The 57,125-nt window shown below is 55.9% G+C and carries 49 protein-coding genes, 5 tRNA genes and 1 riboswitch (1 of these 55 running past the window's edge); of the genes, 34 read left to right on the top strand and 20 right to left on the bottom strand.

The annotated features are described in order from the left end of the window. The 5 genes from ACMWKK_RS07895 to ACMWKK_RS07875 all read right to left on the bottom strand — a co-directional run. Window positions 1-1,221, bottom strand: the 5' portion of a protein-coding gene (locus tag ACMWKK_RS07895; RefSeq protein WP_112780087.1) for an MFS transporter. Its footprint begins 60 nt before the window's first position; 1,221 of the gene's 1,281 nt are visible here — the first part of the coding sequence; the start codon lies at window positions 1,219-1,221; its stop codon lies beyond the left edge, outside the window. 170 nt (window positions 1,222-1,391) lie between these two features. Continuing rightward, window positions 1,392-2,330, bottom strand: coding sequence for a sugar kinase (locus ACMWKK_RS07890; RefSeq protein WP_112780088.1), 939 nt, complete (start codon window positions 2,328-2,330; stop codon window positions 1,392-1,394). A 3-nt stretch (window positions 2,331-2,333) separates the two neighbouring features. Continuing rightward, window positions 2,334-3,083, bottom strand: coding sequence for a sugar phosphate isomerase/epimerase family protein (locus tag ACMWKK_RS07885; protein ID WP_112780089.1), 750 nt, complete (start codon window positions 3,081-3,083; stop codon window positions 2,334-2,336). Window positions 3,084-3,186: 103 nt separating this feature from the next. Then, on the bottom strand, window positions 3,187-4,203 hold the full coding sequence (locus ACMWKK_RS07880; RefSeq protein ID WP_112780090.1) for a LacI family DNA-binding transcriptional regulator: 1,017 nt from the start codon (window positions 4,201-4,203) through the stop codon (window positions 3,187-3,189). 135 nt (window positions 4,204-4,338) lie between these two features. After that, entirely contained in the window at window positions 4,339-5,001 is a 663-nt protein-coding gene (locus ACMWKK_RS07875; protein ID WP_045328483.1) for an OmpA family lipoprotein, read from the bottom strand. Window positions 5,002-5,213: 212 nt separating this feature from the next. Between ACMWKK_RS07875 and ACMWKK_RS07870 the strand changes: the two genes are divergently transcribed. Then, window positions 5,214-7,493 (top strand): molybdopterin guanine dinucleotide-containing S/N-oxide reductase, encoded by a 2,280-nt coding sequence (locus ACMWKK_RS07870; protein ID WP_236653124.1) that lies wholly within the window; start codon window positions 5,214-5,216, stop codon window positions 7,491-7,493. Here the strand turns inward: ACMWKK_RS07870 and ACMWKK_RS07865 are convergent. Next, the gene (locus ACMWKK_RS07865; protein ID WP_406542770.1) at window positions 7,456-7,902 is read right to left on the bottom strand and encodes an N-acetyltransferase; all 447 of its coding nucleotides are present in this window, start codon (window positions 7,900-7,902) and stop codon (window positions 7,456-7,458) included. The two genes, ACMWKK_RS07870 and ACMWKK_RS07865, sit on opposite strands and share 38 nt — an antisense overlap. After that, window positions 7,880-8,461, bottom strand: a complete 582-nt coding sequence (gene tag, locus ACMWKK_RS07860; protein ID WP_112780093.1) for a DNA-3-methyladenine glycosylase I — start codon at window positions 8,459-8,461, stop codon at window positions 7,880-7,882. Before tag ends, ACMWKK_RS07865 begins: the two co-directional genes overlap by 23 nt. Before the next feature lie 162 nt (window positions 8,462-8,623). Here tag and ACMWKK_RS07855 point away from each other — a divergent pair, with 162 nt between their 5' ends. The 14 genes from ACMWKK_RS07855 to dppF all read left to right on the top strand — a co-directional run bounded on the left by ACMWKK_RS07855 (window position 8,624) and on the right by dppF (window position 25,041). Further along, window positions 8,624-9,322: an autotransporter domain-containing protein gene (locus ACMWKK_RS07855; RefSeq protein ID WP_112780094.1), complete on the top strand. Its 699-nt coding sequence runs from the start codon at window positions 8,624-8,626 to the stop codon at window positions 9,320-9,322. A 238-nt stretch (window positions 9,323-9,560) separates the two neighbouring features. Then, complete coding sequence (locus ACMWKK_RS07850) at window positions 9,561-10,763, top strand: MFS transporter (protein ID WP_112780095.1); 1,203 nt, start codon at window positions 9,561-9,563, stop codon at window positions 10,761-10,763. A 356-nt stretch (window positions 10,764-11,119) separates the two neighbouring features. Beyond that, on the top strand, window positions 11,120-11,644 hold the full coding sequence (gene lpfA, locus ACMWKK_RS07845; protein ID WP_201746638.1) for a long polar fimbrial major subunit LpfA: 525 nt from the start codon (window positions 11,120-11,122) through the stop codon (window positions 11,642-11,644). 85 nt (window positions 11,645-11,729) lie between these two features. Beyond that, window positions 11,730-12,428, top strand: a complete 699-nt coding sequence (gene lpfB, locus ACMWKK_RS07840) for a long polar fimbrial biogenesis chaperone LpfB (protein WP_112780097.1) — start codon at window positions 11,730-11,732, stop codon at window positions 12,426-12,428. Window positions 12,429-12,450: 22 nt separating this feature from the next. After that, a complete protein-coding gene (lpfC, locus tag ACMWKK_RS07835) occupies window positions 12,451-14,979 on the top strand; it encodes an outer membrane usher protein LpfC (RefSeq protein WP_112780098.1) in 2,529 nt (842 codons plus the stop codon). A 17-nt stretch (window positions 14,980-14,996) separates the two neighbouring features. Next, window positions 14,997-16,073, top strand: a complete 1,077-nt coding sequence (gene lpfD, locus ACMWKK_RS07830) for a long polar fimbrial protein LpfD (RefSeq protein WP_112780099.1) — start codon at window positions 14,997-14,999, stop codon at window positions 16,071-16,073. Window positions 16,074-16,078: 5 nt separating this feature from the next. Then, the gene (gene lpfE, locus ACMWKK_RS07825; RefSeq protein WP_112780100.1) at window positions 16,079-16,609 is read left to right on the top strand and encodes a long polar fimbrial protein LpfE; all 531 of its coding nucleotides are present in this window, start codon (window positions 16,079-16,081) and stop codon (window positions 16,607-16,609) included. 228 nt (window positions 16,610-16,837) lie between these two features. Continuing rightward, complete coding sequence (eptB, locus tag ACMWKK_RS07820; RefSeq protein ID WP_112780101.1) at window positions 16,838-18,532, top strand: kdo(2)-lipid A phosphoethanolamine 7''-transferase; 1,695 nt, start codon at window positions 16,838-16,840, stop codon at window positions 18,530-18,532. A gap of 91 nt (window positions 18,533-18,623) precedes the next feature. Beyond that, a tRNA-Pro gene (locus tag ACMWKK_RS07815) sits at window positions 18,624-18,700 on the top strand. A 620-nt stretch (window positions 18,701-19,320) separates the two neighbouring features. Further along, window positions 19,321-20,928 (top strand): dipeptide ABC transporter periplasmic-binding protein DppA, encoded by a 1,608-nt coding sequence (gene dppA / locus ACMWKK_RS07810; RefSeq protein ID WP_045331928.1) that lies wholly within the window; start codon window positions 19,321-19,323, stop codon window positions 20,926-20,928. A 177-nt stretch (window positions 20,929-21,105) separates the two neighbouring features. Beyond that, entirely contained in the window at window positions 21,106-22,125 is a 1,020-nt protein-coding gene (gene dppB, locus ACMWKK_RS07805) for a dipeptide ABC transporter permease DppB (protein ID WP_014882057.1), read from the top strand. A gap of 9 nt (window positions 22,126-22,134) precedes the next feature. Then, on the top strand, window positions 22,135-23,037 hold the full coding sequence (dppC, locus tag ACMWKK_RS07800; RefSeq protein WP_045331926.1) for a dipeptide ABC transporter permease DppC: 903 nt from the start codon (window positions 22,135-22,137) through the stop codon (window positions 23,035-23,037). A 10-nt stretch (window positions 23,038-23,047) separates the two neighbouring features. Next, window positions 23,048-24,031, top strand: coding sequence for a dipeptide ABC transporter ATP-binding protein (gene dppD / locus ACMWKK_RS07795; protein ID WP_045331924.1), 984 nt, complete (start codon window positions 23,048-23,050; stop codon window positions 24,029-24,031). After that, a complete protein-coding gene (gene dppF, locus ACMWKK_RS07790; RefSeq protein ID WP_032644494.1) occupies window positions 24,028-25,041 on the top strand; it encodes a dipeptide ABC transporter ATP-binding subunit DppF in 1,014 nt (337 codons plus the stop codon). Before dppD ends, dppF begins: the two co-directional genes overlap by 4 nt. A 43-nt stretch (window positions 25,042-25,084) precedes the next feature. Here the strand turns inward: dppF and coaA are convergent, their stop codons facing one another. Then, window positions 25,085-26,035: a type I pantothenate kinase gene (gene coaA / locus ACMWKK_RS07785; protein ID WP_045331922.1), complete on the bottom strand. Its 951-nt coding sequence runs from the start codon at window positions 26,033-26,035 to the stop codon at window positions 25,085-25,087. Between the two features lie 317 nt (window positions 26,036-26,352). On the opposite strand from coaA, the gene ACMWKK_RS07780 reads away from it, so the two are divergent. The 13 genes from ACMWKK_RS07780 to rpoC all read left to right on the top strand — a co-directional run bounded on the left by ACMWKK_RS07780 (window position 26,353) and on the right by rpoC (window position 40,420). Next, window positions 26,353-26,428 (top strand) — tRNA-Thr (locus tag ACMWKK_RS07780). A gap of 8 nt (window positions 26,429-26,436) precedes the next feature. Further along, window positions 26,437-26,521: transfer RNA gene (locus ACMWKK_RS07775), tRNA-Tyr, on the top strand. Window positions 26,522-26,638: 117 nt separating this feature from the next. Then, a tRNA-Gly gene (locus ACMWKK_RS07770) sits at window positions 26,639-26,713 on the top strand. A 6-nt stretch (window positions 26,714-26,719) separates the two neighbouring features. Further along, window positions 26,720-26,795, top strand: a tRNA-Thr gene (locus ACMWKK_RS07765). Between the two features lie 118 nt (window positions 26,796-26,913). Then, a complete protein-coding gene (gene tuf, locus ACMWKK_RS07760) occupies window positions 26,914-28,098 on the top strand; it encodes an elongation factor Tu (protein WP_023326212.1) in 1,185 nt (394 codons plus the stop codon). Between the two features lie 228 nt (window positions 28,099-28,326). Continuing rightward, the gene (gene secE, locus ACMWKK_RS07755) at window positions 28,327-28,710 is read left to right on the top strand and encodes a preprotein translocase subunit SecE (RefSeq protein ID WP_014068449.1); all 384 of its coding nucleotides are present in this window, start codon (window positions 28,327-28,329) and stop codon (window positions 28,708-28,710) included. A 1-nt stretch (window position 28,711) separates the two neighbouring features. Next, window positions 28,712-29,257, top strand: a complete 546-nt coding sequence (gene nusG / locus ACMWKK_RS07750; protein ID WP_002438628.1) for a transcription termination/antitermination protein NusG — start codon at window positions 28,712-28,714, stop codon at window positions 29,255-29,257. A gap of 155 nt (window positions 29,258-29,412) precedes the next feature. Then, on the top strand, window positions 29,413-29,841 hold the full coding sequence (gene rplK / locus ACMWKK_RS07745; protein WP_008503452.1) for a 50S ribosomal protein L11: 429 nt from the start codon (window positions 29,413-29,415) through the stop codon (window positions 29,839-29,841). A 3-nt stretch (window positions 29,842-29,844) separates the two neighbouring features. Then, a complete protein-coding gene (gene rplA / locus ACMWKK_RS07740; RefSeq protein ID WP_006810530.1) occupies window positions 29,845-30,549 on the top strand; it encodes a 50S ribosomal protein L1 in 705 nt (234 codons plus the stop codon). Window positions 30,550-30,841: 292 nt separating this feature from the next. Further along, a complete protein-coding gene (rplJ, locus tag ACMWKK_RS07735; RefSeq protein WP_003862338.1) occupies window positions 30,842-31,339 on the top strand; it encodes a 50S ribosomal protein L10 in 498 nt (165 codons plus the stop codon). Between the two features lie 67 nt (window positions 31,340-31,406). Continuing rightward, window positions 31,407-31,772 carry a 50S ribosomal protein L7/L12 gene (rplL, locus tag ACMWKK_RS07730; RefSeq protein WP_002445276.1) on the top strand — a complete coding sequence of 122 codons (366 nt, stop codon included), beginning with the start codon at window positions 31,407-31,409 and terminating at the stop codon, window positions 31,770-31,772. Between the two features lie 319 nt (window positions 31,773-32,091). Further along, window positions 32,092-36,120 carry a DNA-directed RNA polymerase subunit beta gene (gene rpoB, locus ACMWKK_RS07725; protein ID WP_112780625.1) on the top strand — a complete coding sequence of 1,343 codons (4,029 nt, stop codon included), beginning with the start codon at window positions 32,092-32,094 and terminating at the stop codon, window positions 36,118-36,120. Window positions 36,121-36,196: 76 nt separating this feature from the next. Beyond that, a complete protein-coding gene (gene rpoC, locus ACMWKK_RS07720; protein ID WP_032644499.1) occupies window positions 36,197-40,420 on the top strand; it encodes a DNA-directed RNA polymerase subunit beta' in 4,224 nt (1,407 codons plus the stop codon). Window positions 40,421-40,535: 115 nt separating this feature from the next. Here the strand turns inward: rpoC and ACMWKK_RS07715 are convergent, their stop codons facing one another. The 10 genes from ACMWKK_RS07715 to rsd all read right to left on the bottom strand — a co-directional run bounded on the left by ACMWKK_RS07715 (window position 40,536) and on the right by rsd (window position 49,309). Beyond that, window positions 40,536-40,853: a PTS lactose/cellobiose transporter subunit IIA gene (locus ACMWKK_RS07715; protein ID WP_008503455.1), complete on the bottom strand. Its 318-nt coding sequence runs from the start codon at window positions 40,851-40,853 to the stop codon at window positions 40,536-40,538. After that, complete coding sequence (locus tag ACMWKK_RS07710) at window positions 40,853-41,161, bottom strand: PTS sugar transporter subunit IIB (RefSeq protein WP_010425948.1); 309 nt, start codon at window positions 41,159-41,161, stop codon at window positions 40,853-40,855. Before ACMWKK_RS07710 ends, ACMWKK_RS07715 begins: the two co-directional genes overlap by 1 nt. Before the next feature lie 180 nt (window positions 41,162-41,341). Next, the gene (locus ACMWKK_RS07705) at window positions 41,342-42,883 is read right to left on the bottom strand and encodes a sensor domain-containing diguanylate cyclase (RefSeq protein ID WP_045331771.1); all 1,542 of its coding nucleotides are present in this window, start codon (window positions 42,881-42,883) and stop codon (window positions 41,342-41,344) included. A gap of 336 nt (window positions 42,884-43,219) precedes the next feature. Next, complete coding sequence (gene thiH, locus ACMWKK_RS07700; RefSeq protein WP_112780624.1) at window positions 43,220-44,347, bottom strand: 2-iminoacetate synthase ThiH; 1,128 nt, start codon at window positions 44,345-44,347, stop codon at window positions 43,220-43,222. Continuing rightward, the gene (gene thiG / locus ACMWKK_RS07695; protein WP_021242958.1) at window positions 44,344-45,114 is read right to left on the bottom strand and encodes a thiazole synthase; all 771 of its coding nucleotides are present in this window, start codon (window positions 45,112-45,114) and stop codon (window positions 44,344-44,346) included. Before thiG ends, thiH begins: the two co-directional genes overlap by 4 nt. A gap of 1 nt (window position 45,115) precedes the next feature. After that, window positions 45,116-45,316, bottom strand: coding sequence for a sulfur carrier protein ThiS (gene thiS / locus ACMWKK_RS07690; RefSeq protein ID WP_045331776.1), 201 nt, complete (start codon window positions 45,314-45,316; stop codon window positions 45,116-45,118). Beyond that, window positions 45,300-46,055 (bottom strand): thiazole biosynthesis adenylyltransferase ThiF, encoded by a 756-nt coding sequence (gene thiF / locus ACMWKK_RS07685; RefSeq protein ID WP_112780623.1) that lies wholly within the window; start codon window positions 46,053-46,055, stop codon window positions 45,300-45,302. Before thiF ends, thiS begins: the two co-directional genes overlap by 17 nt. Continuing rightward, complete coding sequence (thiE, locus tag ACMWKK_RS07680; protein WP_112780622.1) at window positions 46,042-46,683, bottom strand: thiamine phosphate synthase; 642 nt, start codon at window positions 46,681-46,683, stop codon at window positions 46,042-46,044. The genes thiF and thiE overlap by 14 nt, the downstream gene beginning before the upstream one ends. After that, a complete protein-coding gene (gene thiC / locus ACMWKK_RS07675; RefSeq protein WP_112780621.1) occupies window positions 46,683-48,578 on the bottom strand; it encodes a phosphomethylpyrimidine synthase ThiC in 1,896 nt (631 codons plus the stop codon). The genes thiE and thiC overlap by 1 nt, the downstream gene beginning before the upstream one ends. A 79-nt stretch (window positions 48,579-48,657) precedes the next feature. Continuing rightward, window positions 48,658-48,769, bottom strand: a riboswitch (TPP riboswitch). A 54-nt stretch (window positions 48,770-48,823) separates the two neighbouring features. Further along, window positions 48,824-49,309, bottom strand: a complete 486-nt coding sequence (rsd, locus tag ACMWKK_RS07670; protein ID WP_112780620.1) for a sigma D regulator — start codon at window positions 49,307-49,309, stop codon at window positions 48,824-48,826. A gap of 95 nt (window positions 49,310-49,404) precedes the next feature. Here rsd and nudC point away from each other — a divergent pair, with 95 nt between their 5' ends. The 6 genes from nudC to ACMWKK_RS07640 all read left to right on the top strand — a co-directional run bounded on the left by nudC (window position 49,405) and on the right by ACMWKK_RS07640 (window position 53,757). Next, entirely contained in the window at window positions 49,405-50,178 is a 774-nt protein-coding gene (gene nudC / locus ACMWKK_RS07665) for an NAD(+) diphosphatase (RefSeq protein WP_045331786.1), read from the top strand. 38 nt (window positions 50,179-50,216) lie between these two features. Beyond that, window positions 50,217-51,281, top strand: coding sequence for a uroporphyrinogen decarboxylase (gene hemE / locus ACMWKK_RS07660; RefSeq protein WP_112780619.1), 1,065 nt, complete (start codon window positions 50,217-50,219; stop codon window positions 51,279-51,281). Between the two features lie 9 nt (window positions 51,282-51,290). After that, window positions 51,291-51,962 (top strand): deoxyribonuclease V, encoded by a 672-nt coding sequence (gene nfi, locus ACMWKK_RS07655; RefSeq protein WP_023309979.1) that lies wholly within the window; start codon window positions 51,291-51,293, stop codon window positions 51,960-51,962. A gap of 41 nt (window positions 51,963-52,003) precedes the next feature. Then, entirely contained in the window at window positions 52,004-52,594 is a 591-nt protein-coding gene (locus ACMWKK_RS07650) for a YjaG family protein (RefSeq protein WP_008503468.1), read from the top strand. A gap of 186 nt (window positions 52,595-52,780) precedes the next feature. Then, the gene (gene hupA, locus ACMWKK_RS07645) at window positions 52,781-53,053 is read left to right on the top strand and encodes a nucleoid-associated protein HU-alpha (protein ID WP_002445246.1); all 273 of its coding nucleotides are present in this window, start codon (window positions 52,781-52,783) and stop codon (window positions 53,051-53,053) included. 11 nt (window positions 53,054-53,064) lie between these two features. After that, window positions 53,065-53,757 carry a DUF1481 domain-containing protein gene (locus ACMWKK_RS07640; protein ID WP_045331791.1) on the top strand — a complete coding sequence of 231 codons (693 nt, stop codon included), beginning with the start codon at window positions 53,065-53,067 and terminating at the stop codon, window positions 53,755-53,757. A 90-nt stretch (window positions 53,758-53,847) separates the two neighbouring features. Here the strand turns inward: ACMWKK_RS07640 and purD are convergent, their stop codons facing one another. Next, window positions 53,848-55,140, bottom strand: a complete 1,293-nt coding sequence (purD, locus tag ACMWKK_RS07635; RefSeq protein WP_112780618.1) for a phosphoribosylamine--glycine ligase — start codon at window positions 55,138-55,140, stop codon at window positions 53,848-53,850. 15 nt (window positions 55,141-55,155) lie between these two features. Further along, entirely contained in the window at window positions 55,156-56,745 is a 1,590-nt protein-coding gene (purH, locus tag ACMWKK_RS07630; RefSeq protein WP_112780617.1) for a bifunctional phosphoribosylaminoimidazolecarboxamide formyltransferase/IMP cyclohydrolase, read from the bottom strand. Window positions 56,746-57,125: the final 380 nt, after the last annotated feature.

The raw sequence follows: 57,125 nt of genomic DNA, 5'->3' as shown, positions 1-57,125 counted from the left end.
AAGCCACACCGAGGCGAAAAGCGCCACCCCCATAAAGATGTACGATGCGGATGGACTGCCGGTGGCACCGTTCAGGTAACCGACGAACCAGGAGCCGCAGAACGAACCCAGCGCGCCCATGCTGTTAATCAGCGCCATCGCGCCGCCCGCCACGTTACGCGGCAGCATTTCCGGGATGATGGCAAAGAACGGTCCGTACGGGGCGTACATGGCCGCACCGGCAATGACCAGCAGGGTATAAGAGGCCCAGAAGTGGTTTGCACCCACGGCCCAGGAGCCAATGAACGCAAAGGCAGCGATCAGCAGCAGCGGCCAGACGAACAGCTTACGGTTCTGCAGCTTGTCCGACGCCCACGAGGCGACGATCATGGCGATTGTTGCGGCCAGATACGGTACGGAAGAAAGCCAGCCCACTTCGACCATGCCGAGGTTCTCACCGCCGCTGCGGATAATCGACGGCAGCCACAGCACAAAGCCGTACACGCCAATGCTCCAGGTAAAATACTGCGCGCAGAGCAGGATCACGTTACGCGAGCGGAAGGCTTCCCCGTAGTTACGTACCGCCTTCAGACCCTGCTGTTCTTTGTCCAGCTGTGCCTGCAGCGCCGCTTTTTCGTCTCCGGAAAGCCATTTCGCCTGGGCAGGCTTATCTTTCACCAGCACCCACCAGCAGAATGCCCAGATCACTGCTGGCACCCCTTCGATGATAAACATCTCGCGCCAGCCGAAGGACTGGATCAGGTAGCCAGACACCACCGACATCCACAGTACCGTGACCGGGTTACCGAGGATCAGGAAGGTATTGGCGCGCGAGCGTTCAGATTTGGTAAACCAGTTGCTGATGTAAATCAGCATCGCCGGCATGACCGCCGCCTCAACGACGCCGAGGATAAAACGAATGGCGGCCAGGGCAGGAATATTGTTCACCACGCCGGTCAGCGACGCGCAGGCGCCCCACAGGATCAGGCAGACGAAGATCAGCTTACGCACGCTGCGGCGTTCCGCGTAAATCGCGCCGGGGATCTGGAAGAAGAAATAGCCCAGGAAGAAAAGGGCGCCCAGCAGGGATGAAACGCCCTTAGTGATCCCGAGGTCTTCGGTGATCCCTGCCGCAGACGCGAAGCTGAAGTTGGCACGGTCAAGGTACGCCAGGCTGTACGTGATAAACACGATTGGCATGATGTACCACCAGCGTTTTACTGCATTGGTCGAACTGTTCATAGGCTTGCCTCTGTTGTTGAGGTTGTTACCGCCGTTGTCTGTAGGGTACACGGTGGTTTGTTTTGTTGAGTGCGGTTTATGCCCCCTCACCCTAACCCTCTCCCCAAAGGGGCGAGGGAATGACTTGCTCCCTCTCCCCTCTGGGGAGAGGGCCGGGGTGAGGGGAATGTTTATTCGTTAAGCTCTGCTCGTGTGGGTAATCCTTCGCTGTCGCCCTGCACCTGAATGGCCAGCGAGCCAATCTTGTTTCCGCGCGCGACAGCCTGCGGCAGCGTTTTGCCTTCCAGCAGGGCGCTAATGATGCCCACGGCAAAGCCATCGCCCGCGCCGACGGTGTCGACCACGTTCTCAACCTTCACCGCCGCGACCGCGCCCTGTTCGCCGCTGGCGGTTTTAAACCAGGCGCCGTCGGCACCGGTCTTCAGCACCACGGCTTTAACCCCTTTATTCAGGTAGAAATCGGCAATGCCTTCCGGCGCGCTTTCGCCGGTCAGGATCGTCCCTTCTTTCAGGCCCGGCAGAACCCAGTCCGCCCTGAACGCCAGGCAGTTGAGCTTCTCGACCATTTCCGCTTCGCTTTTCCACAGCACCGGGCGCAAATTCGGATCGAAAGAGATCGTTTTACCCTGCGACTTCATTGTCGTTGCCGCATGATCCAGCAGGTCGTACGAGCTGGCGGAGAGCGCTGCCGCCACGCCGCTCAGGTGCAGGTGGCGTGCAGAGGCGAAGTAGTCTGCGTGATAGTCCTCTACCGAGAGGTGGCTGGCGGCCGATCCTTTGCGGAAATACTCCACGATGGGATCGGTTCCATTTTCGACTTTAGATTTAAGCTGAAAGCCGGTAGGGAAGCGTCCGTCAAGGGTGACGCCCGCGGCATCAATGCCCTCTTTTTTCAGCGAATCGAGAACAAAACGGCCAAAGCTGTCGTCCCCCACGCGGCTGACCCAGCCCACGTTCAGGCCGAGCCGCGCCAGTCCGGTCGCGACGTTCAGCTCTGCGCCCGCAACGCGTTTGATAAAGTGCTCAACCGCGCTCAGCTCGCCCGTTTCAGTGGCGACAAACATTGCCATGGCTTCGCCAATCGTGATGACATCCAGCGTCTTGTGCATGGTTTACTCCTCGCGCAGCAGGTTGACGTAATGGCGGGTCACGGCGGTTAGATCCGCCCCTTCCAGCGGGAACTCGATACCGCGCGGGGCATCGGCAGGCAGCTGGTCGAGCAGATCCAGCCAGCGGGTATCGGCGCGGTCCGGCGCTACGGCGCGGAAGTTGTCTTTATGCGGCACGGCGGCCTTAACGTGGATATAGCTCACCGCAGGAGCCAGATGACGGGCGGCCTCTTCGGGGGAGTCGCCCACCCACAGCCAGTTGCCCATGTCGAAGGTCAGCGTGACGGGGAGCGCCATTTCACGGCAGGCGGCCTGGAAGCGCTGCATCGGCGCAAGCTGCCCGCAGTCGGTCTGATCGTTCTCCACGACCAGCGCCATGCCGCTTGCGTTCAGCAGGGTACGCAGGGCGTCGAGAGGCTGCACGTCGCGGAAATGACCCAGAGAAACCTTCAGCCACAGGGCGTTCAGGGTGCTGGCCTCAGAGAGATAGCGGGGCAGGTCCGGGTTGAGGGTGCCGTCGGGCATAAACAGGGCGGCGGGCGCCGAGTAGCACGCCAGCAGGCCCAGCAGCTCAATGGATTCTCCCAGCGCGGGCAGCGCCAGCAGCTCTTCGCTGTTGAACAGCTCCCGGCGGATCTCCACGCCGTCTGCCCCCGCGCCTGCGATAACGGGAAGCATCGCCCGCTGACCGCCCGCCTGTCGCACCTGTTCCGCACCGTACGCGGCGGTGACCACCATAATTTTCCTGCCCATCTTCGGACTCCATCGCAACATATCAATACTATTACGCTAGATGGAACCGGTTCCAAAGGAAAGGTCAGGATGTCGAATTTATGATCGGTATCACAAGGGATAATTAACGCGCGGTAGAGCCGCGAACGATCAGCTCGCCGGAGAAGACCTGCTCGCGAACGGCATCGCTGGTGCCGTCAATGCGACGGACCACCTGTTCAACAGCAGCATAGCCAATCTGCCAGGTGGGCTGTTTGAGGGTGGTAATGCCGACACCGGCCAGCTCTGCCCACTCCAGTTCATCAAACCCCAGCAGGCCGATATCGCTGCCCCAGTGCAGACCAATACGCTTGAGCGAGCGGGCGACCTGAAGCGTCAGCGCCCCGTTGGCGGAGATAACGGCTTTGCGCATCCCGCGATGGCGCGTGTGGAACTGGCGCAGGGTATTGTCGAGCTGCCCGGCTTCGTGAAGCGGCGTTTCGGCATTTTCGGCGATCACGCCGGGATATCGCTCCAGCGTGGCGCGAAATGCGCTCAGGCGTTCGCGACGGGTGTTGACCATCCCTAACGGCTCGCTCAGAAACAGGATGGCCTCGAAGCCCTGTTCGATCAGATGTTCGGTGGCCGTCGTGGCGGCCTGGGTGTTGTCCAGACCGACCACATCGCAGGCAAATTCCGGGATTTTACGGTCGATGAGGACCATCGGCAGGGAGGATTGCTGCAGGCGGTTTAATCCCTCTTCCCGCATGCCCACCGCGTTAACCACGATCCCTTCCACCTGGTAGCTGCGCAGCAGATCGAGGTAATGCAGCTCCTGGTCGACTTCGTTGTTGGTATTACAGACCAGCGGCGTGAAGCCTTTCTCGCGACAGGCGGCTTCGATCCCGCTGAGCACGTTAACGGAGTAGGGGTTGGTGATATCGGCGATAATCAGCCCGATAAGGCGGGTGCGGCCACGTTTGAGCCCGCGGGCCATCAGGCTGGGACGGTAGTCGAGATCGGCGATGGCCTGTTCAATACGCGCCAGCAGTGCATCGGACAGCAGGTGTTTTTCGCCGTTAAGGTAGCGCGAAATGCTGGTTTTACCGGTTTTGGCGGCTTTCGCCACGTCGCTGATGGTGGCCCGGGCTGGTTTGCTCATCGCTGATTTCCCTGAAATTAGTGAGAATACCTTAGCGGGAAAATCTGCCGAATCAAGCATTTTGCCGGGTGGCGGCTTCGCCTTACCCGGCCTACGTTCCTAAAAACGGCAACGGGGTTGCCGTTTTGCTTTTACCTACTGAATTGGGCTTAACGTAATCTCTACGCGGCGGTTTTGCGCTTTACCTTCCGCCGTGCTGTTGCTGGCGATAGGGTTGGCAGGGCCCATGCCGCGGGTGCGGATGCGGCTCGCGTCCACGCCCTGGGTAATCAGCGAGCTGGCCACGGCGTCGGCGCGCTGCTGGGACAGACGCATGTTCAGATCCTGGCTGCCGGTGCTGTCGGTGTAGCCCATCACGTTCACGGCGGTCTTGTTGTACTCTTTCAACACCATCGCCACGCCGGTCAGGGTGTTTGCACCTGCCGGTTTCAGCGTTGCGCTGCTGCTGTCGAAGGTCACGTTGTTCGGCATGTTCAGGATGATGTTATCGCCGCTGCGCGTCACGCTCACGCCGGTGCCCTTCATTTTGTCGCGCAGTTTCGCTTCCTGCACGTCCATGTAATAGCCGACGCCGCCGCCCAGCGCTGCCCCCGCCGCCGCGCCAATCAGCGCGCCTTTGCCGCGGTCTTTCTTGGAGGAGGAGAGCGCCCCAACGCCTGCGCCGACCAGCGAGCCGATACCCGCGCCAATGCCGGATTTACCCGCTTCGCGCTCACCGGTGTAAGGGTTGGTTGTGCAGCCAGAAACAGCCAGGGCTCCGCTCACCAGAGCGGCAATAACGAGTACGCGTTTTTTCATCTTCTTTCCTTAATCCTTTTTATTCTTTGCCACGACGCGCGTGGCAGTTGATTATGACGTCCAGATACGGAGAAAATTCCGGGTATAACTCTGAAATTTGTGACAAACCATAAACGGCCTCAGCAAGAAGGCCGTAAAACCTGCACGCAACCAGGAGCGCACGCTTGAGCACCTCAACGAAAACCATTCTGACCGCCGCCCACTGGGGGCCGATGCTGGTCGAAACCGATGGCGAAAATGTTCTGTCGTCCCGCGGAGCACTGCCAACCCAACATCCCAACTCGCTACAGACCGTCGTTCGCGATCAGGTGCACAGCAAAACGCGCGTGCGCTGGCCGATGGTGCGTAAAGGTTTTCTGGCCTCGCCGGATAAACCGCAGGGTATTCGCGGGCAGGATGAGTTTGTTCGCGTGAGCTGGGATGACGCGCTGGCGCTGATCCACGCCCAGCACAAGCGCATTCGCGACAGCTACGGTCCGTCGTCCATTTTCGCCGGGTCCTACGGCTGGCGTTCAAACGGCGTGCTGCATAAAGCCTCGACGCTGCTGCAGCGCTATATGAGCCTGGCGGGTGGCTATACCGGACATCTGGGAGACTACTCTACCGGTGCGGCGCAGGCGATCATGCCGTACGTCGTGGGAGGAAACGAAGTGTACCAGCAGCAGACCAGCTGGCCGCTGGTGCTGAAGCACACTGACGTAGTCGTGCTCTGGAGTGCTAACCCCCTTAACACATTGAAAATTGCCTGGAATGCCAGCGACGAGCAGGGCATTGGCTATTTCGACGCGCTGCGCAAAAGCGGCAAGCGCATTATCTGCATTGACCCCATGCGCTCTGAAACCCTGGATTTCTTCGGCGACAGCGCCGAGTGGATTGCCCCCCACATGGGCACCGACGTGGCGATGATGCTGGGTATCGCCCATACGCTGGTCGAAAACGGCTGGCACGATGCCGACTTCCTGACGCGCTGTACCACCGGCTTCGATAAATTCGCCGACTACCTGACGGGTCAGTCCGATGGCGTGGCGAAAACGGCAGGATGGGCGGCAGAGATTTGTGGCGTTCCTGCGGAGAAAATCCGTGAACTGGCGGGCTTGTTCCATAAAAATACCACCATGTTAATGTCCGGCTGGGGCATGCAGCGCCAGCAGTTTGGCGAGCAGAAGCACTGGATGCTGGTCACCCTTGCCGCAATGCTTGGGCAGATCGGCACGCCGGGCGGCGGTTTTGGTCTCTCGTATCATTTTGCCAACGGCGGTAACCCGACGCGCAAAGCGGCGGTGCTGGCGTCTCTGCAAGGGGCGGTGCAGGGCGGCGTGGATGCCGTGGATAAAATTCCGGTGGCGCGGATTGTTGAAGCGCTGGAAAACCCCGGCGGTTTTTATCAGCACAACGGTCTCGACCGCCACTTCCCGGATATTAAGTTTGTCTGGTGGGCGGGTGGGTCAAACTTCACGCATCATCAGGATACCAATCGCCTGATCCGCGCCTGGCAGAAGCCGGAGCTGGTAGTGATCTCCGAGTGCTTCTGGACCGGCTCGGCGAAACATGCCGATATCGTACTCCCGGCGACCACCTCGTTTGAGCGTAACGATCTCACCATGACCGGCGACTACAGCAACCAGCATATGGTCCCGATGAAGCGCGTGGTGGCCCCGCGCGATGAGGCGCGTGATGACTTCGACGTGTTTGCTGAGCTGAGCGAACGGTGGGAAGCGGGCGGTCGCGCGCGTTTTACCGAAGGGAAAAACGACCTGCAATGGCTGGAGACCTTCTACCAGATTGCCGGACAGCGCGGTGCGGCGCAGGGCGTCACGTTGCCGCCCTTTGCGGCGTTCTGGGAGGCGAACCAGATTATCGAAATGCCGGAGAGCGAACAGAACGCGCAGTTTGTCCGTTTCGCGGATTTCCGCCGCGACCCGGAGAACCATCCGCTGAAAACCGAGAGCGGAAAGATTGTGATCTACAGCGAGCGCATCGCCAGCTTTGGCTACGCCGACTGTCCGCCGCATCCTATGTGGCTCGAGCCGGACGAGTGGCACGGCAACGCAGAGCCGGAGCAGCTGCATGTGTTGTCAGCGCATCCCGCGCACCGTCTGCACAGCCAGCTTAACTATACGTCCCTGCGCGAGCGGTATGCGGTCGCCGGGCGAGAGCCGATCACCCTGAATACCCTTGATGCGAAAGCCCGCGGGATTGCGGACGGCGACGTGGTGCGCGTCTGGAATGCGCGCGGGCAGGTGCTGGCAGGGGCGGTGGTGAGCGACGGGATTAAGCCGGGCGTGATCTGCATCCATCAGGGCGCATGGCCTGACCTTGATCTCGCCGAAGGCGGGATCTGTAAAAACGGGGCGGTTAACGTGCTGACCAAAGATCTCCCCAGCTCGAAGCTGGGGAACGGTTGCGCAGGGAATACGGCGCTGGCCTGGGTCGAGAAATATACGGGGCCAGAGCTTACCTTAACGGCGTTTGATCCGCCTGCCAGCTCATGATCCACGTCGGGTGCTGGGTATCATCCTGCCAGGCGCTGTCTTCGATGCGAAAGCCCTGAGCATGGTAGAAATTCACCGCCCGCACGTTTTTCTGATACATCTCCAGAGTGAGGTGCGGGAAGCGCTGTTGAACATGGTTCAGCAGCGCGCGCCCGATGCCTTTCCCGATGCATGACGGCGCCACAAACAGGGCGCCGACAAACTGAGACTGCATCACGCTGATAAATCCGCACGGTTCCCCGTCCTGTTCCCAGACCCAGGTTTCCGCCGACGGCAGGTAAACGTCCTGCACCATTGCCTCGTTCTCTTTCCAGTAATTCGGCGCGATAAACGGATGCGCTTCCGTCGTGCTTTCCAGCCACAGGCTCAGAAGCGGCGCGGTATTCTCACTTTGCCATTTGCGGATCATGATGACCTCCCGGATGACAGAAGCAGCCGGTAACGTGGTCGTTGACCAGGCCACAGGCCTGCATAAAGGCGTAGCAGATGGTGGAGCCGACAAACTTAAAGCCGCGTTTTTTCAGGGCCTTCGAGAGCGCATCCGAGGCCGGAGTGGACGCGGGGATCTCCGCCAGCGTGGCGGCCCGGGTGAGCTGCGGCGTGTTGTTCACAAACGTCCAGACAAAATCTGAGAACGGTTCGCCGTTCTGCTCCATCGCCAGGTAAGCGCGTGCGTTACCGATGATCGCCTGGATCTTACCGCGATGGCGGATGATACCGGCATCCTGCACCAGCCGTTCCACGTCCTCATCGGTCATGGCGGCCACGGCGACAGGGTCGAACTGGTGGAAGGCGTTGCGGTAGTTTTCGCGTTTCTTCAGCACCGTAATCCATGACAGGCCCGCCTGCTGGCCCTCCAGGCAGATCATCTCAAAGAGCTTTTTGCCATCCGTTTCCGGCACGCCCCACTCCCGATCGTGATAATCAATATAAAGCTGATCCTGGCTTACCCAACCGCAACGTTCCATCCGTCATCTCCCTTATTGATGCTGATTTCGCAAAATTTTCATTCTGACTGGCTTGACGTGTTTACTATAAAGACAATAGTTAATACAGAACCATATGAACCTTTAGCTCTTCCTGAATAACGACAAATATCGCCGAATTCGGCTCTCTCTGGGGTCGCGTTGATGATGATAAAAAAAATCAGTGGTCGCCATGCTGCTTCTGGCCTGGTGGGAATTTCAGCCTGCCTGTTTTTTTGTAATACAGCGTCTGCCTGGCAACAGGAATATATCGTTTCAGACGCCCACAATAATACGGCGGAACGCTATACATGGGACGCGGATCACCAACCGCGTTATGAGGATATTCTGGCTGAGCGTATTCTGTCCTCGCAAAACGCGCCGGGCCTTGCCCTGAATCTACCGTCCGGCAGCGCGACGGACGGGGCAATGAGCGTGGGCTGGAATTTTCCGGTTTCAGCGCGGATCACCACCGGGCCGGTGGTGGCGTGGCGGTACGACGGCACGGCGCCCATGATGATCAACGAGTTTGGTGATAGCGCGTCGACGCAGGCGCTCACCGACCCGCTCTGGCACGCCAGCGTTAGCACGCTGGGGTGGCGCGTGAATACCCAGTACGGCGATCTTCGCCCGTGGGCGCAGATTAGCTATAACCAGCAGTTTGGTGAAAACCAGTGGAAATCGCAGTTTGGCATGCCGCAAACGCCAGCCCCTGCCCAAAACGGGAGCTGGATGGACGTCACCGTGGGAACGGATATTCCGTTTAATACGCACATGGCGGCCTATGCGTCGCTTGCTCAGGGGGAGCACACCACCACCGGTGAGGAGTTTTTGTACACCCTCGGCGTCAGCGCGAATTTCTAGAGTTGTTACTTTTTTAAACGTTACGATAACATCTCGAATACAATAACCACGGGCTTTACAGCGATAGCAGGTACTAACACGCTGTCGCTTTATTCTCGCACCAGGTCATTCATTCCCGATTCCAGGCATTTCATTCCGTTCTCCCTGCATTTCATGCCGTTTTACCCCTGGCGTATTAAGGTTTTATTTATCGTTGTCCTCAGCGAACTTCCTTAATTTCTCTTGCAGGACAACTGCCATGAACACATCAACTTATAACCGCACGCGCTGGCTCACGCTCTTTGGCACCATCGTTACCCAGTTTGCGCTGGGTTCGGTCTATACCTGGAGCCTGTTTAACAGCGCGCTTTCCGACAAGCTCGGCGCACCGGTGAGCCAGGTTGCGTTCTCCTTTGGCCTGCTGAGCCTGGGCCTGGCGATTTCGTCCTCCGTCGCGGGCAAGCTGCAGGAGCGTTTCGGCGTGAAGCGTGTGACCATGGCCTCCGGCATTCTGCTGGGGCTGGGCTTTTTCCTGACGGCACATTCCAGCAACCTGATGATGCTGTGGCTGAGCGCCGGCGTGCTGGTCGGGCTGGCCGATGGCGCAGGCTACCTGCTGACCCTGTCGAACTGCGTGAAGTGGTTCCCGGAGCGTAAAGGTTTAATCTCCGCGTTTGCCATCGGCTCTTATGGCCTGGGCAGCCTCGGCTTCAAATTTATCGATTCCCATCTGCTGGCGTCCGTTGGCCTCGAAAAAACCTTTATGATCTGGGGGGCCATAGTGCTGGTGATGATTCTGTTCGGCGCCACGCTGATGACCGATGCGCCGCAGCAGGAGGTGAAATCCGTTAACGGCGTGGTGGAGAACGACTTTACCCTCGCGCAGTCCATGCGTAAGCCGCAGTACTGGATGCTGGCGGTGATGTTCCTGACGGCCTGCATGAGCGGTCTGTATGTGATCGGCGTGGCGAAGGATATTGCGCAGGGGATGGTGAAGCTGGATGCGGCCACGGCGGCCAATGCGGTGACCGTAATCTCCATTGCCAACCTTTCTGGTCGTCTGGTGCTCGGTATTCTGTCTGACAAAATCGCCCGCATCCGTGTGATTACCCTTGGGCAGGTGGTTTCGCTGGTCGGTATGGCGGCGCTGCTGTTCGCTCCGCTGAATGAAGCCACCTTCTTCGCGGCGATTGCCTGCGTGGCCTTCAACTTCGGCGGCACCATTACCGTCTTCCCGTCACTGGTGAGCGAGTTCTTTGGCCTGAACAACCTGGCGAAAAACTACGGCGTTATCTACCTCGGCTTTGGCATTGGCAGTATCTGCGGCTCGCTGATTGCTTCCCTGTTCGGCGGGTTCTACGTGACCTTCTGCGTGATCTTCGCCTTGTTGATTATCTCCCTGGCGCTCTCTACCACGATTCGTCAGCCGCAGCGCGAAGTCTTTAAAGAAGTCCATGCATAGCGTATGATGTGCCAGACATAAGGCGCCCGTTGGGCGCTTTTTTTTTGATTAAGCACAAATACATAATGGGCTGTCACAAAAGAAATGTTTAATAATGAGGCTAAGTTATTTAGCTGATTTATAGATTATCCAAAATAATATATAAATAATATTGGTTTATTCCTAATAAAAGGTCTGTTTATACGGACTGTCTTATATCTTTATGAATTTACTTAGTTTTAACTCTGGCTAAAAGTTAGCTTCATTTCTTCTAATTTTAAAATCCAAATTGCCGTCTATATACTCCATTTCCTCACAGAATGCAGGTTATTCCTAAGGATGCGTTCTGTCATCTACCGTCATAAATGGAGTTTTTAATGAAAAAGGTTGTTTTTGCACTGTCTGCTCTCGCTGTTGTTTCCACTTCCGCTTTCGCTGCACAATCTGGTGATGGCACCGTTAAATTCACCGGTGAAATCGTTGACGCGCCATGCGTAATTTCTACTGACTCTCAGAACCAGGAAGTTGTGCTGGGTCAGGTTAAGAAATCTACCTTCGCTGCTATTGGCGACAAGTCTGTTTCCAAGCCTTTCCAGATCAAACTGGAAGACTGTGACATCAGTGCCAAGACCAAAGTGAACGTGAGCTTCACTGGCGTTGCTGATGCAGACAACGCGAAGCTGGTTTCCGTTAACACGGAAGCAGGCGCGGCAACTGGCGTGGGCATCGGTATCTACGACAACGCTAACAAAGCGGTTGATATGAATACCGGTAAATCCACCACCACGCTGGCTGCTGGTCAGACCGTGCTGTACTACACCGCTAACTACGTTTCCACCAAAACAGCTGTCACTACCGGTTACGGTAACGCAGAAGTGGACTTCAACCTGTCTTACGAATAATCGACTTTTCGTCAGTAGAAGACAATCACAATGGCAACGGGAATCCCGTTGCCATTTTTTCCAGCGGAGACTCAGGGAGAGAATCATGAACCGCTCACGTTTGACATCCTGCGCAGCACTGGCGCTGGCGCTGATTTCACAAAACAGTTTTGCAGGCGGCGTAGCATTAAGCAGTACGCGTGTTATTTATGACGGCAGCAGAAAGGAAGCCTCTCTGACGGTCAATAACAAAAGCACGACGGATGAGTTTCTCATTCAGTCATGGATTGATGATGCGAATGGCAATAAAAAGACGCCATTTATTATCACCCCACCTTTATTTAAGTTAAGCCCGACGAAAAATAACGTTTTGCGTATTGTGAATACGTCTAACACCTTACCGCAGGATCGTGAGTCCGTTTACTGGGTTAACGTGAAATCTATTCCTGCCCAAAGCGAAGGCGCGGAAGGTAAAAACGTTCTGCAAATTGCCGTACGCACGCGCTTAAAACTGTTCTATCGTCCGGCTGGCCTGAAAGGCAACAGCATGGATGGCTGGAGCAAACTGCAGTTTACAAACGCAGGGGCGAACCAGATCAAAGTCGATAACCCCTCTGCCTTTAACCTCACGTTTAATAAATTTTATGTCAACGGCCGCAATATCGAAAAAGCGGGAATGGTGCCTGCAAAAGGCTCGTTGAATATTGAACTGCCAGCCGGTACCGGCAAGGTAAACGAAGTCAAATACAACATTATTAATGATTTCGGTACGGCTGGCGACATGCTGACTCAGCGCGTTAATTAATCCGTTTTGAAGGTTTTTTACTATGCCATGGACGCATCTTCCTCAGGTCAATAAGGCCCCGCGTTTCCCACTGTCCGCGCTTGCGCTGATGGTAGCGGGCTCGCTCCCCGCGTATGCGGGAACATTTAACCCGCGCTTTCTGGAAGATGTGCCGGGTATTGACCAGCACGTTGACCTTTCAATGTATGAATCCAATAAAGCCGAACAGCTGCCGGGTAAATACCGCGTGTCGGTCGTGGTCAACGATAAAAAAATGGAGTCTCGCACCCTGGAGTTTAAGGCCGCGACCGAGGCTCAGCGCGCAAAAATGGGTGAAAGCCTGGTGCCGTGCTTAAGCCGCGTGCAGCTTGAGGACATGGGCGTGCGTATTGACAGCTTCCCGGCGCTGAAAATGGCACCGCCGGAAGCCTGCGTCGCCTTTGACGACATTATTCCTCAGGCCGCCAGCCATTTCGATTTTGCGGACCAGACGCTGATCATGAGTTTCCCGCAGGCCGCGATGAAGCAGACGGCGCGCGGTACGGTACCGGAATCCCAGTGGGACGAAGGGGTGAATGCCCTGCTGCTGGATTACAACTTCACCGGCAGCAACGCCAGCTATGACGCACATGACAGCGATACCAGCTACAACACCGACAGCTACTATCTGAACCTGCGCAGCGGTATGAACCTGGGCGCATGGCGGTTACGTAACTACAGTACCTGGACGCGAAACGACGGCAGCAACAAATGGGATAACATCGGCACCTCATTAAGCCGCGCCATTGTGCCGCTGAAATCGCAGCTGACGCTGGGGGACACCTCCACCTCCGGGGATATCTTTGACAGCGTCCAGATGCGCGGTGCGCAGCTAACGTCCGACGAAGAGATGCTGCCAGACAGCCAGCGTGGGTTTGCGCCGGTGATCCGCGGTATTGCTAAAAGTAACGCCGAAGTGACCGTCGAGCAGAACAACTACGTGATCTACCGTACGTTTGTTCAGCCGGGTGCGTTTGAAATTAATGACCTGTACCCCACCTCAAACAGCGGTGACCTGACGGTCACGATTAAAGAAGCAGATGGCAGCGAGCAGAAGTTCGTTCAGCCGTTCTCCGCGGTGGCAATCCTCCAGCGAGAAGGCCATCTGAAGTACAGCCTCTCCGCAGGGGAATACCGTGCCGGGAACTATAACAGCGCCCAGCCGAAGTTCGGGCAACTGGATGCCATGTATGGTCTGCCGCACGGCATTACCGTTTACGGCGGCTCGATCTTCTCCGACGACTACTATTCGCTGGCGGGTGGTGTCGGTAAAAACTTCGGCTATATCGGTGCGGTCTCCATCGACGTGACGCAGGCGAAAAGCAACCTGGCAAACAATGAGAGCGCGGAAGGTCAGTCTTACCGCTTCCTCTACTCCAAGAGCTTCAACAGCGGTACTGATTTCCGTCTGCTGGGCTACAAGTATTCGACCAGCGGCTATTACACCTTCCAGGAAGCGACGGATGTACGCAGCGATGCGGACAGCTCGTACAGTCAGTACCACAAGCGTAGCCAGATCCAGGGCAACGTGACGCAGCAGCTGGGCACCTGGGGCTCGGTCTACTTTAACGTCACGCAGCAGGACTACTGGAACGATAACGGTAAACAGCGCTCGCTGAACGCCGGTTATAACGGCCGTATTGGACGCGTGAACTACAGCATTGCCTACACCTGGACGAAAAGCCCGGAGTGGGATGAAAGCGACCGCTTGCTGTCATTCTCCCTGTCGATTCCATTGGGAAGCATGTGGAGTAACTACCATCTCACCACCGACCAGCATGGCCGCACCAACCAGCAGATGGGCGTCAGTGGCGCCGCGCTGGAGGACCGCAACCTGAACTACAGCGTGCAGGAAGGCTACGGCAGCAACGGCGTGGGTAACAGCGGCAGCGTGAACCTGGATTACCAGGGCGGCGTGGGTAGCGCCAGCCTGGGTTACAACTACAACCGCGACGGCCAGCAGGTGAACTACGGTCTGCGCGGCGGGGTGATCGCCCACAGTGAAGGCATTACGCTCTCCCAGCCGCTGGGCGAATCGATGGCCATTATCTCCGCGCCGGGCGCACGGGGTGCCCACGTGATCAACAACGGCGGTGTGGAAGTGGACTGGATGGGCAATGCGGTGGTGCCTTACCTCACGCCGTATCGTGAAACCGAGGTTTCACTGCGAAGCGACAGCCTGAACAGCCAGGTTGACCTGGATACCGCCTCCGTCAACGTGGTGCCGACGCGCGGTGCGATTGTTCGCGCCCGCTTTGATACCCGCGTGGGCTATCGCGTGCTGATGACCCTCACGCAGGCCGACGGCAAAGCGGTACCGTTTGGAGCCACCGCCACGCTTCTGGACAGCAAAAAAGAGTCCAGCAGCATCGTGGGGGAAGACGGCCAGCTGTACATCAGCGGGATGCCGGATGAAGGTGCGCTGCAGGTAAGTTGGGGTAAGGATCAGACTAAGCAGTGCCGAGTAGCGTTTACGCTGCCCGAGCAAAAGGATAACTCCGGCGTGGTGATGGCGAAGGCCGTCTGCCGGTAACAGGGAAGGATAGGATTATGTTCAAGAAATTGATGATGTTTGCTGGCCTGCTGGGCGGGTCGGCGCTGTTCTCCAGCCAGGCGCTGGCGGCGGCTGATTGGGGGCCATGCACAGCGACTGGCGGGACACATATCTTCAGTGCTTTAATGAATGAGACTGTGACGAATATTAAAGACAATACTGCAGGTGCGACCTTCCCTGATTTTTATTCATGGAATATGGGTACGCAGTATCCTGGTGTTTGTGAATGTCCAGCAGGAACAGGCACCAGCGAATTCTTTTACAAGACGGTTTCGTCTCTGCCGATAGGACATATTTCTGGCGGAAAGACCTTTTATGTTGTTAACAATAATATTCAGATCGCATCTTCGGTTTGGATTGGCGGCGGCAAAGGTGATTACGTGAACGCCCCTCTCGACGATACCTCTAACGAGCGAGCCGATCGAGCGCTATGTGATGTGGACAACTCAGATCCAGGAATGGGGTTTGAGACCGGCGGTAAGGGCAAACTGACCATGTATATTAACCACCCTTTCGTTGGTGAAATGACCATTCCCCAAACAAAAATTTGGGATATATATGGTACTCGTAAGCGCGGTGTTTATGGCACTAGTCCTCTTGCTGCGGTAAATCTGAGCGGCACAATTATTGTACCTCAGGGCTGTGAGCTTTCGAGTGGCAACACCCTGGAAATCCCATTTGGCGAGTTTCAGGCACATGACTTTAAAGACCGCAAAGGGCAGATGCCCGTGGGTGGCTCGGCGACAACTAAAAACCTGCAGTTTAAATGTACCAATATTTCAGATGGCGTAAAAATCTATCTGCGTATTGAAGGCATACCAAACGAGAACTACAGCCAGGCCATCAGCATGGGCAACCCCGACCTGGGGGCGATAGTCAGGACCGATACCGGCAAAGTGTTGGTGCCGAACGACACCACCTACGAACATGAATTGACGGTGTCGCCACTGGTGGATGATACTCACCGTATGGCTTCCACCACATTGACTTTTGCGCCGATCAGCACCACCGGCAAAATGCCGAAAACGGGTGATTTCGAAGGCATTGCCACCCTGCGTATTGATGTGGAGTAACGGCAATGAAAATCATCTATGTATTGGCGGGCTGTGGGCTGCTGGCCTCATCGGTAGCGATGGCAGAAGGCATCCAGAACATCGGCTCGGCGGGGGACGTGCACTTTACCATCAGCATTCGTCAGGGAACCTGCGAGCTGGAAAAGAGCAACATTGATGTCGATATGGGGACGATTACGCTATCAAAACCGGCTATCGTCGGAAGAGAGCTTAATCAGCAGGCGTTCTCGATTGGGCTGAAAAACTGTCAGGACGTTGCGCGGGTTTACGTCACGATGGACGGTACGCCGGATGCGACAAACCCGGACCTGTTCGCCCTCGACAGCGGCGGCGCAACGGGTATTGCGCTAAAGATAAAAGCTAAAAGTGGCGTGCAGCAGTATCCTGTTAGTACGAAATCTACCCCCGTAGAGCACAGCATCTGGTTCAATGGTACAAACGCGCTGAACTATATCGCCAGCTATGTGCCCGTGAAAAGCGACGCCACCAGTGGTCAAGCGAACGCCACGGTCAATTTTAGCGTCGTGTATGAGTAACCATGAAGGGCCAGGTCACTGGCCCTTATTGATCCTTCCGCGTTGAATTCTTTTTTGTAAATATCTACTGCAATCACACTCTCTGATGCCACTTTTTTTCCCCGCTGTGGTCTACTTATCGCGCTTGTAGACGTTTCTGATAACGGTTTCTCCAGCACCTACTTACTCTGTCTGCTTTCTCGATGAGATTCGGCGGGTTTTTATACCCCTTCCCCCAGGGTTGTTTGCATGAAATATATTAGGTCTCTTACCCAGCAGCGATTGTGTCTGATGCTGGCTGTCTATATTGGTTTATTTCTGAATGGCGCGGTGCTGTTCAGAAGAGTGGAAGGTTATTTAGAACACTTCACCGTAAGAAATGGGATTTTCGCGGCGATTGAACTGTTTGGCTCTGTTCTGGCGACCTTCTTCCTGTTGCGCCTGCTCTCCCTCTTTGGCCGACGTACGTGGCAAATTCTGGCCTCGCTGGTGGTGATTATTTCTGCTGCCGCAAGCTATTACATGACCTTTATGAACGTGGTCATTGGTTACGGTATCGTGGCCTCGGTGATGACCACGGATATCGATCTCTCAAAAGAGGTGGTTGGGACAGGCTTTATCGTCTGGACGGTTTTAACCTGTCTGATCCCGCTGTTCTTTATCTGGAGCAATACCTGCCGCTATACGCTGTTACGCCAGCTGCGCACGCGTGGACAGCGGATCCGCAATATCGTCATCGTGCTGCTGGCCGGTCTGCTGGTATGGGCGCCTATTCGCCTTATGGAAACGCAGCAAAAACGCATTGAGAAAGCGACGGGCGTGGATATGCCAAGCTATGGCGGCGTGGTGGCAAACTCCTATCTGCCGTCTAACTGGCTGTCTGCGCTAGGCTTGTATGCCTGGGCGCAGGCGGATGAGTCCAGCGATGTGAAATCACTGATTAACCCGACCAAAAAATTCACCTATCAGGCCCCGTCTGACGGCCTGGATGATACCTACGTCGTCTTTGTCATCGGCGAAACGACGCGCTGGGACCATATGGGCATTTTGGGCTATGGCCGGGATACCACGCCGAAGCTGGCGCAGGAAAAGAACCTGGTGGCCTATCGTGGCTACTCCTGCGATACCGCAACGAAGCTCTCGCTGCGCTGCATGTTTGTGCGTGAGGGCGGTGCGAGCGATAACCCGCAGCGCACGCTGAAAGAGCAAAACGTGTTTGCCGTACTGAAGCAGCTTGGGTTTAGCGCTGACCTGTTCGCCATGCAAAGTGAGATGTGGTTCTACACCAACACGCTGGCAGACAACATCGCGTACCGCGAGCAGATTGGCGCCGAGCCGCGTAACCGCGGTAAAAACGTCGACGACATGCTGCTTCTGGAAGAGATGTCGGAGTCCCTCAAGAGCCATCCCCAGGGTAAGCATCTGGTTATTCTGCACACCAAAGGGTCGCATTACAGCTATTACCAGCGCTACACGCGTGATTTCGCGAAGTGGCAGCCGGAGTGCGTGGGCATTAACAAAGACTGCAGCAAGCAGGAGCTGATCAATGCCTATGATAACTCGGTGCTGTACGTGGATACCTTCCTGAGCCGGGTCATCGACCAGCTGCGGGATAAAAAAGCGATTGTGATTTACGCTGCAGACCACGGTGAATCCATTAATGAGAAAGAGCATCTGCACGGTACGCCGCGCAAGCTGGCGCCGCCAGAACAGTTCCGCGTGCCGATGATCATGTGGATGTCTGATAAGTATCTGGAAAATCCGGAGAAGGCGAAGATGTTTGCTCAGCTGAAGAAAGAGGCGGAAATGAAGGTGCCGCGCCGTCACGTTGAGCTGTACGACACCATTATGGGTTGTCTCGGCTATACCTCACCGAACGGTGGGATTAACGAAAACAACAACTGGTGTAAACTCCCTGATAACACCGCAAAAGCCGCGCAGTAGCTGCTCTGGCGAGAATATCGCCAGTTGAATGGCTTTTTGAAAATAAGGGATTGACGGGGGCGCACCTCAGCAGTAAGATGCGCTCCGCATTCGGCGAGTAGCGCAGCTTGGTAGCGCAACTGGTTTGGGACCAGTGGGTCGGAGGTTCGAATCCTCTCTCGCCGACCACATTCTGAAAAGGGCTAACCGTAAGGTTAGCCCTTTTTGCATTAGCGGGTTACTCCATTCGACCCTGCAAAATGTCCCTTATCCTCGCTTAAGCCTGCCTGTTAACGATTTTGTGACATAATCCATTGTATTTTTTTATATATAGATTGATCTTTTTTCGCGTTACTTATGGATAACCTCAGCATTTTTCGCTGTGCGTTTTAACGTTCGCGGTATTTAGTGCTCAGATAATCACCATTCTGCAAGAAAATTTACCCATTCTGAATAAAAGTTAATCACTGATTGTTGCGAAATATGAAGATAGTTGTGCTGCAAGATAGCGAGTAGCATAAATTTCCCTGCTGAAAACTGGCGCATAGAGTTTTTTTAATCTTTGTTTGCGGTTTCTCACACTCAGCGTAAATGCCCGTCACCTGTATTGACGTTTTCACATTCTGTTGACAGATTGTAGGGCATGAGGGGCATTTCAGGGACGATCTGCGCTGCAACTCAAACGCTCTTCTGAAAGGATTCTCCATCCCTTTACTGCCTTCGGGCACCACCGACCGGACCGGGTAAAAAATAAATAAAGGTCTGGCGGCGTAACACAACAAAGCAAAACATCACATTGGAGCAGAATAATGAGTATTTCCTTGAAGAAGTCAGGGATGCTGAAGCTTGGTCTGAGCCTGGTGGCTATGACCGTGGCAGCAAGCGTACAGGCAAAAACCCTGGTTTACTGTTCTGAAGGCTCGCCGGAAGGCTTTAACCCACAGCTCTTTACCTCTGGTACGACGTACGACGCAAGCTCTGTACCGATCTATAACCGTCTGGTTGAATTCAAAACCGGTACTACGGAAGTGATTCCGGGTCTGGCCGAGAAGTGGGACGTCAGCGAAGACGGTAAAACCTATACCTTCCACCTGCGCCAGGGCGTGAAGTGGCAGGACAGCAAAGATTTCAAACCCACGCGCGACCTGAACGCCGACGACGTGGTGTTCTCCTTCGACCGTCAGAAAAATGCCCAGAACCCGTATCACAAAGTGTCTGGCGGCAGCTATGAATACTTCGAAGGGATGGGTCTGCCGGACCTGATCTCAGAAGTGAAAAAAGTGGACGATAACACCGTTCAGTTCGTGCTGACGCGTCCGGAAGCGCCGTTCCTGGCTGACCTGGCCATGGACTTCGCCTCTATTCTCTCTAAAGAGTACGCGGACAACATGCTGAAAGCCGGTACGCCGGAAAAAGTGGACCTGAACCCAATCGGTACCGGCCCGTTCCAGCTGCTGCAGTACCAGAAAGACTCCCGCATTCTGTATAAAGCATTCGAAGGCTTCTGGGGCACCAAGCCGAAGATTGACCGTCTGGTCTTCTCCATTACGCCTGACGCTTCCGTGCGTTATGCCAAGCTGCAGAAAAACGAATGCCAGGTGATGCCGTACCCGAACCCGGCTGATATCGCCCGCATGAAGCAGGACAAGAACATCAACCTGCTGGAGCAGGCTGGCCTGAACGTGGGCTATCTCTCCTTCAACACCGAGAAGAAACCGTTTGATGACGTGAAGGTGCGTCAGGCGCTGACCTACGCGGTGAACAAAGAAGCGATCATCAAAGCCGTTTATCAGGGCGCGGGCGTTGCCGCCAAGAACCTGATCCCACCGACCATGTGGGGCTATAACGACGACGTTAAGGACTACACCTACGATCCTGAGAAAGCGAAAGCGCTGCTGAAAGAAGCGGGCCAGGATAAAGGCTTTACCGTTGAGCTGTGGGCGATGCCGGTACAGCGTCCGTACAACCCGAACGCACGCCGTATGGCCGAAATGGTTCAGGCTGACTGGGCGAAGGTTGGCGTACAGGCCAAGATTGTAACCTACGAGTGGGGCGAGTACCTGAAGCGCGCCAAAGCGGGTGAGCACCAGGCGGTCATGATGGGCTGGACCGGTGATAACGGGGATCCGGACAACTTCTTCGCCACCCTGTTCAGCTGCGCAGCGGCGAAAGACGGTTCTAACTACTCCCGCTGGTGCTACAAGCCGTTTGAAGATCTGATCCAGCCGGCGCGTGCGACCGACGATCACAACAAACGTATTGAACTGTACAAGCAGGCTCAGGTTGTTATGCACGATCAGGCTCCGGCGCTGATTGTTGCTCACTCCACCGTGTACGAGCCAGTGCGTAAAGAAGTGAAGGGCTACGTGGTTGATCCACTGGGCAAACACCACTTCGAAAACGTATCGGTTGAATAATTAAAAGCAACGCCAGGCGGCGCTGCGCTTGCACTGGCCTACGGTATGTAGGCCGGGTAAGCGTAGCGCCACCCGGCAGCAGTGCTTTATTCCCTTCCTAAAAGGGGAGGGAATAAGATTTGTGAGCAATACAGACGTCACGCCATGAGTCGTGCGTCATCAGAGAGAATCCGGGTTATGTTGCAGTTCATCCTCCGACGTCTGGGACTTGTTATCCCCACGTTTATCGGTATCACCCTTCTCACTTTTGCCTTCGTCCATATGATCCCCGGCGACCCGGTAATGATTATGGCGGGCGAGCGTGGTATTTCCCCTGAGCGCCATGCACAGCTGCTGGCGGAACTCGGTCTCGATAAGCCGATGTGGCAGCAGTATCTCCACTATATCTGGGGCGTGCTGCACGGTGATTTAGGGATTTCGCTGAAAAGCCGTCTTCCGGTGTGGGACGAGTTCGTGCCGCGTTTTAAAGCGACGCTCGAGCTTGGCGTCTGCGCCATGATTTTCGCCACTGCGGTGGGTATTCCTGTCGGGGTACTGGCGGCCGTCAAGCGTGGCTCTATTTTTGACCATACTGCCGTGGGCCTGGCGCTGACCGGCTACTCCATGCCTATCTTCTGGTGGGGCATGATGCTGATCATGCTGGTCTCGGTGCAGCTCAACCTGACGCCGGTCTCCGGGCGCGTCAGCGATATGGTCTTCCTCGACGACACCAATCCGTTGACCGGCTTTATGCTGATTGATACGGCTATCTGGGGTGAAGAGGGCAACTTCATTGACGCCGTGGCGCACATGATCCTGCCTGCCATGGTGCTGGGCACCATTCCTCTGGCGGTGATCGTGCGTATGACCCGTTCATCCATGCTGGAAGTACTGGGCGAGGATTATATCCGCACCGCGCGCGCTAAGGGGTTAACCCGTATGCGCGTCATTATCGTCCATGCGCTGCGTAACGCCATGCTGCCGGTGGTGACCGTTATCGGTCTGCAGGTGGGGACGCTGCTGGCGGGGGCGATCCTGACCGAAACCATCTTCTCCTGGCCGGGTCTGGGACGCTGGCTGATTGACGCGCTGCAGCGCCGTGACTATCCGGTTGTGCAGGGCGGTGTGCTGCTGGTCGCGACGATGATTATCCTCGTCAACCTGCTGGTCGATTTGCTGTACGGCGTGGTGAACCCGCGTATTCGTCATAAGAAGTAAGGGGCCATCATGTCACAAGTCACTCAAAATAAAGTGGTCGCTGCACCGGTTCCAATGACGCCGCTGCAGGAATTCTGGCACTACTTCAAGCGCAATAAAGGCGCGGTAGTAGGGCTGGTGTATGTCGTTATCATGATCCTGATTGCGGTGTTTGCGAACTTCCTCGCACCGCATAACCCGGCGGATCAGTTCCGCGATGCGCTGCTCGCCCCGCCTGCGTGGCAGGATGGCGGCAGCCTGGCGCACCTGCTGGGGACCGATGACGTGGGCCGCGACGTGCTGTCGCGCCTGATGTACGGCGCGCGCCTTTCGCTGCTGGTAGGCTGTCTCGTTGTTGTGCTGTCGCTGATCATGGGCGTCGTACTCGGCCTGGTTGCCGGCTACTTCGGCGGTATCGTTGATAACATCATCATGCGTATCGTCGACATCATGCTGGCGCTGCCAAGCCTGCTGCTGGCGCTGGTGCTGGTGGCGATCTTCGGTCCGTCGATTGGTAACGCCGCGCTGGCGCTGACCTTCGTGGCGCTTCCTCACTACGTCCGCCTGACCCGTGCTGCGGTACTGGTGGAAGTGAACCGCGATTACGTCACCGCGTCTCGCGTAGCGGGAGCCGGGGCGATGCGTCAGATGTTCGTGAATATCTTCCCTAACTGCCTTGCGCCGCTGATTGTTCAGGCGTCGCTCGGTTTCTCTAACGCCATTCTTGATATGGCCGCTCTTGGCTTCCTGGGCATGGGTGCGCAGCCGCCAACACCGGAGTGGGGCACCATGCTCTCCGACGTGTTGCAGTTCGCACAAAGCGCCTGGTGGGTTGTCACCTTCCCGGGTCTGGCAATCCTGCTGACGGTGCTGGCATTTAACCTGATGGGTGATGGCCTGCGTGATGCGCTTGATCCCAAACTGAAGCAGTAAGAGGCACGAGATGGCGTTATTAAATGTAGATAAATTATCGGTGCACTTCGGTGACGAGGGCACCCCGTTTCGCGCCGTGGACCGCATCAGCTACAGCGTAAATCAGGGCGAAGTGGTGGGCATTGTCGGGGAGTCCGGTTCCGGTAAGTCAGTGAGCTCGCTGGCGATCATGGGGCTGATTGATTACCCGGGCCGCGTGATGGCGGAAAACCTGCAGTTCAACGGTCAGGATCTGAAGCGCATTTCTGAAAAACAGCGCCGCCAGCTGGTGGGCGCCGAAGTGGCGATGATTTTCCAGGACCCGATGACCAGCCTTAACCCGTGCTACACCGTGGGTTTCCAGATTATGGAAGCGATTAAGGTGCATCAGGGCGGGAATAAGAAAACCCGTCGCCAGCGCGCGATCGACCTGCTGAACCAGGTGGGTATTCCTGACCCGGCGTCGCGTCTGGACGTTTACCCGCACCAGCTCTCCGGTGGGATGAGCCAGCGCGTGATGATCGCCATGGCGATTGCCTGTCGACCCAAACTGCTGATTGCGGATGAGCCGACGACGGCGCTGGACGTGACCATTCAGGCGCAAATCATCGAGCTGCTGCTGGAGCTGCAGCAGAAAGAGAATATGGCGCTGGTCCTGATTACGCACGATCTGGCGCTGGTGGCCGAAGCCGCGCACAAGATTATCGTGATGTATGCCGGCCAGGTGGTCGAGGCCGGAAGCTCGCACGATATTTTCCGCGCGCCGCGTCACCCGTATACCCAGGCGCTTTTACGCGCGCTGCCGGAGTTTGCCCAGGACAAAGCGCGCCTGGCGTCGCTGCCGGGTGTGGTACCGGGTAAATATGACCGTCCGCAGGGCTGTCTGCTCAATCCGCGCTGTCCGTATGCAACGGACAAGTGCCGGGCAGAAGAGCCAGAGCTGAACACGCTTGCTGACGGTCGTCAGTCGAAATGCCACTACCCACTCGATGATGCCGGGAGGCCAACACTATGAGTACGCAACAGGCCACCACGCAACAGCCGCTGCTGCAGGCCATCGATCTGAAAAAATACTACCCGGTGAAGAAGGGGCTGTTTGCCCCTGAACGCCTGGTGAAAGCGCTGGACGGCGTCTCCTTTAACCTCGAACGCGGTAAAACGCTGGCGGTGGTGGGGGAGTCGGGCTGCGGGAAATCCACGCTGGGCCGTCTGCTGACGATGATTGAAGTGCCGACCGGCGGCGAGCTTTATTATCAGGGCCAGGATCTGCTCAAGCACGATCCGCAGGCGCAGAAGCTGCGTCGTCAGAAAATCCAGATTGTGTTCCAGAACCCGTACGGTTCTTTGAACCCGCGTAAGAAAGTGGGGCAGATTCTGGAAGAGCCCCTGCTGATTAACAGCAATCTGAGCAAAGAGCAGCGCCGGGAAAAAGCGCTGGCGATGATGGCAAAGGTCGGCCTGAAAACCGAGCACTACGACCGCTACCCGCACATGTTCTCCGGCGGCCAGCGTCAGCGTATCGCTATCGCCCGCGGGCTGATGCTCGATCCGGACGTGGTGATTGCCGATGAGCCGGTCTCCGCCCTCGACGTTTCCGTGCGTGCGCAGGTGCTAAACCTGATGATGGATCTCCAGCAGGAGCTGGGGCTCTCTTACGTGTTCATCTCCCACGACCTGTCGGTAGTGGAACACATTGCCGATGAGGTGATGGTGATGTACCTGGGACGCTGCGTGGAGAAGGGGACCAAAGACCAGATCTTTAATAACCCTCGCCATCCGTACACCCAGGCGCTGCTGTCCGCGACGCCGCGTCTGAACCCGGACGATCGTCGTGAGCGTATTAAGCTGACGGGCGAGCTGCCAAGCCCGCTGAATCCACCGCCGGGATGTGCATTCAACGCCCGCTGCAGCCGCCGCTTTGGTCCGTGCACCCAGCTCCAGCCGCAGCTGAAGGATTATGGCGGCCAGCTGGTGGCCTGCTTCGCGGTCGATCAGGATGAAAACGGCGAGAAGCCACACGCATAACGAAAAAAACCGGCGCCAGGCCGGTTTTTTTTACTCTGCCTGATTATTTCCGCAGGCGAATCTGGTCGACGGCGTGCTTCTCGCTCTTGGTGAGGATCAGGCTCGCGCGCTCGCGCGTCGGCAGGATGTTCTCTTTCAGGTTCACGTAGTTGATCTCATTCCACAGCCCGGTGGCTACCTTAATGGCCTCTTCTTTCGACAGCTGCGCATAGTTATGGAAGTAAGAGTCAGGATCGGTGAACGCCCCTTCGCGGAACTTCAGGAAGCGGTTGATGTACCAGTTCTGCAGCAGCTCTTCCGGCGCATCGACATAAATAGAGAAGTCGACGAAATCCGAGACGAATACGTGATGCGGGTCGTGAGGATAGTCCATGCCGCTTTGCAGTACGTTCAGACCCTCCAGAATCAGGATGTCCGGCTGGACCACCGTTTTATCTCCACCCGGGATGCGATCGTAAATCAGATGCGAATAGACGGGGGCAGTGACGTGCGGCACGCCGGATTTCAGGTCAGAGACAAATTTCACCAGACGATGCATATCATAAGAGAGCGGGAAGCCTTTCTTCTTCATCAGGCCGCGTTCTTTTAATACTTCGTTCGGATGCAGGAAGCCGTCAGTCGTGATCAGCTCCACGCTGCGGTGCTCCGGCCAGCGGCTCAACAGCGCCTGCAGGACACGCGCGGTGGTACTTTTACCCACGGCCACGCTGCCTGCGATGCTAATGATATAAGGAATGCGTTGACCGTTCGTCCCGAGAAACTGCTCCAGCACGGCCTGACGGCGCAGGTTCGAGCTGATATAGAAGTTAAGCAAGCGAGAGAGGGGGAGATAAATTTCTGCCACCTCTTCAAGGGACAGATCTTCGTTTATCCCTTTTAACCGTGCGATTTCACCTTCCGTCAGCGTCATAGGGACGGAATCACGCAGGGCAGCCCACTGGCTGCGGTTAAAGTGAAGATAAGGCGTCATTAACGTTTGCTCTTTTTTGCTCATAAGCATGCTTCAGTGAGCCAGCGCTACACTGCCGGATCGTGGCTCATCACACAGTTAATTTTGGACAATGGGCAGGAGGTTAACACCAGATGGCAGGAATAATAAGAAAAAAGATGGAAAGCGCTGCGTTACGCGGAAGCCGTCACGCTACGGTGAATACGGTGCAAATCACGGTGAAATGTTGAATATTTGACCTCGAATGACTACTTTTACAGCGCTTGATGCGCTCTTCGCATAAAATGTGAGCGAAAGAACGTTTTATGCAAATTTTTAGTTGCATGACCGCGCAGGGATCCATAGAATGCGCGCTACTTGATGCCGACTTAGCTCAGTAGGTAGAGCAACTGACTTGTAATCAGTAGGTCACCAGTTCGATTCCGGTAGTCGGCACCATCAAGTCCGGTGGGGTTCCCGAGCGGCCAAAGGGAGCAGACTGTAAATCTGCCGTCACAGACTTCGAAGGTTCGAATCCTTCCCCCACCACCACTTTCTGGCAGCGTAAATGCCGCCGGAGCTGGTTGGAAAAATTAGCCAGCTCAAACTGAAAAAGAGAGAAATCTCTTTTTTTGTTACAGAAAGAACTGGGTAGCCGAGTTTCAGGATGCGGGCATCGTATAATGGCTATTACCTCAGCCTTCCAAGCTGATGATGCGGGTTCGATTCCCGCTGCCCGCTCCAATACGTGCTGATATGGCTCAGTTGGTAGAGCGCACCCTTGGTAAGGGTGAGGTCCCCAGTTCGACTCTGGGTATCAGCACCACTTCACTTCTCCTTCCCGTTTCTCTCTGTTTCAATTTTACTGTATTCAACAATTCAGGCATTTCGCCTGGTTGATGTGGTGATATCACCGATTTATCCGTGTCTTAGAGGGACAATCGATGTCTAAAGAAAAGTTTGAACGTACAAAACCGCACGTTAACGTCGGTACTATCGGCCACGTTGACCATGGTAAAACAACGCTGACCGCTGCAATCACTACCGTTCTGGCAAAAACCTACGGTGGTTCTGCTCGTGCATTCGACCAGATCGATAACGCACCAGAAGAAAAAGCTCGTGGTATCACCATCAACACTTCCCACGTTGAATACGACACCCCGACTCGCCACTACGCACACGTAGACTGCCCAGGCCACGCCGACTATGTTAAAAACATGATCACCGGTGCTGCGCAGATGGACGGCGCGATCCTGGTTGTTGCTGCGACTGACGGCCCAATGCCTCAGACTCGTGAGCACATCCTGCTGGGTCGTCAGGTAGGCGTTCCTTACATCATCGTGTTCCTGAACAAGTGCGACATGGTTGATGACGAAGAGCTGCTGGAACTGGTAGAGATGGAAGTTCGTGAACTGCTGTCTCAATACGATTTCCCAGGCGACGATACCCCAATCGTTCGTGGTTCCGCGCTGAAAGCGCTGGAAGGCGAAGCAGAGTGGGAAGCGAAAATCATCGAACTGGCTGGCTTCCTGGATTCTTACATCCCAGAACCAGAGCGTGCGATTGACAAGCCATTCCTGCTGCCAATCGAAGACGTATTCTCCATCTCCGGTCGTGGTACCGTTGTTACCGGTCGTGTAGAGCGCGGTATCATCAAAGTTGGCGAAGAAGTTGAAATCGTTGGTATCAAAGAGACTGCGAAGTCTACCTGTACTGGCGTTGAAATGTTCCGCAAACTGCTGGACGAAGGCCGTGCTGGTGAGAACGTTGGTGTTCTGCTGCGTGGTATCAAACGTGAAGAAATCGAACGTGGTCAGGTTCTGGCGAAGCCAGGCTCAATCAAGCCACACACCAAGTTCGAATCTGAAGTGTACATCCTGTCCAAAGACGAAGGCGGCCGTCATACTCCGTTCTTCAAAGGCTACCGTCCACAGTTCTACTTCCGTACAACTGACGTGACCGGTACCATCGAACTGCCAGAAGGCGTTGAGATGGTAATGCCAGGCGACAACATCAAGATGGTTGTGACGCTGATCCACCCAATCGCGATGGACGACGGTCTGCGTTTCGCAATCCGTGAAGGCGGCCGTACCGTTGGCGCGGGCGTTGTTGCTAAAGTTCTCGGCTAATCGCTGATAACATTTGACGCAATGCGCATGAAAAGGGCATCATTTGATGCCCTTTTTGCACGCTTTCACATCAGAACCTGGCTCATCAGTGATTCTTTTTGTCATAATCATTGCTGAGACAGGCTCTGCAGAGAGCGTATAATCCATAAAGGGATTAGCGTTTCGATTTGGCTCGCCTCGCACTCGCGGGGTGAAATTATTTGTAGAATTCTTCTGACAGGTTGGTTTATGAGTGCGAATACCGAAGCTCAAGGGAGCGGGCGCGGCCTGGAAGCGATGAAGTGGGTCGCTGTTGCCGTGCTGCTGATTGTGGCAATCGTTGGCAACTATCTTTATCGTGACATGATGCTGCCGCTCCGCGCGCTGGCAGTGGTGATTCTGATTGCTGCAGCGGGCGGTGTCGCGCTGTTGACGACTAAAGGTAAAGCAACCGTTGCTTTCGCTCGCGAAGCACGTACCGAAGTCCGCAAGGTCATTTGGCCGACTCGCCAGGAAACATTGCACACCACGCTGATCGTAGCGGCGGTGACTGCTGTAATGTCACTGATCCTGTGGGGACTGGATGGTATTCTGGTTCGCCTGGTTTCCTTTATTACTGGCCTGAGGTTCTAAGATGTCTGAAGCCCCTAAAAAGCGTTGGTACGTCGTTCAGGCGTTTTCCGGTTTTGAAGGCCGCGTAGCAACGTCGCTGCGTGAGCATATCAAATTACACAATATGGAAGAGTTATTTGGCGAAGTTATGGTTCCGACCGAAGAAGTGGTTGAGATCCGTGGCGGCCAACGTCGCAAAAGCGAGCGTAAATTCTTCCCGGGTTACGTGCTGGTTCAGATGGTGATGAACGACGCGAGCTGGCACCTGGTGCGCAGCGTACCGCGCGTGATGGGCTTTATCGGCGGCACGTCTGACCGTCCGGCGCCAATCAGCGACAAAGAAGTTGATGCGATTATGAACCGCCTGCAGCAGGTCGGTGATAAGCCGCGTCCGAAAACGCTGTTTGAACCGGGTGAAATGGTTCGTGTTAGCGACGGTCCGTTTGCTGACTTTAACGGTGTGGTTGAAGAAGTGGACTACGAGAAGTCCCGCCTGAAAGTTTCTGTTTCTATCTTCGGTCGTGCGACCCCGGTAGAGCTGGACTTTGCGCAGGTCGAAAAAGCCTAAGTAGCGATCAAAAAAGCGACGATTTAATCGTTGCACAGGGCGCGAGATTGGAATACAATTTCGCGCCTTTTGTTTTTATGGGCCCCGCCCGTAAAACGAATTTTATTCACGGGGAGCCTCCCTGAGGCGCTATTACCCAATCAGAGGATTTTAGAATGGCTAAGAAAGTACAAGCCTACGTCAAGCTGCAGGTTGCAGCTGGTATGGCGAACCCAAGTCCACCAGTTGGTCCAGCTCTGGGTCAGCAGGGTGTGAACATCATGGAATTCTGTAAAGCGTTCAACGCCAAAACCGAATCCCTGGAAAAAGGTCTGCCAATCCCAGTCGTCATCACTGTTTACGCTGACCGTTCTTTCACTTTCGTTACCAAAACCCCTCCAGCAGCAGTTCTGCTGAAGAAAGCGGCTGGTATCAAGTCTGGTTCCGGTAAGCCGAACAAAGACAAAGTGGGTAAAATTTCCCGCGCTCAGCTGCAGGAAATCGCGCAGACCAAAGCTGCCGACATGACTGGTGCCGACATTGAAGCGATGACTCGCTCAATCGAAGGTACTGCACGTTCTATGGGCCTGGTAGTGGAGGACTAAGAAATGGCTAAACTGACCAAGCGCATGTCCGTGATCCGTGACAAAGTTGATGCGACCAAACAGTACGACATCAACGAAGCTATCGCTCTGCTGAAAGAACTGGCAACTGCTAAGTTCGTTGAAAGCGTTGACGTTGCCGTTAACCTCGGCATCGACGCGCGTAAATCCGATCAGAACGTTCGTGGCGCAACTGTACTGCCACACGGTACTGGCCGTTCCGTTCGCGTAGCTGTATTTGCTCAGGGTGCAAACGCTGAAGCTGCTAAAGCTGCCGGCGCTGAACTGGTAGGTATGGAAGATCTGGCTGATCAGATCAAGAAAGGCGAAATGAACTTTGACGTTGTTATTGCTTCTCCAGATGCAATGCGCGTTGTTGGCCAGCTGGGCCAGGTTCTGGGTCCACGCGGCCTGATGCCAAACCCGAAAGTGGGTACTGTAACCCCTAACGTTGCTGAAGCGGTTAAGAACGCTAAAGCGGGTCAGGTTCGTTATCGTAACGACAAAAACGGCATCATCCACACCACCATCGGTAAAGTGGACTTTGACGCTGACAAACTGAAAGAAAACCTGGAAGCTCTGCTGGTTGCGCTGAAAAAAGCAAAACCAACTCAGGCGAAAGGCGTGTACATCAAGAAAGTTAGCATCTCCACCACCATGGGTGCAGGTGTTGCAGTTGACCAGGCTGGCCTGAGCGCTGCTGCAAACTAATGCCTTTACGTGGGCGGTGATTTTGTCTACAATCTTACCCCCACGTTTGCTAACAAAAGTTAGCGGCTAAAAGATTTGTTCGTTGGAGCCTGGCCTAATCCAGGCCTCCGTCGAAGACCGCAGGTGTTTCGTAAGAGACTTAATCCCCTGCGTAGACGGTGACAGAACGCTAAGATTATTTTTTGAATATTCTGGCTTGTTTCTGCTCACCGTATTAAGACGCTCTTCCCGTTGGGTTGAGTGAAGTGAGTTCCGGAACATGAGTTCCGGCAAACATCCAGGAGCAAAGCTAATGGCTTTAAATCTTCAAGACAAACAAGCGATTGTTGCTGAAGTCAGCGAAGTAGCCAAAGGCGCGCTGTCTGCAGTAGTTGCGGATTCCCGTGGCGTTACTGTAGACAAAATGACTGAACTGCGTAAAGCAGGTCGTGAAGCTGGCGTATACATGCGTGTTGTTCGTAACACCCTGCTGCGCCGCGTAGTTGAAGGTACTCAGTTCGAGTGCCTGAAAGACACGTTTGTTGGTCCGACCCTGATTGCATACTCTATGGAACACCCGGGCGCTGCTGCTCGTCTGTTCAAAGAGTTCGCGAAAGCGAATGCAAAATTTGAGGTCAAAGCTGCAGCCTTTGAAGGTGAGTTGATCCCGGCATCGCAAATCGATCGCCTGGCAACCCTGCCGACCTACGAAGAAGCAATTGCACGCCTGATGGCAACCATGAAAGAAGCTGCGGCTGGCAAACTGGTTCGCACTCTGGCTGCTGTACGCGATGCGAAAGAAGCTGCTTAATCGCAGTTATCTTTATAAAGCATTTGCTTACGTATAAACTTTATTCTGATTTTCAGGAACAATTTAAATGTCTATCACTAAAGATCAAATCATTGAAGCAGTAGCAGCTATGTCCGTAATGGACGTTGTAGAGCTGGTTTCTGCAATGGAAGAAAAATTCGGTGTTTCTGCTGCTGCTGCTGTAGCTGTAGCTGCGGGCCCGGCTGAAGCTGCTGAAGAAAAAACTGAATTCGACGTAATTCTGAAAGCTGCTGGCGCGAACAAAGTTGCTGTTATCAAAGCAGTACGTGGCGCAACTGGCCTGGGTCTGAAAGAAGCTAAAGACCTGGTAGAATCTGCTCCAGCTGCGCTGAAAGAAGGCGTGAGCAAAGACGACGCAGAAGCACTGAAAAAATCTCTGGAAGAAGCTGGCGCTGAAGTTGAAGTTAAATAAGCCAACTTTTCTGGTTGCAGCCTAAGCAATTAGGCTGATGGCTGGTGACTTTTTAGTCACCAGCCTTTTTGCGCTGTAAGGCATCAGTAGCATTTCACACTGTTTGACTGCTGATTGTCCTGACAATGCATGTTTCTATCGACGACTTAATATATTGCGACAGGGTGCTCGCTCTGTGTAAATCGCGACGAAATGATTTAAGCGTGATAGCAACAGGTATTGCGGAAAGTATTCAATTTTCCGGTCCACAAAATGGTGTTGCACAAACTGTCCCTTCGTCGGACAGATGGGTCGACTTGTCAGCGAGCTGAGGAACCCTATGGTTTACTCCTATACCGAGAAAAAACGTATTCGTAAGGATTTTGGTAAACGTCCACAAGTTCTGGACATTCCATATCTCCTTTCTATCCAGCTTGACTCGTTCCAGAAGTTTATCGAGCAAGATCCTGAAGGGCAGTACGGTCTGGAAGCAGCCTTCCGCTCCGTGTTCCCGATTCAGAGCTACAGCGGTAACTCCGAGCTGCAGTACGTCAGCTACCGCCTTGGCGAACCGGTGTTTGACGTTCAGGAATGTCAGATCCGTGGCGTGACCTATTCCGCACCGCTGCGCGTAAAACTGCGTCTGGTGATCTACGAGCGCGAAGCGCCGGAAGGCACCGTAAAAGACATTAAAGAACAAGAAGTCTACATGGGTGAAATTCCACTCATGACAGACAACGGTACTTTCGTTATCAACGGTACTGAGCGTGTTATCGTTTCCCAGCTGCATCGTAGCCCGGGCGTCTTCTTCGACAGCGATAAAGGTAAAACACACTCTTCCGGTAAAGTACTGTATAACGCACGCATCATTCCTTACCGTGGTTCATGGCTGGACTTCGAGTTCGATCCGAAAGACAACCTGTTTGTCCGTATCGACCGTCGTCGTAAGCTGCCTGCAACCATCATTCTGCGTGCGCTGCAATACACCACTGAACAGATCCTGGACCTGTTCTTTGAGAAAGTGATCTTTGAAATCCGCGACAACAAGCTGCAGATGGAGCTGGTGCCGGAACGTCTGCGTGGTGAGACCGCGTCGTTCGACATCGAAGCCGACGGCAAAGTGTATGTGGAAAAAGGTCGCCGTATCACCGCGCGCCACATCCGCCAGCTGGAAAAAGATGATATCAAACTCATCGAAGTTCCGGTTGAGTACATTGCAGGAAAAGTAGCCGCGAAAGATTACGTTGATGAATCAACTGGCGAGCTGATCTGCCCGGCGAACATGGAGCTGAGCCTGGATCTGCTGGCTAAGCTGAGCCAGTCTGGCCACAAACGTATCGAAACGCTGTTCACCAACGATCTGGATCACGGTGCGTACATCTCTGAGACGCTTCGTGTCGACCCAACCACCGATCGTCTGAGCGCGCTGGTAGAAATCTACCGCATGATGCGCCCTGGTGAGCCACCAACTCGTGAAGCGGCTGAAAGCCTGTTCGAGAACCTGTTCTTCTCCGAAGACCGCTACGATCTGTCCGCGGTTGGTCGTATGAAGTTCAACCGTTCTCTGCTGCGCGACGAAATCGAAGGTTCCGGTATCCTGAGCAAAGACGACATCATCGAAGTGATGAAGAAGCTCATCGATATCCGTAACGGCAAAGGCGAAGTGGACGATATCGACCACCTCGGCAACCGTCGTATCCGTTCCGTAGGCGAAATGGCGGAAAACCAGTTCCGCGTTGGCCTGGTACGTGTAGAGCGTGCGGTGAAAGAGCGTCTGTCTCTGGGCGATCTGGATACCCTGATGCCTCAGGATATGATCAACGCCAAGCCGATTTCTGCAGCAGTGAAAGAGTTCTTCGGTTCCAGCCAGCTGTCTCAGTTCATGGACCAGAACAACCCGCTGTCTGAGATTACGCACAAACGTCGTATCTCTGCACTCGGCCCAGGCGGTCTGACCCGTGAACGCGCAGGCTTTGAAGTTCGAGACGTACACCCGACGCACTACGGTCGCGTATGTCCAATCGAAACGCCTGAAGGTCCAAACATCGGTCTGATCAACTCCCTGTCCGTGTACGCACAGACGAACGAATACGGTTTCCTCGAGACGCCGTACCGTAAAGTGACTGACGGTGTTGTAACCGACGAAATTCACTACCTGTCTGCTATCGAAGAAGGCAACTACGTTATCGCTCAGGCGAACTCCAACCTGGATGACGAAGGCCACTTTGTAGAAGATCTGGTTACCTGCCGTAGCAAAGGCGAATCCAGCTTGTTCAGCCGCGACCAGGTTGACTACATGGACGTATCCACCCAGCAGGTGGTATCCGTCGGTGCGTCCCTGATCCCGTTCCTGGAACACGATGACGCCAACCGTGCATTGATGGGTGCGAACATGCAACGTCAGGCCGTTCCAACTCTGCGCGCTGATAAGCCGCTGGTTGGTACCGGTATGGAACGTGCTGTTGCCGTTGACTCCGGTGTTACTGCGGTTGCTAAACGTGGCGGTACTGTTCAGTACGTCGACGCATCCCGTATCGTTATCAAAGTTAACGAAGACGAGATGTATCCGGGCGAAGCAGGTATCGACATCTATAACCTGACCAAATACACCCGTTCTAACCAGAACACCTGTATCAACCAGATGCCATGTGTGTCTCTGGGTGAGCCAGTTGAGCGCGGCGACGTGCTGGCAGACGGTCCGTCCACCGACCTCGGTGAACTGGCGCTCGGTCAGAACATGCGCGTAGCGTTCATGCCGTGGAACGGTTACAACTTCGAAGACTCCATCCTCGTCTCCGAGCGTGTGGTTCAGGAAGATCGTTTCACCACTATCCACATTCAGGAACTGGCATGTGTGTCCCGTGACACCAAGCTGGGGCCGGAAGAGATCACCGCTGACATCCCTAACGTGGGTGAAGCTGCGCTCTCCAAACTGGATGAATCCGGTATCGTTTATATCGGTGCGGAAGTGACCGGCGGCGACATTCTGGTTGGTAAGGTAACGCCGAAAGGTGAAACCCAGCTGACGCCAGAAGAGAAACTGCTGCGTGCTATCTTCGGTGAGAAAGCGTCTGACGTTAAAGACTCTTCTCTGCGCGTACCAAACGGTGTTTCCGGTACGGTTATCGACGTTCAGGTCTTCACTCGTGACGGCGTTGAGAAAGATAAGCGTGCGCTGGAAATCGAAGAGATGCAGCTCAAACAGGCTAAGAAAGACCTGTCTGAAGAACTGCAGATCCTCGAAGCGGGTCTGTTCAGCCGTATCTATGCGGTGCTGGTTGCCGGTGGCGTTGAAGCTGAGAAGCTCGACAAACTGCCACGCGATCGCTGGCTGGAACTGGGCCTGACCGACGAAGATAAACAGAATCAGCTGGAACAGCTGGCTGAGCAGTACGACGAACTGAAACACGAGTTCGAGAAAAAACTCGAAGCGAAACGCCGCAAAATCACTCAGGGCGACGATCTGGCACCAGGCGTGCTGAAGATTGTTAAGGTGTATCTGGCTGTTAAACGTCAGATCCAGCCTGGTGATAAGATGGCGGGTCGTCACGGTAACAAGGGTGTTATCTCTAAGATCAACCCGATCGAAGATATGCCGCACGATGCTAACGGTACGCCGGTAGATATCGTACTGAACCCGCTGGGCGTACCGTCTCGTATGAACATTGGTCAGATCCTGGAAACTCACCTGGGTATGGCTGCGAAAGGTATCGGCGACAAGATTAACGCCATGCTGAAACAGCAGCAGGAAGTCGCGAAACTGCGCGAATTCATCCAGCGTGCCTACGATCTGGGTACCGACGTGCGTCAGAAAGTCGACCTGAACACCTTCAGCGATGAAGAAGTGCTGCGTCTGGCAGAGAACCTGCGCAAAGGTATGCCAATTGCAACGCCGGTATTCGACGGTGCAAAAGAAGCTGAAATTAAAGAGCTGCTGCAACTGGGTGGTCTGCCAACGTCTGGTCAGATTACGCTGTTTGACGGCCGTACCGGTGAACAGTTCGAGCGTCCGGTAACCGTAGGTTACATGTACATGCTGAAACTGAACCACCTGGTCGACGACAAGATGCACGCTCGTTCTACCGGTTCTTATAGCCTGGTTACTCAGCAGCCGCTGGGTGGTAAGGCACAGTTCGGTGGTCAGCGCTTCGGGGAGATGGAAGTGTGGGCGCTGGAAGCATACGGCGCGGCATACACCCTGCAGGAAATGCTCACCGTTAAGTCTGATGACGTGAACGGTCGTACCAAGATGTATAAAAACATCGTGGACGGCAACCATCAGATGGAGCCGGGCATGCCAGAATCGTTCAACGTACTGTTGAAAGAGATTCGTTCGCTGGGTATCAACATCGAACTGGAAGACGAGTAATTCTCGCTCAAACAGGTCACTGGTGCCGGGTTAACCCCCGGCACCAGATTGTGCTAACTCCGACGGGAGCAAATCCGTGAAAGATTTATTAAAGTTTCTGAAAGCGCAGACTAAAACCGAAGAGTTTGATGCGATCAAAATTGCTCTGGCTTCGCCAGACATGATCCGTTCATGGTCTTTCGGTGAAGTTAAAAAGCCGGAAACCATCAACTACCGTACGTTCAAACCTGAGCGTGACGGCCTTTTCTGTGCGCGCATTTTCGGGCCAGTAAAAGATTACGAGTGCCTGTGCGGTAAGTACAAGCGCCTGAAACACCGTGGTGTGATCTGTGAGAAGTGCGGCGTTGAAGTGACCCAGACCAAAGTGCGTCGTGAGCGCATGGGCCACATCGAGCTGGCGTCTCCGACTGCTCATATCTGGTTCCTGAAATCTCTGCCGTCCCGTATCGGTCTGCTGCTGGATATGCCGCTGCGCGATATCGAACGTGTTCTGTACTTCGAATCTTATGTGGTTATCGAAGGCGGGATGACGAACCTGGAACGTCATCAGATCCTGACTGAAGAGCAGTATCTGGACGCGCTGGAAGAGTTCGGTGACGAATTCGACGCGAAGATGGGTGCGGAAGCTATTCAGGCCCTGCTGAAGAGCATGGATCTGGAGCAAGAGTGCGAGCAGCTGCGTGAAGAGCTGAACGAAACCAACTCCGAAACCAAACGTAAAAAGCTGACCAAGCGTATCAAACTGCTGGAAGCGTTCGTTCAGTCTGGTAACAAGCCAGAGTGGATGATCCTGACCGTTCTGCCGGTTCTGCCGCCAGATCTGCGTCCACTGGTTCCGCTGGATGGTGGTCGTTTCGCAACGTCGGATCTGAACGATCTGTATCGTCGCGTGATCAACCGTAACAACCGTCTGAAACGTCTGCTGGATCTGGCTGCGCCGGACATCATCGTACGCAACGAAAAACGTATGCTGCAGGAAGCGGTAGATGCCCTGCTGGATAACGGTCGTCGCGGTCGTGCGATCACCGGTTCTAACAAACGTCCTCTGAAATCTTTGGCCGACATGATCAAAGGTAAACAGGGTCGTTTCCGTCAGAACCTGCTCGGTAAGCGTGTTGACTACTCCGGTCGTTCTGTAATCACCGTAGGTCCATACCTGCGTCTGCATCAGTGCGGTCTGCCGAAGAAAATGGCACTGGAGCTGTTCAAACCGTTCATCTACGGCAAGCTGGAACTGCGTGGCCTGGCCACCACCATCAAAGCCGCGAAGAAAATGGTTGAGCGTGAAGAAGCTGTCGTTTGGGATATCCTGGACGAAGTTATCCGCGAACACCCGGTACTGCTGAACCGTGCGCCAACCCTGCACCGTTTGGGTATCCAGGCATTTGAGCCAGTCCTGATCGAAGGTAAAGCTATCCAGCTGCACCCGCTGGTTTGTGCGGCCTATAACGCCGACTTCGATGGTGACCAGATGGCTGTTCACGTACCGCTGACGCTGGAAGCCCAGCTCGAAGCGCGTGCGCTGATGATGTCTACCAACAACATCCTGTCTCCAGCGAACGGTGAGCCAATCATCGTTCCTTCTCAGGACGTTGTATTGGGTCTGTACTACATGACCCGTGACTGTGTTAACGCCAAAGGCGAAGGCATGGTGCTGACTGGCCCGAAAGAAGCTGAGCGTATTTATCGCGCCGGCCTGGCCTCTCTGCATGCGCGCGTTAAAGTGCGTATCACCGAATACGAAAAAGATGAAAACGGCGAGTTCGTTGCGAAAACCAGCCTGAAAGACACGACCGTTGGCCGTGCGATTCTGTGGATGATCGTACCGAAAGGTCTGCCTTTCTCCATCGTCAACCAGGCGCTGGGCAAGAAAGCGATCTCCAAAATGCTGAACACCTGTTACCGCATTCTGGGCCTGAAGCCGACCGTTATCTTCGCTGACCAGACTATGTACACCGGCTTTGCTTACGCTGCGCGCTCAGGTGCGTCCGTAGGTATCGACGACATGGTTATCCCAGAGAAGAAACACGAGATCATCTCTGAAGCGGAAGCTGAAGTTGCCGAGATCCAGGAGCAGTTCCAGTCTGGTCTGGTTACCGCGGGCGAACGCTATAACAAAGTTATCGATATCTGGGCCGCGGCGAACGATCGTGTATCCAAAGCGATGATGGATAACCTGCAGACCGAAACTGTCATTAACCGTGACGGCGTCGAAGAGCAGCAGGTTTCCTTCAACAGCATCTACATGATGGCCGACTCCGGTGCGCGTGGTTCCGCAGCACAGATTCGTCAGCTGGCAGGTATGCGTGGTCTGATGGCGAAGCCAGATGGCTCCATCATCGAAACGCCAATCACCGCGAACTTCCGTGAAGGTCTGAACGTACTCCAGTACTTCATCTCCACGCACGGTGCGCGTAAAGGTCTGGCGGATACCGCACTGAAAACAGCGAACTCCGGTTATCTGACGCGTCGTCTGGTTGACGTTGCGCAGGATCTGGTTGTGACCGAAGACGACTGCGGCACGCTGGAAGGTCTGGTGATGACCCCGGTTATCGAAGGTGGCGATGTTAAAGAGCCACTGCGCGACCGCGTTCTGGGTCGTGTGACCGCGGAAGACATTCTGAAGCCGGGTACGGCAGACATTCTGGTTCCACGCAACACGCTGCTGCACGAGCACTGGTGTGACCTGCTGGAAGCGAACTCTGTTGACTCCGTGAAAGTGCGTTCCGTTGTATCCTGTGACACCGACTTTGGTGTGTGTGCGCACTGCTATGGTCGTGACTTGGCGCGTGGCCACATCATCAACAAAGGTGAAGCCATCGGCGTTATCGCGGCACAGTCCATCGGTGAGCCGGGTACACAGCTGACGATGCGTACGTTCCACATCGGTGGTGCGGCATCTCGTGCGGCTGCTGAATCCAGCATCCAGGTGAAAAACAAAGGTAGCATCAAGCTCAGCAACGCGAAGTCTGTTGTTAACTCCGCAGGCAAGCTGGTTGTGACCTCTCGTAACACCGAGCTGAAGCTGATCGACGAATTCGGTCGTACCAAAGAGAGCTATAAAGTGCCTTACGGTGCGGTTATGGCGAAAGGTGATGGCGAGCAGGTTGCCGGCGGTGAAACCGTTGCAAACTGGGATCCGCACACCATGCCGGTTATCACCGAAGTAAGTGGTTTCATCCGCTTCACTGACATGATCGACGGCCAGACCATTACTCGTCAGACCGACGAGCTGACCGGTCTGTCATCTCTGGTGGTTCTGGATTCTGCTGAACGTACTACCGGCGGTAAAGATCTGCGTCCTGCACTGAAAATCGTTGATGCTCAGGGTAACGACGTTCTGATCCCGGGTACCGACATGCCTGCGCAGTACTTCCTGCCGGGTAAAGCGATCGTTCAGCTGGAAGATGGTGTTCAGATCGGTGCGGGTGATGCTCTGGCGCGTATTCCTCAGGAATCCAGCGGTACCAAGGACATCACCGGTGGTCTGCCACGTGTTGCGGACCTGTTCGAAGCACGTCGTCCGAAAGAGCCTGCAATCCTGGCTGAAATCAGCGGTATCATTTCCTTCGGTAAAGAGACCAAAGGTAAACGCCGTCTGGTTATCACCCCAGTAGATGGCAGCGAGCCGTACGAAGAGATGATTCCTAAGTGGCGTCAGCTCAACGTGTTCGAAGGTGAACGTGTAGAACGTGGTGACGTGGTTTCCGATGGTCCAGAAGCGCCGCACGACATTCTGCGTCTTCGTGGCGTACACGCGGTAACGCGTTACATCACCAACGAAGTGCAGGACGTTTACCGTCTGCAGGGCGTTAAGATTAACGATAAGCACATCGAAGTTATCGTTCGTCAGATGCTGCGTAAAGCAACCATCGAAAACGCGGGCAGCTCTGAGTTCCTGGAAGGCGAGCAGGTTGAATACTCACGCGTCAAGATCGCTAACCGCGAACTGGAAGCGAACGGCAAAATCGGTGCGACCTTCTCGCGCGATCTGCTGGGTATCACCAAAGCGTCTCTGGCAACCGAGTCCTTCATCTCTGCAGCATCGTTCCAGGAAACGACTCGTGTCCTGACCGAAGCCGCTGTTGCAGGTAAACGTGATGAACTGCGCGGTCTGAAAGAGAACGTCATCGTGGGTCGTCTGATCCCAGCCGGTACCGGTTATGCGTACCATCAGGATCGTATGCGTCGTCGTGCTGCGGGCGAACTGCCAGCTGCACCGCAGGTCACTGCTGAAGATGCATCCGCGAGCCTGGCAGAACTGCTGAACGCAGGTCTGGGCGGTTCCGACAACGAGTAATCGTTGATGCCCGGTGATGAAAATTACCGGGCATATGAATCGTAGTTTGGGTAAGCGTAGTGCCACCCGACAATAAAAAACCCGCCTCGGCGGGTTTTTTTACATCTGAATGTTTTCAATTCACCAGCGGGATCCGGCGATAAAGCTCAATCATATCCCCCGCCAGGTCCTGAATGACCATCGCGTTCATCAGGTGATCCTGTGAATGAACGGTGATCAGGTTAACCGGAAGTTTGCCGGTCCCTTCGTCAAGACCAATCAGCTGCGTCTGGATCGTGTGCGCATGCTTCACATATTCGCGCGACTCTTCCATTGCTTTTTCTGCTTCGTCAAACTCGCCTTTACGTGCCATCTGTAATGCCGTCAGGGCTGCACTGCGCGCCGCGCCTGCGTTGACCAGCAGTTCCATAATCGTGGTTTCTAAGTCTTCCATTATGACTCCAGAAGTTTGAGCGCTTTTTCCAGTACGGCATCGCCTTTCATCATGCCGTAATCCATCATGTCGATAACCGCGACCTTTTTACCCAACGGATCGGCCTGTGCCTGAAGTTTAGCCTGCTCGTATTTCACCTGTGGCCCCAGCAATACGATGTCGGCCGTCGCGATGTTGTCTTTAAACTCCGCAACCGGAACGGCTTTAATGGTGACTTCAACCCCTTTTTTCTGCGCGGCATCTTTCATACGTTGAACCAGCATGCTGGTTGACATTCCCGCTGCACAGCATAAAACGATGTTCTTCATAATCAGCCTCGATCTACATGTGTTTATTGATAATTATCCCGTGCAGACCGCTTCAACAACCGGTTTACCGCGATTGTGTGTCAGGCATCACAAAGAAACCGGCGATTTTCTGAAACCGGTTACAATTTTGCCTTATCAGGTACCCGGCCCGTGGAAACGGGCTGGGGGAAAGAGGGAAGATTAGCTGATGGAGGTTCGATTAATGCGGTTTTTGCCCTGCTGTTTGGCGCTGTAGAGGGCGTTATCTACGCTTCCGACAAATTGCTCCAGCGGTTCAAAATGCCACTCCCCAAGACCGCCGCTGAAGGTCACCCGCAGGTTCTCTTCCCGCCAGACGCGTTTTTCAACGGCGGTACGCCACGCTTCCAACAGTGATAGCGCGGAAGCTATCTGTTCAGCCTGGAAGATGACCGCAAACTCTTCGCCGCCGTAACGGTAAACCGAGACGTGATGTGGCTGCATGATCTGGATCCCTTCGCGGGCGACGTTGCGCAGAACGATATCGCCGGTCAGGTGGCCCAGCGTGTCGTTGATGGACTTGAAGTTATCAATGTCCACCAGCGCCATCGCGAAAGGCTGCTGGGCATTCAGCAGCTCCGCAACATCGCTATCGAACGCGCGGCGGTTTTTACAGCCGGTCAACGCATCGTGGGTGGCCTGCCGCACATAGGCCATCTCACGCTCTTTATTGGACTGGATGGTGTGGCTCAGCATCGCTTCCAGTCGCGGCGCCTCGCTGACGTCGCCGGTTTTGATGGCATTGATAATGTGCATCAGTACGCTACGCGAGGCGTGGCGGAGGTATAAGCCAAAGAGGATGATGATGATGGCCGCCAGCGCAAACCCCCAGCCAACGATCGTCGTTTCGTGGCGGGTGATATCGGTGAGCGTCTCACCGGATACCCGGTAGATCACAAACCAGTCCGGGTTAGTAAACGAGTAGTAGTAATACCAGGCGTTGGTTTTCTTGTCGTAAAGATGACCTTCGCCGCTGGTCATTTTGTCCATCAGCGCTTCGCTTACGTACTGCTTGAAGAGCGCGCCGGTATCCGGGTGAAGCACAACGGCGCCGTCGCGTTCGACGATGAAGAACTCCCCCTGAACGGGCGCCACCATCTGGCGCAGGGTATAGCCCATTGAAGTGAGATCGAGATGGAACGCGAGCGTGCCCTTCAGCCTGCCTTCTGGCGAAATCACTGGCTTATAAAGCGTAACCGTGGGGTGGCCCGTAAAGTAATCCATGTAGGGATGGGTATAGTGGCTGAAGATACTGGCTTCCGCCTGAGCGACAAACCACGGGCGCGCCCGGGGATCGAAGGTTTTGCTCTTCTCCGTGGGGAGCACTTCCGGTGCGCGGAGATAATGTCCCTGCGTGTCCGCCAGCGAAATGGAGGAGACGGTCGGCATCAGGTTCTGCAAATGCATCATCATCTGCAGCCCCTGCGACGGATTGACGTTAAGCGTCTCGTTTAGCCTGTCGTTGCGCGCAAAGTACATCGTGGATCGGCCCAGGATATAGTCGTTTTCACGCAGAATAGACTCGGTGTAGTTCACCGCCAGGTTGTGCGTGAAATTACTATTGATCTTATGATAATCCGCAAGGAAATCCTTCTGTTGCGAAAGCGTCACCGCGACCGCGATCACCGCAAAACTGCAGAGTATCCCCGCGAAGCTGAGCATAATGGGCCGGGTAAAAGAGAGCTTTTTGCTGTGAAGTGCCATGAGCTGTACATCGTTCCTGATGGTGAATACATGTCGTCTGCCGATATCCTCTCAGCATAGTCGCTGTCCTGCGGTTAGCGGTGAATTATACGACCCACGATTTCTGGCGAGATGATTTATCTTAAGAACCATTAAGAAAATACTTATTCAACCGGTTGATGCCGATGTGCAATGAGCAGGAGGCAGGGCGAAACGAGGAAGAAGCTTTTCGCCCTGGTCAGCATCCGTTGCTGACGGTGTGACAATAAAAAACCGGACGATCGCAGGCAATCATCCGGTTTTGCCTTTCCATACCGCCTCGACAATTTTTCTAGGGTGTTGCAGTGCGTTTCAGCGTCACTGCGAGGCTCTTCCCAGCCAGCTGTCCCAGTCTTTCCAGACCGGCTGAAGCCCCTGCGCCGTCAGGGCGGCGGCGACCGCTTCCGGGCGTCGTCCGTCATGCGGCGCAAACTGCTCCAGCTCCGGATGGTCGTCGGCGTAGCCGCCAGGCTGCGTCTTAGAAAACGCGCTGACGTTGTTAATCGCCAGCGGGATGACGCGATCGCGAAACGCCGGAGATTCGCGCGTTGAGAGCGATAATTCCACCTCCGGGGCGAGCAGGCGAAACGCGCAGATGGTTTGCACCAGCTGGCGTTCATCCATCAGTGAAGCCGGTTCAATCCCGCCCGCGCAGGGCCTCAGGCGCGGGAAGGAGATGGAATAACGGCTCTGCCAGTAGTGCTGCTGGAGCCACAGCAAATGTTCCGCCACCATGTAGCAATCCACCCGCCAGCTGTCGGAGAGCCCGATCAGCGCCCCGAGACCGATTTTGTCGATACCCGCGCGGCCCAGCCTGTCCGGCGTTTCCAGGCGGAAAAAGAAATCCTGTTTCTTGCCCTTCAGGTGATGCCGGGCGTACGTCGCCTCGTGGTAGGTTTCCTGGTAGACCATAACGCCGTCCAGACCGAGGGATTTCAATTCAGCGTACTCCTCCTGCAGCAGAGGCTGCACTTCCATCTGCAGCGACGCAAACCGGCGGCGAATGGCGGGAAGGTGCTGACGGAAATAGTCCATTCCCACTTTGCCCTGATGTTCACCCGTGACCAGCAGAAGATGTTCAAAACCCATTTCACGAATGGCCGCACACTCACGGGCAATTTCACCTTCATCGAGCGTTTTCCGCCTGATGCGGTTGCTCATGGAAAAACCGCAGTAGGTGCAGTCATTGGCGCACAGGTTTGAGAGATAAAGCGGCACGTAGAAGCTCACGGTGTTGCCAAAACGCTGCCGGGTGAGCCGCTGCGCCCGCTGGGCCATCGGTTCGAGGTACGCGCTGGCCGCCGGGGAGAGCAGGGCCATCAGATCTTCGCGGGTCAGATGGCGGGCATGCAGCGCGCGCTCCACGTCAGCCGCCGTCTTGCTGTTGATGCGCAGGGCAATGTCGTCCCAGCTAAGCTGCCGCCAGCGCTCGGTAAACGTGCTCATGAGATCGCCTCCAGAAAACCGGTCAGCGGGCTGGTGGCCTGCGCCTGAAAGCTGCGCGAGCCGGGGCCGGAGCCTCTTGCCAGCAGGCCGGCCTCGACGGCCAGACGGAACGCACGCGCCATCATGACCGGATCGTCGGCCACCGCGATGGCCGTGTTGACCAGCACCGCGTCGGCGCCCATCTCCAGCGCCTGCGCGGCGTGGCTGGGCACGCCAATCCCTGCATCAACCACCACCGGTACGGTCGCCTGCTCGATGATGATCTCCAGCATCGCGCGGGTTTCCAGCCCCTGGTTGGAGCCGATGGGGGCGCCCAGCGGCATGACGGCGGCGCAGCCGACCTCTTCCAGCCGTTTGCACAGCACGGGGTCAGCCCCGCAGTACGGCAGGACGGTAAACCCTTGCTGCACCAGCTTTTCAGCCGCTTTCAGCGTTTCGATCGGGTCCGGCAGCAGCCAGCGGGCGTCAGGATGAATTTCCAGCTTCAGCCAGCGCGTGCCGAGCGCCTCGCGGGCCAGCTGCGCGGCAAAAATTGCCTCTTCGGCCGTTTTGGCGCCGGAGGTGTTGGGCAACAGCGTGACGCCTGCCTCCAGCAGCGGCGCCAGAATAGCGTCGCTGTGGTGGCGCAGATCCACGCGCTTGAGCGCCAGCGTCACCAGCTGGCTTCCGCTTTCACGAATGGCCTCCACCATCAGCTGCGGCGAGGCGAATTTCCCGGTTCCAGTAAACAGATGTGAATCAAAGACTTTGTCGGCAATACGTAACATCTCAGCCCCCTGCGATAACCTGAAACAGCAGGATCTGGTCGCCTTCATTGACCTGCTGATGTTCCCACTGCTCGCGCGGCAGGATCTGTTGATTGAGCGCCAGCGCCGTTCCCGGCTTGAGCTGGCGCAGCTTGTCGAGCAGTACCGCAACGGTCAACCCGTCGTCGCATTTCATCGGCTCATCGTTAAACAGAATGCGCATCGCGGCCTCCGCATACCGGGCAGCGGCTGGCAGGGTGCAGCGCCAGATGGCGCCAGCCATTGGAGCGGGCATCAAACAGCCGCAGCGTGTTACGTTCCGTCTCCATGCCGCTGAGCAGCTTGATGGCTTCCAGCGCCTGCAGGGTGCCCATCACGCCGACTACCGGACCCAGAACGCCCGCCGTGCGGCAGTTGCGCGCCGGTTCGGCATCATCCGGCCACAGGCAGCGATAGCAGCCCTGCGTCCACGGCGGGGTGAGGACCATCATCTGCCCGCCGAACCCCACCGCGCTGGCGGTGATAAGTGGCGTATTCGCTGCCACACAGGCGGCGTTAACCGCCTGGCGCGTCGCCATGTTGTCCGTGCAGTCCAGCACCACGTCGGCCAGAGCGACCTCACGGTGCAGGCTTTCACCGCTGAGCCGCTCCTGCAGGGCAATCAGCGCGATATCCGGGTTGAGCTGGTTCAGACGCTGCCGGGTGATTTCCGCCTTCGGCCGGTTGATATCCTCGGTGGTAAAGAGGATTTGTCGCTGCAGGTTGCTGAGGTGGACCTCGTCGTCGTCGGCCAGCACCAGCGTGCCGATGCCCGCGCCTGCCAGATAGAGCGCGGCGGGCGCGCCTAATCCGCCCAGACCGACAATCAGCACCCGGCTGGCGAGCAGCTTTTGCTGTCCGTCGATGGCGATATCTTCCAGCAGGATCTGACGGCTGTAGCGCATAAAATCACGATCGTTCATCGCCCGCTCCTGCCAGCTGCAACAGCTGTTGAGTGGCGAGCCGCCAGTCTGCGGCCTGTGTGATGGCGCTGACGACGGCGATGCTGCCGACCCCGGTCTCCAGCACCGCCGGGGCGCGTTCAAGGCTAATGCCGCCAATGGCAACGGTGGGGTAATCGGCAAGGCGTTTAACGTGGCTCGCCAGCTGCGTCAGCCCCTGCGGCGCGGAGGGCATCTGCTTGGTTTGCGTCGGGAAGACGTGGCCCAGCGCGATGTAAGAGGGACGGGCCGCGAGGGCCACGTCGATCTCCATGTCATCGTGCGTTGACACGCCCAGCCGTAATCCGGCTTCGCGGATGGCGCTGAGATCCGTTGTTTCCAGGTCCTCCTGACCCAGATGCACGCCGTAAGCACGGTGCTTAACGGCCAGCCGCCAGTAGTCGTTGATAAACAGGCGGGCATGGTAGCGTCGCCCCAGCGCGATGGCGGCAATCACATCGGCTTCCACCTCGTCATCGCGTTTATCCTTGATGCGCAGCTGGAGGGTGCGAACGCCAGCCTCCAGCAGGCGTTCAATCCACGCCACGCTGTCCACCACCGGATAGAGCCCTAAACGGTAGGGGACGGACGGGAAATCGGGCTGGTACATTACGCCTCCTCTTTTTTAAGATAGATTTCGCCGCCTTTGGCGCGGAACGTTTCTGACATGTCCGCCATACCCACTTCAATGGTTTGCGCGGCGGCGTAGTCGCGTACCTCCTGGCTGATTTTCATCGAGCAGAACTTCGGCCCGCACATGGAGCAGAAGTGGGCGACTTTGCCCGATTCCTGCGGAAGGGTCTCGTCGTGGTAGGCGCGGGCGGTGAATGGGTCCAGCGCCAGGTTGAACTGGTCTTCCCAGCGGAACTCAAAGCGCGCTTTGGACATGGCGTTATCGCGGATTTGCGCCCCCGGGTGGCCTTTCGCCAGATCCGCCGCGTGGGCAGCAATTTTGTAGGTAATCAGCCCCTGCTTCACGTCCTCTTTGTTCGGCAGGCCGAGATGCTCTTTCGGCGTCACGTAGCAGAGCATGGCGCAGCCGAACCAGCCGATCATTGCTGCGCCAATCCCGGAGGTGAAGTGGTCATAGCCCGGCGCAATATCGGTGGTCAACGGCCCCAGGGTGTAGAACGGCGCTTCATGGCAGTGCTCCAGCTCCTCGGTCATGTTGCGGCGGATCATCTGCATCGGCACGTGTCCCGGACCTTCAATCATCACCTGCACGTCATACTCCCAGGCGATTTTGGTCAGCTCGCCCAGCGTGTGCAGCTCGGCAAACTGCGCTTCGTCGTTGGCGTCGCGAATGGATCCCGGACGCAGGCCGTCGCCCAGCGACAGGGAGACATCGTACGCGGCGCAGATTTCGCAAATTTCGCGGAAGTGTTCGTAGAGGAAGTTTTCCTGATGATGGGACAGGCACCACTTCGCCATGATGGAACCGCCGCGCGAGACGATGCCGGTCAGACGCTTCGCGGTCATCGGCACATAGCGCAGCAGCACGCCCGCGTGAATGGTGAAGTAGTCCACGCCCTGTTCAGCCTGCTCCAGCAGCGTGTCGCGGAACGCCTCCCAGGTGAGGTCTTCGGCAATGCCGTTGACCTTCTCCAGCGCCTGATAAATCGGGACGGTGCCAATCGGTACCGGGCTATTACGCAGGATCCACTCGCGGGTTTCATGAATATAGCGGCCGGTGGAGAGGTCCATTACCGTGTCCGCGCCCCAGCGCGTGGACCAGACCAGCTTTTCCACCTCTTCCTCGATGGAGGAGGTGACGGCCGAGTTACCGATGTTCGCATTGACCTTCACCAGGAAGTTGCGGCCGATAATCATCGGCTCGGATTCCGGGTGGTTGATGTTGGCGGGGATAATCGCGCGGCCAGCGGCCACTTCGTCACGCACAAACTGCGGCGTGATGTTCTCCGGCAGGCGAGCGCCAAAGCCTTCTCCCGGATGCTGGTAGCGCAGTACTTCGCTGCGGATGCGCTCGCGGCCCATGTTTTCGCGGATGGCGATGAACTCCATCTCCGGCGTGACGATGCCCTGGCGGGCGTAGTGCAGCTGGGTCACACGCTTGCCCGCTTTGGCGCGTTTTGGCGTCAGCAGGCCGGTAAAGCGCAGCGCGTCCAGACCGTCGTCGGCCAGGCGTTCATTGGTATACGCAGAACTGCGCACGCTCAGCGCTTCGCAGTCCTTACGCGCGTCAATCCACGGCTGGCGGAGCTTTGCCAGACCCTGCTGCACGTTGATGGCAACGTCAGGGTCGCCGTACGGCCCGGAGGTGTCATACACCGGCACGGCCTCGTTCTCTTCATACTGCGGGTTATCCTTGCTGCCGCCGATAAGCGTCGGGCTGAGCTGGATTTCGCGCATCGGGACGCGGATATCGGCCTGCGAGCCGGAAATGTAGATGCGTTTCGAGTTAGGGAAAGCGGTGCCTTCCAGGGTGTCGATGAAGTGTTGGGCCTGTGCGCGCTGTTCGCGGCGGGTCAGTTTTGCAGTAGACATAGCTCATTCCAAAAGTGAAGGACATGGCTTGTCAGACGACGGATGAAGCAAGAGAGGATCGCCCGGGGGGCGATACAACAGCAGTGTGACTCTTGTTCCCTTCGCAGGTATTAGCCTGATCAGGTTCCGCGGATCCCGAATTAACGGTCTCAGCCCGCGCGTTTAAGCGCTGGGCACTCCGACAAGAAAAATCCCCCTCGTGAGAGGGGCGAATGGTTGTAAATTACTCGTTAACGATTAAGAACTCAAGCCGGGCGCGCGATGTTATCTTCGGGGCTGGCATCCAGGACAAGGCTAATCAGCTTATCTTCCAGCGTGAACCGCTCTTCCAGCGCTTCCCCAAGGTCGGAAAGCGCCCGCTGGAACTCAAGATAGTTGTCGTGATCGATGGCGTTCTCAAGCGTGGAATCATAGTAATCCATGATCTGCTGGGTGTTGGCTTCCAGCAGCGGATAGAGTTTGCTGGCCGCTAAATACGGCGCTGTCCCTTCCATTTCACGGATAATGCGTTCATAAATATTGAAATGGCCGTCGGACAGATAGTCGACCAGGCCCTGGCAAAAATCATCCAGCGCTTTTTCATTCAGCCGCATAAACGATTCTTTGCCAGGCTTAATGCCGACCAGATTGTAATAAGCGACGAGTAGATGCTTGCGCACATGAAGCCAGCGATCCACCAGTTTGTTACTTCCTCTAACGCGCTCAGTCAGGTTTTCCAGCTGGTTTAACATGGTCGACTCCGCAAAGTGTAGGATTGAATCTGCTTATCCAGAATGTAACCACAATGCTAACAACATGTCAGTGAAGCGAAGGTAGTGCAATAGATATGGATCGTATTATTGAAAAATCAGATCTGGGTTGGTGGATCGTCAGCCACGAACAAAAATTATGGTTGCCCGGTGGAGAACTGCCCTACGGCGCGGCGGAAACGTTCGACCTCGTGGGCCAGCCAGGGCTGAAGATCGGCGAGTGGCAGGGGGAACCCGTGTGGTTGATCCAGCAAGCGCGCCGTCAGGATATGGGATCGGTGCGACAGGTGCTGGATCTGGACGTTGGGCTGTTCCAGCTGGCGGGGCGCGGCGTGCAGCTGGCGGAGTTTTACCGCTCGCATAAATTCTGCGGCTACTGCGGCCATACCATGCGTCCGAGCAAAACCGAGTGGGCAATGCTTTGCAGCCACTGCCGCGAGCGCTACTACCCGCAGATTGCGCCGTGCATTATCGTCGCTATCCGCCGGGAGGATTCCATCCTGCTGGCGCAGCACACCCGCCATCGCAACGGCGTTCACACCGTGCTGGCCGGCTTCGTCGAGGTGGGCGAAACGCTGGAGCAGGCGGTGGCGCGCGAGGTGATGGAGGAGAGCGGGATCAAAGTGAAGAACCTGCGCTACGTCACCTCCCAGCCGTGGCCGTTCCCGCAGTCGCTGATGACGGCCTTTATGGCCGAATACGATAGCGGTGAAATCGTTATCGACCAGAAAGAGCTGCTCGACGCGAACTGGTATCGCTACGACGATTTACCCCTGTTACCTCCGCCGGGTACCGTGGCGCGTCGGCTGATAGAAGATACCGTGGCGATGTGTCGGGCCGAGTATGAGTAGTGTTACACTGGGGCCATGACGCTTAAGGAACTGCAAAAATGACCGAACTGAAGAACGATCGTTATCTGCGTGCGCTGCTGCGCCAGCCCGTTGATGTCACCCCGGTGTGGATGATGCGCCAGGCGGGACGCTATCTGCCAGAGTACAAAGCCACGCGCGCGCAGGCGGGCGATTTTATGTCGCTGTGCAAAAACGCCGAGCTGGCCTGTGAAGTGACGCTCCAGCCGCTGCGCCGCTTCCCGCTGGATGCGGCGATCCTCTTCTCGGATATTTTGACCATTCCGGATGCCATGGGCCTTGGCCTGTACTTCGAAACCGGTGAAGGCCCGCGCTTCACTTCTCCGATTAAAAGCAAAGCCGACGTGGACAAGCTGCCGATCCCCGATCCGGAAGGCGAACTGGGCTACGTGATGAACGCCGTGCGCACCATTCGCCGCGAGCTGAAAGGCGACGTGCCGCTGATTGGCTTCTCCGGTAGCCCGTGGACGCTGGCCACCTACATGGTTGAAGGGGGCAGCAGCAAAGCGTTCACCAAAATCAAAAAGATGATGTACGCCGAGCCGCTGGCTCTGCACGCGCTGCTCGACAAGCTGGCGAAGAGCGTCACCCTCTACCTGAACGCGCAGATTAAAGCCGGTGCGCAGTCGGTGATGATTTTCGATACCTGGGGCGGCGTGCTGACCGGGCGCGACTATCAGCAGTTCTCCCTGTACTACATGCATAAAATCGTCGACGGCCTGCTGCGTGAGAACGAAGGTCGCCGCGTGCCGGTAACGCTGTTCACCAAAGGTGGCGGCCAGTGGCTGGAAGCGATGGCGGCAACCGGCTGCGACGCGCTGGGTCTCGACTGGACCACCGATATTGCCGATGCCCGCCGCCGCGTGGGTGACAAAGTGGCGCTGCAGGGCAACATGGACCCGTCCATGCTCTACGCGCCGCCAGCCCGTATTGAAGAAGAAGTGTCGACTATACTGTCTGGTTTCGGCCAGGGGGAAGGCCACGTCTTTAACCTCGGCCACGGTATTCATCAGGATGTACCGCCAGAGCACGCAGGCGTATTTGTGGAGGCGGTGCATCGGCTTTCTGCCCAGTATCACCAGTAAGGAGTGATTATGGATCTCGCGTCGCTACGCGCTCAACAAATCGAACTGGCTTCATCGGTGATCCGCGAGGATCGTCTGGATAAAGATCCTCCGCAGTACATTGGCGGAGCCGACGTCGGGTTCGAGCAGGGTGGGGAAGTGACGCGAGCGGCGATGGTGGTCCTGAAATACCCTTCGCTTGAGCTGGTGGAGTACAAGGTCGCGCGTATCGCCACCACCATGCCGTACATTCCGGGCTTTCTCTCCTTCCGCGAATATCCCGCGCTGCTGGCCGCGTGGGAGCAACTCTCGCAAAAACCTGACCTGCTGTTTGTCGATGGACACGGTATTTCGCACCCGCGCCGTTTAGGCGTTGCCAGCCACTTTGGGCTGCTGGTGGATGTGCCGACCATCGGCGTCGCCAAGAAGCGCCTGTGCGGCGCGTTTGAACCGCTTTCCGCCGAGCCGGGTGCGCTGGCGCCGCTTATCCATAAAGGTGAGCAGCTGGCGTGGGTCTGGCGCAGCAAGGCACGCTGTAACCCGCTCTTTATTGCCACCGGGCACCGGGTGAGCATGGACAGCGCGCTGGCGTGGGTGCAGCGCTGCATGAAGGGCTACCGCTTGCCGGAGCCGACGCGCTGGGCAGACGCCGTCGCCTCTTCGCGCCCGGCTTTTGTTCGTTGGCAGGAAATTCAGCGATGATTCAGGTAAACTGCGCCTAATTTTCGATTCGAGAGATCATCATGCTACAAAACCCGATTCACCTGCGCCTTGAAAAGCTGGAAAGCTGGCAGCACGTCACCTTTATGGCTTGCCTGTGCGAGCGCATGTATCCCAACTACGCCGCGTTCTGCAAGCAGACGGGCTTTGGTGATGGCCATATCTACCGCCGCATTCTGGATCTGATCTGGGAAACGCTGACGGTGAAAGACGCAAAGGTGAACTTCGACTCCCAGCTGGAAAAGCTGGAAGAGGCGATTCCGGTGGCGGATGATTTTGACCTGTACGGCGTCTACCCGGCGATCGATGCCTGCGTGGCGTTAAGCGAACTGCTCCACTCTCGCCTGAGCGGTGAGACGCTGGAGCACGCGATTGAAGTCAGTAAGGCATCTATTACCACCGTCGCGATGCTGGAAATGACCCAGGAAGGCCGGGAGATGACCGACGAAGAGCTGCGCGCGAACCCGGCGGTTGAGCAAGAATGGGACATTCAGTGGGAGATTTTCCGCCTGCTGGCAGAGTGTGAAGAACGCGATATTGAGCTGATAAAAGGGCTACGCGCGGACTTGCGGGAGGCCGGTGAGAGCAATATTGGTATAATTTTTAACCAATGAGTTAAGAAAACTTGAGATAACGCCCGTTTTGTCGCTCCTCGACTCTTCCCTTTCGCCCCTTGTCTGGTCTACATTTGGGGGGCGAATAAAAGTGGCTATCGGTGCGTGTATGCAGGAGAGTGCTTTTTTGGCATTTTCGTCGCACTCGATGCTTAGCAAGCGATAAACACATTGAAAGGATAACTTATGAACAAGACTCAACTGATTGATGTAATTGCGGACAAGGCTGATCTGTCTAAAGTGCAGGCTAAAGCTGCTCTGGAATCTACCCTGGCTGCTATTACTGAGTCTCTGAAAGAAGGTGATGCTGTACAACTGGTTGGTTTCGGTACCTTCAAAGTGAACCACCGCGCTGAGCGTACTGGCCGCAACCCGCAGACCGGTAAAGAAATCAAAATCGCCGCAGCTAACGTGCCGGCATTTGTTTCTGGTAAAGCACTGAAAGACGCTGTTAAGTAAGACGCGTGGCAGTGAACAGTTTTAGCGAAGGGGCGGTAACGCCCCTTTTGTCTTTCTGGCGTGGAACGCTTGCGCTGGCAGGCATGCTGCTGCTGTCAGCCTGTAGCCACGATACCTCCCTGCCGCCGTTTACCGCCAGCGGTTACGCGGACAACCAGGGCGCGGTCAGGATCTGGCGTAAAGATTCCGGCGGTGAAGTGCATCTGCTTTCTGCCTTCAGTCCGTGGCATAACGGCAATACGTCGACGGCGGAATATCGCTGGCAGGGAGATGACCTGTCGCTGATTGAACTGAATGTCTACAGCAAGACCCCGGAACACGTGAAAGTGCGTTTTGACGACCATGGCGAGCTGAGCTTTATGCAGCGCGAAGTCAGCGGTCAAAAACAGCAGCTTTCCAGCGATCAAATCGCCCTCTACCGTTATCGTGCCGAACAAATCCGCCAGACCAGCGATGCGCTTCGTCTGGGGCGCGTCGTGCTGCGCCAGGGGCGCTGGCATGCCGATGGGACGGTAACCACCTGCGAAGGACAAACGGTGAAGCCTGAGCTTGAGTCCTGGGCGACCGAACACATTCAACGCCGTCAGCGTCATTCATCACTGGAGGTGAGTGTAGCGTGGCTTGAAGCGCCGGAAGGCTCTCAACTGCTGCTGGTGGCGAACGAAGACTTCTGCACATGGCAGCCGACAGAAAAGAGTTTCTGAGTTCTGTGCATTAAGCCGGATGGCGCTAACGCTTATCCGGCCTACGAACGATCCCCTCTCCTCTTGGGAGAGGGTTAGAGTGAGGGGGAATTACTCGCCCTGCTCGCGGGCAATCGCGCGATAGCCGATATCCTGACGGCTAAAGCTGCCGTTCCAGTGAATATCCGCCATCAGCGCATAGGCGCGTTTCTGCGCTTCTGCCACGGTATGGCCCAGCGCGGTCGCACACAGTACGCGTCCGCCGTTGGTCAGGACGCGATCGTCCTCAGCCAGCTTCGTACCTGCGTGGAACACCTTCGCACCGTCAATCTCTTCCAGCGGCAGACCGTGGATCTCATCACCTGTGCTGTAGTTGCCCGGATACCCACCCGCAGCAATCACCACGCCCAGAGACGCACGCTCGTCCCACTCTGAGGTTTTCTCATCGAGTTTGCCGTCGCAGGCGGCCAGGCACAGATCAACAAGGTCGGATTTCATGCGCAGCATGATGGGCTGCGTTTCCGGATCGCCAAAGCGGCAGTTGAATTCGATAACCTTAGGGTTGCCCTGCTTGTCGATCATCAGGCCCGCATAAAGGAAACCGGTGTAGGTATTACCTTCCGCCGCCATGCCCTTCACGGTAGGCCAGATGATGCGATCCATGGTGCGCTGGTGGACTTCGTCAGTCACGACCGGCGCAGGGGAGTAAGCGCCCATCCCACCGGTATTCGGACCGGTATCGCCATTGCCCACGCGCTTGTGGTCCTGGCTGGTGGCCATCGGCAGAACGTGCTCGCCGTCGACCATCACGATAAAGCTCGCTTCTTCACCGTCGAGGAACTCTTCGATCACGATACGGTGGCCCGCGTCGCCAAAAGCGTTACCTGCCAGCATATCCTGAACCGCGGCTTCCGCTTCTTCGAGCGTCATCGCGACGATCACGCCTTTACCGGCGGCCAAACCGTCGGCCTTGATCACAATCGGCGCGCCTTTTTCACGCAGGTAAGCCAGCGCGGGCTCCACTTCTGTGAAGTTCTGATATTCCGCCGTCGGGATGTGATGACGTGCGAGGAAATCTTTGGTGAAGGCTTTGGAGCCTTCCAGCTGAGCTGCACCTTCCGTTGGGCCGAAGATTTTCAGGCCCGCGGCGCGGAATGCATCCACCACGCCAATCACCAGCGGCGCTTCCGGGCCGACGATGGTCAGGTCGATTTTCTCGCTCTGGGCAAAGCTCAGCAGCGCCGGAATGTCCGTCACGCCAATAGCCACGTTCTGCAGCGCGGGTTCCAGCGCGGTGCCGGCGTTGCCCGGTGCCACGAAAACCGTTTTTACCAGCGGAGACTGCGCCGCTTTCCACGCCAGAGCATGCTCGCGTCCACCGTTACCAATGACTAATACTTTCATTTTCTGCTCCGGGAATTAATGGCGGAAGTGACGCATGTCGGTGAAGATCATCGCAATGCCGTGTTCGTCGGCTGCGGCAATCACTTCGTCGTCGCGGATGGAACCACCTGGCTGGATCACACAGGTAATGCCTACGGCAGCCGCCGCGTCGATACCGTCACGGAACGGGAAGAAGGCGTCAGAAGCCATGGCGGAGCCTTTGACTTCCAGACCTTCATCGCCTGCTTTAATACCCGCGATTTTCGCCGAGTAAACGCGGCTCATCTGGCCTGCGCCTATCCCGATGGTCATGTTCTCTTTGGCGTAGACGATGGCATTGGATTTCACGAACTTGGCAACTTTCCAGCAGAACAGCGCGTCACGCAGCTCCTGTTCTGTCGGCTGACGCTTAGTGACGACGCGCAGGTCGGCTTCGGTCACCATCCCCAGGTCGCGATCCTGAACCAGCAGACCGCCGTTCACGCGCTTGAAGTCCAGGCCCGGCACGCGTTCTGCCCACTGGCCGCAAACCAGTACGCGCACGTTCTGTTTCGCCGCGGTGATTTTCAGCGCCTCTTCGGAGGCCGATGGCGCGATGATCACTTCAACAAACTGGCGGGAGATAATGGCCTGAGCCGTTTCAGCATCCAGCTCGCGGTTGAAGGCGATAATGCCGCCGAACGCGGAGGTCGGGTCGGTTTTGTAGGCGCGATCGTAAGCGTCCAGAATAGAGGTGCTTACCGCGACGCCGCATGGGTTGGCATGCTTGACGATAACGCAGGCCGGCTCGCTGAATTCTTTCACGCATTCCAGCGCGGCGTCGGTGTCGGCAATGTTGTTATAGGAGAGCGCTTTGCCCTGAACCTGCTGGGCAGTTGCAACAGAGGCTTCTTTCACCTCTTCTTCTATATAGAAGGCTGCCTGCTGGTGGCTGTTCTCACCGTAACGCATATCCTGCTTCTTAATGAAGTTCAGGTTCAACGTACGCGGGAAGCGGCCGGAAGGCTCTTTGCTTTCACCGTGGTAGGCCGGCACCAGGCTACCGAAGTAGTTGGCGATCATGCTGTCGTACGCGGCGGTGTGTTCAAAGGCTTTGATGGCGAGGTCGAAACGCGTTTCCAGGGTCAGTGACCCTTCGTTGGCATCCATCTCATTAATAATGGTTTCGTAATCGCTGCTCTTCACCACGATAGCCACATCTTTATGATTCTTGGCCGCGGAGCGCACCATGGTCGGACCGCCGATATCAATATTCTCTACGGCATCTTCAAGAGAACAGCCTTCGCGGGCAACGGTCTGGGCGAATGGGTAGAGGTTAACAACCACCATGTCGATTGGCGCGATGTCGTGCTGCTCCATAATCCCGTCGTCCTGACCGCGACGGCCAAGAATACCGCCGTGCACTTTTGGATGCAGGGTTTTGACGCGTCCATCCATCATTTCCGGGAAACCGGTGTAATCGGACACTTCGGTAACCGGCAGGCCTTTCTCTGCTAACAGGCGAGCGGTACCGCCTGTGGAAAGCAGCTCCACACCGCGTGCGGAAAGTGCCTGAGCGAATTCGACGATACCGGCTTTATCAGAAACACTGAGCAGAGCGCGGCGGACTGGACGACGTTGTTGCATGGTAAATCCCCTGGATTTCACGATTACAGAGAGCGTTAGATGAATTTTCCTGTGAAAAACTCATCTAACACACCTGACGAGGCATCCTTGTTAAGCGCGAGCATTTTAACGAAAACGTTTGCGCAACGCTCGCACATTTTCACTTTTTCGTATCATTGTGGATAAGTCTGTGTGTAAAAAGGTATAAGGCGGGGTTTTGCTGTGGAATGCAGCAGTCAGTCATTTTTCTGTCATTTAGCGGTTGCGGCCCGCTGAGAACTCCCTATAATGCGCCTCCATCGACACGGCGGATGTGAATCACTTCACACAAACAGCCGGTTCGGTTGAAGAGAAAAAATCCTGAAATAACGGGTTGACTCTGAAAGAGGAAAGCGTAATAT

The organism is Enterobacter sp. 01-M-03-SI-ECC, assembly GCF_047530215.1.
Lineage (GTDB): Bacteria > Pseudomonadota > Gammaproteobacteria > Enterobacterales > Enterobacteriaceae > Enterobacter > Enterobacter chengduensis.
Note: the sequence above shows the minus strand (reverse complement) of the source record. Positions and strands in the feature narration are given on the sequence as shown.

Excerpts from the sequence above, each read along its gene's own strand:
- ACMWKK_RS07890 (WP_112780088.1), bottom strand. The coding sequence starts at position 2,330 with ATGCACAAGACGCTGGATGTCATCACGATTGGCGAAGCCATGGCAATG.
- ACMWKK_RS07885 (WP_112780089.1), bottom strand. The coding sequence starts at position 3,083 with ATGGGCAGGAAAATTATGGTGGTCACCGCCGCGTACGGTGCGGAACAG.
- ACMWKK_RS07880 (WP_112780090.1), bottom strand. The coding sequence starts at position 4,203 with ATGAGCAAACCAGCCCGGGCCACCATCAGCGACGTGGCGAAAGCCGCC.
- ACMWKK_RS07875 (WP_045328483.1), bottom strand. The coding sequence starts at position 5,001 with ATGAAAAAACGCGTACTCGTTATTGCCGCTCTGGTGAGCGGAGCCCTG.
- ACMWKK_RS07870 (WP_236653124.1), top strand. The coding sequence starts at position 5,214 with ATGCTGGTCGAAACCGATGGCGAAAATGTTCTGTCGTCCCGCGGAGCA.
- ACMWKK_RS07865 (WP_406542770.1), bottom strand. The coding sequence starts at position 7,902 with ATGATCCGCAAATGGCAAAGTGAGAATACCGCGCCGCTTCTGAGCCTG.
- tag (WP_112780093.1), bottom strand. The coding sequence starts at position 8,461 with ATGGAACGTTGCGGTTGGGTAAGCCAGGATCAGCTTTATATTGATTAT.
- ACMWKK_RS07855 (WP_112780094.1), top strand. The coding sequence starts at position 8,624 with ATGATGATAAAAAAAATCAGTGGTCGCCATGCTGCTTCTGGCCTGGTG.
- ACMWKK_RS07850 (WP_112780095.1), top strand. The coding sequence starts at position 9,561 with ATGAACACATCAACTTATAACCGCACGCGCTGGCTCACGCTCTTTGGC.
- lpfA (WP_201746638.1), top strand. The coding sequence starts at position 11,120 with ATGAAAAAGGTTGTTTTTGCACTGTCTGCTCTCGCTGTTGTTTCCACT.
- lpfB (WP_112780097.1), top strand. The coding sequence starts at position 11,730 with ATGAACCGCTCACGTTTGACATCCTGCGCAGCACTGGCGCTGGCGCTG.
- lpfC (WP_112780098.1), top strand. The coding sequence starts at position 12,451 with ATGCCATGGACGCATCTTCCTCAGGTCAATAAGGCCCCGCGTTTCCCA.
- lpfD (WP_112780099.1), top strand. The coding sequence starts at position 14,997 with ATGTTCAAGAAATTGATGATGTTTGCTGGCCTGCTGGGCGGGTCGGCG.
- lpfE (WP_112780100.1), top strand. The coding sequence starts at position 16,079 with ATGAAAATCATCTATGTATTGGCGGGCTGTGGGCTGCTGGCCTCATCG.
- eptB (WP_112780101.1), top strand. The coding sequence starts at position 16,838 with ATGAAATATATTAGGTCTCTTACCCAGCAGCGATTGTGTCTGATGCTG.
- dppA (WP_045331928.1), top strand. The coding sequence starts at position 19,321 with ATGAGTATTTCCTTGAAGAAGTCAGGGATGCTGAAGCTTGGTCTGAGC.
- dppB (WP_014882057.1), top strand. The coding sequence starts at position 21,106 with ATGTTGCAGTTCATCCTCCGACGTCTGGGACTTGTTATCCCCACGTTT.
- dppC (WP_045331926.1), top strand. The coding sequence starts at position 22,135 with ATGTCACAAGTCACTCAAAATAAAGTGGTCGCTGCACCGGTTCCAATG.
- dppD (WP_045331924.1), top strand. The coding sequence starts at position 23,048 with ATGGCGTTATTAAATGTAGATAAATTATCGGTGCACTTCGGTGACGAG.
- dppF (WP_032644494.1), top strand. The coding sequence starts at position 24,028 with ATGAGTACGCAACAGGCCACCACGCAACAGCCGCTGCTGCAGGCCATC.
- coaA (WP_045331922.1), bottom strand. The coding sequence starts at position 26,035 with ATGAGCAAAAAAGAGCAAACGTTAATGACGCCTTATCTTCACTTTAAC.
- tuf (WP_023326212.1), top strand. The coding sequence starts at position 26,914 with ATGTCTAAAGAAAAGTTTGAACGTACAAAACCGCACGTTAACGTCGGT.
- secE (WP_014068449.1), top strand. The coding sequence starts at position 28,327 with ATGAGTGCGAATACCGAAGCTCAAGGGAGCGGGCGCGGCCTGGAAGCG.
- nusG (WP_002438628.1), top strand. The coding sequence starts at position 28,712 with ATGTCTGAAGCCCCTAAAAAGCGTTGGTACGTCGTTCAGGCGTTTTCC.
- rplK (WP_008503452.1), top strand. The coding sequence starts at position 29,413 with ATGGCTAAGAAAGTACAAGCCTACGTCAAGCTGCAGGTTGCAGCTGGT.
- rplA (WP_006810530.1), top strand. The coding sequence starts at position 29,845 with ATGGCTAAACTGACCAAGCGCATGTCCGTGATCCGTGACAAAGTTGAT.
- rplJ (WP_003862338.1), top strand. The coding sequence starts at position 30,842 with ATGGCTTTAAATCTTCAAGACAAACAAGCGATTGTTGCTGAAGTCAGC.
- rplL (WP_002445276.1), top strand. The coding sequence starts at position 31,407 with ATGTCTATCACTAAAGATCAAATCATTGAAGCAGTAGCAGCTATGTCC.
- rpoB (WP_112780625.1), top strand. The coding sequence starts at position 32,092 with ATGGTTTACTCCTATACCGAGAAAAAACGTATTCGTAAGGATTTTGGT.
- ACMWKK_RS07715 (WP_008503455.1), bottom strand. The coding sequence starts at position 40,853 with ATGGAAGACTTAGAAACCACGATTATGGAACTGCTGGTCAACGCAGGC.
- ACMWKK_RS07710 (WP_010425948.1), bottom strand. The coding sequence starts at position 41,161 with ATGAAGAACATCGTTTTATGCTGTGCAGCGGGAATGTCAACCAGCATG.
- ACMWKK_RS07705 (WP_045331771.1), bottom strand. The coding sequence starts at position 42,883 with ATGGCACTTCACAGCAAAAAGCTCTCTTTTACCCGGCCCATTATGCTC.
- thiH (WP_112780624.1), bottom strand. The coding sequence starts at position 44,347 with ATGAGCACGTTTACCGAGCGCTGGCGGCAGCTTAGCTGGGACGACATT.
- thiG (WP_021242958.1), bottom strand. The coding sequence starts at position 45,114 with ATGTTACGTATTGCCGACAAAGTCTTTGATTCACATCTGTTTACTGGA.
- thiS (WP_045331776.1), bottom strand. The coding sequence starts at position 45,316 with ATGCGCATTCTGTTTAACGATGAGCCGATGAAATGCGACGACGGGTTG.
- thiF (WP_112780623.1), bottom strand. The coding sequence starts at position 46,055 with ATGAACGATCGTGATTTTATGCGCTACAGCCGTCAGATCCTGCTGGAA.
- thiE (WP_112780622.1), bottom strand. The coding sequence starts at position 46,683 with ATGTACCAGCCCGATTTCCCGTCCGTCCCCTACCGTTTAGGGCTCTAT.
- thiC (WP_112780621.1), bottom strand. The coding sequence starts at position 48,578 with ATGTCTACTGCAAAACTGACCCGCCGCGAACAGCGCGCACAGGCCCAA.
- rsd (WP_112780620.1), bottom strand. The coding sequence starts at position 49,309 with ATGTTAAACCAGCTGGAAAACCTGACTGAGCGCGTTAGAGGAAGTAAC.
- nudC (WP_045331786.1), top strand. The coding sequence starts at position 49,405 with ATGGATCGTATTATTGAAAAATCAGATCTGGGTTGGTGGATCGTCAGC.
- hemE (WP_112780619.1), top strand. The coding sequence starts at position 50,217 with ATGACCGAACTGAAGAACGATCGTTATCTGCGTGCGCTGCTGCGCCAG.
- nfi (WP_023309979.1), top strand. The coding sequence starts at position 51,291 with ATGGATCTCGCGTCGCTACGCGCTCAACAAATCGAACTGGCTTCATCG.
- ACMWKK_RS07650 (WP_008503468.1), top strand. The coding sequence starts at position 52,004 with ATGCTACAAAACCCGATTCACCTGCGCCTTGAAAAGCTGGAAAGCTGG.
- hupA (WP_002445246.1), top strand. The coding sequence starts at position 52,781 with ATGAACAAGACTCAACTGATTGATGTAATTGCGGACAAGGCTGATCTG.
- purD (WP_112780618.1), bottom strand. The coding sequence starts at position 55,140 with ATGAAAGTATTAGTCATTGGTAACGGTGGACGCGAGCATGCTCTGGCG.
- purH (WP_112780617.1), bottom strand. The coding sequence starts at position 56,745 with ATGCAACAACGTCGTCCAGTCCGCCGCGCTCTGCTCAGTGTTTCTGAT.